Raw genomic sequence first — 57,671 nt, 5'->3', positions numbered from 1 at the left:
ATAAGCGTGTAATCAGAATCCATACCACGAATAGAGATCATTTGACGGCCAGCACGAGTGCTATCGAAGTCAGACTCAACACTCGTTGATTCAGCAACTATGTCTGCCAAGGTAATACCCGGGCTGTCTTCGATATCTTGAGCGGTGATAACCGACATTGAAGCTGGTGCTTGTTTTAGTGCCATCTCAGTACGAGTTGCCGTAACCACCATTTGTTCATCGGTAGCTTGTGCTTCTTCTTGCGCTAACACGTTAGCCGAAAGTGACGTACAAATAACAGCGACTGCGATCGAAAGGGGTTTACGAACCAAAAGAGGTTTGCGAATCAAAAGAGAGCTCTCAGACATGATATTTATTCTTATATGTGATTGGTAATGATAATGGTTTGCATTAAACAACCTAGTACCATTCTTATCAACGAAAGTTTCATACCAAAAATTGATTCTCGTTATTCACCTTTCAAATAACAAAACAAAGATATATTCATTTCAATGGCATTATTGCAATGACATTCACCACCTAGATAGATCAGGTGTATATCTCTTTAAATAGATTGCGAACCCATCGACACATAGGATCATTATGGAATCGCTTGTGCCAGTAGAGATACACATCTTCTGACGGACTTCTGATGGCTTTAGGTACGCGTTTACAAATTAAATCTCTTTGCTTAGCGGCTTGTGTGGCAAACGGTGTCGGTAAGTGAAATATGATGTCAGTCGTCTCAGCGATATCCGCAGCAATATTAAAATTGGACAGCTGAATCGGAATCGATAGTTGGCGCTGCTTATCAATCAAGCCTAAATCTTTAAAGCGATTTTCAATGGAGAGTTTTTTGTCACCTTGTAGAGAAATCTGACCTAATTGGCTATTAAGTAAATCATCGACTGTGATCTCTTTGTCTGCCAGCGGATGGTCTTTGCTCATCAACAGGCGGTAATCGCGGCTGATCACGAACATTCGATACAGATTTTGCTCAGAGCTTAACGGCTCATGCGTTGACAACACGAAGTGCGCATCGCCAGACAGCAAAGGTTCGAAGTGACGTTTGGGGATGGAGTCGATATCGACCACCATGTTCGGTGCTTGTTTGCGAATTTGTGCCACAACTTTTGGCAACAAGTGTGAAACCTGAGGAACCAAGCCAAAAAAACGAACGGTATTGTCACTAGTCTGAGGTTCAAATACGTCTCCGTGAACCAGCTTTTCTAAGCGCGTAAGTACAGAATTAAGATCTTGTTTAATCGCTTCCGCTTTTGGCGTCAATTCATAACCATAAGCCGCTCTCACCAACAAATCATCGTTAAATACAGTGCGCAGTTTTTGCAGCGAACGACTCACCGTTGGCTGACTCATATCGAGTGCCAATGCCGTGTTGGACACATGCTTTTCTTCTAAAAGGTGCTTAAGGATGACTAGGAGGTTAAGGTCGACTTGCGCTAGATTCATTATTTAGATATTCACAAAATTGAAAATTCACTGTGCGCATAGTGCATCTATCAATCTATTAATACAATTGATAATCACTCTTATTTTGATCTAGAGCAAGGCGTATACTCAAGCTTGAGATTACAAAACGGTTTTAATGAAGCCAAACCTACATCGTCATGAATTGCAGGCACAAAAAAGAGAGGCATATAGCCTCTCTTATATCGTTTACTTTGTCTCTCTAGCGTCTACCGCTAAATCTAGCTGCCTTACAACTTTGTCCAAGCATCTTGCCAGTATTGGCTTTCTGCTGGAGCGTAAGATGCGCTTGCACACCAAGCCGTGTATGGCCAAGGTTTACATTCGTATAAACCATTATCACTGCCCACTACAATGTCACCGGCTGCGTAGTTTGTGCCCGCTTCATAAGGAGGGTAATCACCTGGAGGTGGTGTAGTACCGCCACCGTCTTTCACAGAGAACGAATTATTCACCATGACCATTTCACCATCCGATGCAGTACCAACCACTTCAAGTGAGTATTGGCCTTCAGTTACGTCATTCAAAACGATGGTGATTGTTTGGCTATCGACGAGGTTTACTTTAGTCTGTTCAACTAAAGTACCAGCACTATTTAGCACCATTGCAGTCACATCCATTGCTTCGTTTGACGTTAGTGTCAGATCCAAGCGGACATCACCGTTATCAGGTGCGTATTCGGACTGAAGACCCGAAACTTCAAGTTCAGGATCTGTGCCCGGATCAGGGTTACCACCGCAAGAAGAATCTGAAACCTGTTTCCAAACGCCCCACTCACCTGTTGTTCCTGGCTCTTCGCCACGAGTGTACCAGCCGGCTGCCCACGTTGAACCGTCATGTGAAACTTGGTCGCCTTCAACATAAACCGTGTCGGCATCCCATGCAGCAGCACAGTTAGAACCGTCAGTCACAGACACTTTACGTTCAGCAGTGACGGTTTGATGCGCACTGTCTGTCACACTATATACAAGCGAGTAGTTGCCCATTTCATTCACATCGACACTGCCAGTGTGTGTAATAGAACTCGTTAGGTCACCATCTTCTGCATCATTCGCCGTCACACCTGCCATTGGGTCGAATGCAGAACCAAGTATTACTGTCGTATCAGATACGCCATCGAATACTGGTTTTTGGCTATAAACTTCTACCGTTCTTGCTTTGGTGGTTTCGTTGTTGTCACTGTCTTTCACACGGTAAGTCAGAACGTAAGTGCCAATAACTGCTGTTTCAACATATCCTTCAACATCAATTGAAGACGTTAAATCGCCGTCTTCTTTGTCTGTTGCAGTTACGCCTTCCATTGGGTCAAATGCGCTGCCATGAAGAACACGCGCATTTTCAACGCCTTTCAGCACTGGCTCACCTTCAACCGGTGGCGGTGTCACTTGCCCATGAACAAATGGGCCGTAATCTTTGATGAACTGTTCGTTGTATTGTTGGCCGTTCTTATCGGTGCCCATGTCCCAGTTGATAGACCACGTCATCACACCGCGCAGAGGTTGGCCTTGAGTCGTTAAGGTCTCGAACGCGTCGTATAGATCTTGAGGATCTTGCACGAAGCCCGTCGCTGCAGCATCAATGCTTGAAGGGATACCAAACACTAGCTTGTCGTGTGGGATCTTGTGGAAGCCACGAGTACCGTTGATTAGAGAATCAGAAATGTAGTAGATGAACTCTTCTTTCAATTCATCATCGTTTTGAGCAATCCAACCAATATCATCAACCCAGATACCATCGCCACCTTGGTTGTAGAACTGAGGGTTAATCCAGTCGTAGTAACCTTCTAGATTGTCGATGTATGGTACATATTTACCACCTGACGTTAAATATGGAAATTCAGGCGCCATCGTGATGAGGAAGTTTTTGCCTTCAGCACGGTAATGGTCTTTCACCAGTTTTAACGCATCAGGAATAACAGTTTGGTTGTTGGCTGCGGTTACCGCGGCTTGCTCCAGATCGATATCCAGACCATCGAATCCGTAACGCTCAGTCAGACGAATAATCTCATCAGCAAAGGCTCTTTCATCACCGGTTTCTAGTTCTACGTGTGCATCTGCACCACCCAGAGCTAACAGGACAGAACGACCTTGCTTGTTGAGTTCTGAGATTTGGTCAATAAATTGTTGCTCTGACAGCCCAATGGTTGGGTCCAGTTTAAAAGTTGGGATTCGACCATCAGCAACATCGTACACTTTCATGAATGACACATTCACGATGTTGTACATTGGGTTCACTTCGTCCAATGTTACGCAAGGCGCATTGCCACCTTGGTAACCACCACCATCACACCAGTTGTGCCAATAACCGACTACGACACCAGAATCTGGATTCGTCATATCTGAACCATTCGCATAAACAGCGCCAGACATTGCGGCCATTCCGACAGATACCGCTAATTGCAGAGCTTTACGTTTCAACATCAATTCCATTTCCTTACTCAACAGCTGTGCCCATCACAACCGAATCAATTCATTTTAGCCATGAATATTTATAGACAAGTAATGGAATTTATAAGAAAAGATGACCTTTGATTTAACTTGTGATTTTAAGTCACAGATTGAATATAAGAATCAATATGATTTTGACTTTTCATTCAAATTAAAATGCTAAAACATTGATTTATTGGTCTGAATTATTGGTGAGGCAAATGAATCTATAATCTTAATTCACTCGGGTAATTAAGGTGAATATGTAAAAATAGCAAAGTGGACACCCTGGGCTGAGAATAAGAGTAAAAGGTCTAGAAACCCTCGGATTCACTGGCCTAACGGAGATTTATCATTGCGAGTGACGTCACGAAAATTGATTAGGTCTATTAACTGTACGTATGCTAGATGCGCACACGAACAACCAAAGATGTAGGTGACAATTATTGTATTTTCAGTTGCCAGATCGAGAGTTAACTATCGATACATTTGCCTAAGGGTGAATAATAATCCTCAATTGACGCAATAAAATTCATCTTATTTTCTTCAGTGAGTTGATTGATGCCCGCTGCTGCTTTTCTTCCACCACCCGTTTCAAAACTAGAGCAAATTTCGTCTGCACCCGTTCTATTTGATAACGGTGCTCTCAAACTCACAGTATAAGATTCACCATCTTGGTTTTTAGTTAACACCGCTTGCGCTCGGCCTGGGTCTTGATTAACGATTTCATTGCCAAAGACACCACTAATACGCCTTGCCCAAGTCTCACTTGGCAATTCAAACACACGCGCGACTTCACTCTCATATATGGGTATTAAGTTTGATAAGTGTTGGTTGTCACTTTGATAAGCAGTACGAAGACGATAAAAAACTGAATCTTTGTCATCTAAGAGAGCGAACGGATTCGGATATTGATAGAGAGCTTGGTAAAGCTTGATTGGCGTGAAGTGCAAGTCACTCAGTGACGAGCCGTAGCCGTTGTAATTGACTAAAGTCCCCAACTCTTCCAAAAACTCAGTTTGAGATCGGTCAAAGCCATTTTCGACTGCTAACCGTGTGGCTACCGCTTTTAAATTATCACCAAAGGCAGCAGCAATGGCCCACGCAACATACTCACCCTTTAACTTCTGATTCACCAACAAACTGGTGCAACATTCAGGCGCCGTATTAACCAACGTCTTAAGAAACTTAGACTGCGGTATATCGCCTGTGCGATGGTGGTCGCAATAGAACACTTCAACGTTAGCCTCAAGTAACGAGTGTAAAGCCGGAAGGTTCTTCTCCATAGATACATCTAGGACCGTAACAGACGAAACATCCGCTTGATCGCCCTGCTCCGCCAATTTAGAGACCACTTGAGAAACCAACTTGATATCACGCTTTACACCAGTGATCAGTACAGTTTCTTTTGGCTCATTTAGGCGCAGTTGCAGCAAAGCGATAATGCCATCTGCATCTCCATTGAATACGTCGTAGTGCATGTTGTTCCTTTTACTGTGAGATTCAGCCTCCCATTGCAAGTAAGCTAAAGCAGGCTCTATCGTAAGTTCGTTACTATGCTTTATAGCCTGTCAAAATTTTAGCTTTATTTCACAGATACTTAAGTCTATTTTGGAATTCCTTATTCTCATTCGGTTAAAAAGACATAAAACATTAATAATATTGTATGACATATATCACAGTAAAAGTGCCCATAAAGATTATAAAATAGACGCCTCCCACTTAATGATAAAGAGACGAATGAACACTACCACCACTCTTGTTTATGACACTTTGAAAAGCCTTGCTGCTCACGCTCCTGAGCAACATGCCGAGATTCGCCAGCGTTTATATGAGCAGTTGAGCCTGCCATTTAACAAGCAGCTCTCGTTATACGCTAATGTGCTTGGTCCTATCAGCTCAGGTAAGTTAGCGGGATGCGACAATATTGATAAAGCGGTTGAGTTGGCACTTGATGTGTTGGAAGGCCGAAGCAAGTAAATCTCCTTCTTTAAAATACGTAACACAGCGGCCCTAACCTTCCCCCAGTTAGGGCCGTTTTTTCGTTTCTCCTAAACTCACCGTTTTCGCCATGTTTCATACTCAATGTTGGGAGGTCAATTCACTAGAATAAGCTAAGGGCTATACAAATATGGCTTACTCCGGCTATTGCTTCGCTTCAGTTCCTCCAACGCGCCTTTGGTAAAATTCCACTGTATCGTGCAAATCCCAATTTCTGTAGAAAGAGTATGCGGACCAGTTTTCAGCCATAGACTCTCCCCAGAAAAATACCGTTTTTCATCGAGAAGACATATTTCCCCATCTGAATTTGTGACCTTGTACAGTCCTTCTCGAAGTATATTTCCCTCAATATTAGAACCGTTAGAAAATCCTAATGTAAGCACATGAGGTGCAATCTCAACATAATGAGCGTAGAGAGAAACACGATCTTCTTGTAATAACCAATTTGGAATTCGATAACTCTCTAAAACGAGAATAGGTTTTTCTGATAAAATCTCTTGCCACACATTGTATCTACCTTCCCAGTAATTATTAATTTTGATCGCTGAAGTTCTCCAGTGGTAGGTTGACGGTCGAAATAACCCAACGCCTTCATATGCGAAAACAGAGTCTACATATAGCGTATTGTTTTTAATAAACTGATGTAATGCTATTTGGTGTTGATTGTCTCGATAATAATTAATTATAGCTCCTTTGATAACTGAGATTGAGATAACGATGATTGATAATCTAATTTTTGTCTCTCTTGATATCTTTCTACTTGATGACAAGAAATTGATGGAGAATGCACAGAAAACTCCCATTAGCGGATATAGTGTCACAAGGTTATATGCATGATAATGTGGGTTTGCCAATATCGTCAATAACAACAAAAATGACATCGCGAGTAGACACGACTGTTTCTGATAGTCCCACTTTTTAAATTGAAGGCATGCGATAAAAAATCCTGACACACTTAACAGCCAAAACACAGTGTCTTGAATAAAATAACGACCTAAGACCTTAATACGCAATGAAACATTTTCTGAAGTATGATTAACTGAATAAAGTAATAAATCCTGGGTTGTATCTAAAAATAGATTAAATGTTGCTTCACTTCCAAAAAAGTAGAACAACATTATACAAACGGAGCTACCACTAACGAAAGCCATAACTTTTACCACTTTTTTCTTAAAAAAATGTGGTTGGCTAATGCCAGCTAATAAATAAATACCAATTACGACACCAATTAATATTGCTTTGAATTTAAAAAGTAAGGCACAACTACACAAGAATCCAATCAAGAACATTTTTTTTCCTGATTTGTCTTTCTTAACGTATATAACAACCAATATCTGAAGCCATAGAACGAGTATTAGCAAGTCAGGCCTCAAGTCTAGCCCTCTCATAAACATTGCAGTCGTTGTTAGGATGAAAATTAAGGTAATAAGCGCTACTGACCTATTAAAAAAGATCCGTATAAGTAAGTAAATTTGATTAGAAGCAATGAGTATTAAGAAAATAAAGAGTATACGATAGAAATATACTATTTCTATCCTCTCCCCAACAATGTAGTAAAGCGGTGCTAACAAATCGAATAATAATGTATAGCTGTCAATATTGAAGTCAACACCTGCTTCCTTTCCATCACTCAACAGCCACATAGTGTACAAAGCCATATAGTCATCATTAATCAAAACTGAATTAAATGCTATGAAAATATACATGATAAAACAAAGAAAGAATCCGACATTGATTAACCTTTGTACTCGTCGTTCAATCATTTTTTTTTAGTAACCAAACTGTCTTAGTTTTCAAGATACTAGGCCAAACCAACTCCAACCTACGTACTAAACTCATTAAAAAACTTGGTATAAAATTATATAAGAAGCTAGGGAACATAAAGACATTCTGTGATTTTACTACTGTAAATCCATATTGATTCGCAAGCGCAATTATACTCTTATGATCATTTATAAAAATATCCCCCCCTAACTTTTTTGAGTAAAATGAAAGCCTACTACGAGGGGACCAATTAAGCGTATCAAAAATAAGATAACCATTTGGTTTTATTAATCGCTTAAACTCTATAAATAAACGGGGTTGGTCATCACAGTGGAATAAAAAGCGACTGGATAAAATGGCATGAAATTTATTAGGTTCAAACTTCGTATCGTAAATATCTCGTTTGGATATGTTTACTAAATCAGAATGCCCGTTTGATTGACACTGTGTTAGCATTTCATCAGAGTAATCTCCGCCATAGATATTCTCAAAACTTAATTCCTTAAGCATTGGAAACATTCGACCGGTCCCGCAAGGGATATCCAAGATGTTTCCGGGTTGCGTTGCATTTTCAAGAAGTTTAGCAAATGTCTGCTCTTCTAGTTCGTGAACAAACTGCCCCCCTACATTTGAGAATCTAAGCTTCTCATACTGCTCAACAGTCTTAGGATCGCTGTAGAATTCTTGCTTTTTCTGCTTATTAGTTTGAATAATTCACTCCTCCTACCTGACTCATCAAGATGAACGTTTAAGTCCGAAAACTACGAACTTCATAAGTAAGTAAACGAACGGAAAACGAACGATGACTACAAACATTTGCGCAATTAGCACAGGAATACCTAACTTACTTTTCAATATATAAAGTAGTAATAGACCAAACGCGAGCGATGCTATTGTTACAGACAAAAACTTTGTAAAGTCCAAAATATTTTTTTGAACATAAAACGTATATCTAGAGTTTACGGTATAGCTAAACAATGTGCCTACTATAAAGGACAGTCCGCTTGCAGTTAAATAATGTATATTTAACCGAATAAGAACAAGAAAAATAAGATAACTCAGTACCGTATTCATAACTCCAATAGAGCCGAATTTAAGTATTGTCATCGTTATGTTTTACATTCTTGGTGTATCGAACAACATAGTCCGGTCTTTCCTGACCTTGTTCAAATATTCGACCAACATAGGATCCAATGAGTGCAACGAAAAAGAGTAAGATTCCAGAAAAGAAAACCTGAAAAAAGATAATAGATGTCCAACCATCAATTGTCGTTTCGAAAAGAAATTTACTTATTAACGCCTTGCTTAAGTAGATTAGACCTAAGGACCACATCAACGTCGAAACTACAAACATTAACTGGATAGGGAAACGAGAAAAGTTAAGCACGGCATCTGACGCTAGAGCTATCATTTTGGCTAACGAGTATTTACTTTCACCAGAGTGCCTAGCCTCTCTCTCATACTGCACTATTGTCTGATTAAAACCGACAATAGCGAATATGCCTCTCAAATACTTATGCTTTTCTCGGTACATAGATACGGCTTGCCTCACCGGTTTGGTGAAGGCCCGAAAATCTCCGCAATCATCAATCAAACGCACAGAGGACGTAATGGATAGAAAGCGATAAAACAACTTAGCACTAAGCTTTTTAAACGCAGTTTCTTCAGCTCGAGACAAACGCTGAGCATGAATAACTTCAAAGCCCTCTTCGATCTTTTGAATGAATAACTTAATAAGTTCGGGAGGATCTTGTAAGTCAATATCAATGGTTATGTTGATGTCACCTTTAGCAGCTTCGATCCCCGCGAATAACGCAGTTTGTTGTCCAACATTCGCAGCTAAGTGAATAATAACTAGCCTAATATCCCTAGTAGCAAGATTATCCAATAACACAGCACTGCCGTCTTCACTCGCATCATTTACCACGACAAACTCGAATTCATATTCGTTGTAAGTATCAGCTATTTCACACAGTCTTATGTAGTACTCTTCAATGACAGATTCTTCATTGAAGCATGGGGCAATAAAGCTAATCTTATCCATGACTTCTCCCGTCTAGTTTCAACGCACGAGCATATCCTGTGACAAAGTGTTCTAGCGTATGGTTCTGTTCGAACTGGGCTGTCTGATAGCGGGATAGGTAAGGTAATTGGTTTTCTTCAACAACACTTTCTATGGTTTTTGCACAACTATCTAAATCATGAAGATCTAATTTGACTGCGTTGCAATCAAACTGAATGACTTCTTCGAGTTGCTCAAATTCGGGCACCGCAATAGGAAGACCGCAAGATATCGCTTCGATAATCAGGTTTGGACTTAAACTTGTTCCAACACAAGTTCTCAGTGGAAGAATAAGCAAATCTGCACTTGTCATTTCTTGTACAATATCTATCTTCGCTTTAAATCTGACGTATTGTTCAAGCTTATGGTCGAACACAATTCGTTGTATACGAGCGCTATCTCCAAAGCCGCTCAAGCAAAGTGTTAGTTGAAAATCAACATGATTTCGTTCCCTCACCTTTTTGACTATATCAATTAGTACATCCACCCCTTTTGATGGTTTTGCATGACCTATGTACAACAACTCCAATTTTTCATTGTGTGGTTGTGTTTCATCTTTAGAGAAACGTTCGGAAAAAACGCCTACAGGAATATAAGTTACTGGGAAGCTTGAACATCTGATTAGTTGATTTTTCTGATACTCATTATGTACACATACTTGATGGAAAAATCGTAATAGTCGCGCATAAATAGGCGCAGAAATGAATGAATTAAAGACAAGTAAGTGGGCATAATCGGTCCAATTTTTAATGAAAAACCGATAGTTATCCTTAAATTCTTGATAACTTAAGTAAGACTGCCAAATTGAAATCGTAGTATTCTTTCTATACTTCGAATCTAAAAACAAAAATACAAGCAATAGCTCAATGGGCGTCGCGATATGAATATTTACATTTACGCGTTGCCTCTCTATAAGAAGTTGGTTTAAAAGCTTACAAAGGAGAATAAGATTATTAGCTCCTTCAAACAGAGATTCATAGCGACTCGTTTGACGAAAAGTAAATTGTTCAATAGGGAGGCTCGTAATAAAACCAGTTGGCGTAATAGTAATAATATCGTTACCACTCGCGCATAAAGATTCAGAAAGATTTACGAAGTTCTTACTCATCGCTTCCTTTTGATCCTCCTTGAACCTCGCAATAGCTAAGATAATCAACCCGATCTCCGTTCTTATCAGTCCATTGTTGTTACTTAAAAATATAGACCTAACACTGTGATTAAGAAAATGTCACAAGTTAAAATAGTGATAATGTTCATTTCAAATGGTTCACCATACGTAAATTCTTAATCTAGAAATGAAAAAAAGGCGCAGATTATCTGCGCCTTTGGTTTTAGTTAGTTCCAGGAATGTTACGACGTTTTGAACTGCGCCACGGCTTTATCCATGTCGTGGGCTTGCTCTGCGACCTTATCAACTTCAACTAAACAGTGCTGAGCTGATGCGTTGTTGTCACTTGAAATGGTGTTTAGCTCGGTGATTGAGTCACTCACTTGCGCCATTACAGCACCCTGTTCTTCAATCGCTGATGCAATACGTTCTGAATTGCCTTGAATGCTTTCCATGTCGCTCAAGATAAGCTGTAAGCTCGCATCCAATTCTTCTGAATCTTTAAGAGTCAGTTGGCCTTGTTGGTTACATTCGCCAATCTCGGTCATCGAAGCGTTCATTTGGCTTTGAATTGCTGTCACAACGCTGGTGATTTCGGTTGTTGATTGATGCGTTCGGCTTGCAAGAGCTCGAACTTCATCTGCCACCACGGCAAAGCCTCGGCCTTGTTCACCGGCACGTGCTGCCTCAATGGCTGCGTTCAGTGCCAATAAGTTGGTTTGTTCTGCAATACCTTGGATGATGTTTACTGCATCGCCGATTTGATCAACATGATGGTTCAACGAGCTAATCGAGTCTTGGCTGCTTGAAAGGCGCTCAGACAATTGAGTAATGTTGTTGATGGTGTCGACAACCACTTCACGTCCTTTATCGGCATTCACTTTCGCTTGGTGCACACCTTCAGCGGCAACCGATGTGCTTTCTGAGATTTCTCCAATCGTTAACACCATCTCTTGCACCGATGTCGTCATGGTTGAGGTGTGGTTAGCTTGCACTTCAAACTGCTTGATTACCGATTCAAGCTCATCATGCATGTTCGATGTGCTTTGAGTCAGTTGAAGTGACTTAGATTGAGATGCCGCGATAAGACCTTCAAGTTGATCAAGTAATTGATTGAAGTATTGGCCTAACGTGCTCAGTTCGTCTTTGCCATCTAGGTGTGAACGAATCGACACATCGTTAGAATCTACGATATTGCGGATCACTGAAAGCAATGACTCAATCTTGCCAATAATAGAACGGACGATTAACCAGCTGAACAGAATGATCGACACAAGTAACGTGACGCAAAGGATGTTGTTGATCAGCGACAGTTTGTCCATCTCTTGTTGGGTTTCTTGCTCTAACACAGCAGAGAACTCTTTGAATTGAGTTTCGATCGCGTGAGAACCTGAGCGTGCTTGTCCTAACAGGCCTTCATTATGCTTTATGCCAATCACACGTTTCTGTTCAACCACTTGACGCGCAGCATCTATCAAAGCAGTAGAGCTTGCCGTATTAGAGGTAATAGACAGAACACTCGGGTCGAATGTGCCCTTTTCAATCAGATCGTTGAATAAGTACAGCTCGACTTTTTGTTCAGCGCTGGCCGTCGCAGTTATGCTGTCTAACACTTCATGAAATTGACCAAGCAAGCCTCTGTCTCTTGCTAGTCCATACACTTCACTGGCTTTTACTAGGTTAACAAAGCTTATGTGGTACGTTTCAATATCTTCACGCAAGTGTGTGCTGTTCGCTAAACCCAAGTCGTTCAGCACGGCATTAAGTTGTGATTCAGACGCTAGGAATTTGTTGTAGTTAACATCGAACTTGTCGAGGTATTTCAAATCACTACGCAGCAAGAAATCTTTCTCGTTGCGGCGAAGGTTGAGCAATCGCACTTCGAGTTCTTTAGTTATTTGTTTGGCTTCGCTCATTTGAGCGGTGGTGTCTGCGAATTGTGATGTGGTGAAAAGGAGTGAAACCATCCCTAAGATAGAAAACATCCCTAACGAATACAGCTTTTTCTTTATATTCATGTATGTAGCTCTTGATATTAGTATTATTTTAATAGACTCAAATTTCAGTAAGAAACGTTTGAATAGACCTTGGTTTTTCCACATACAAAGCATGTGACATTCATTCTGTTGACGCTCCACTGCCTTACTAAAAATTAGATTTATCAATAACACAATTTGATAACATGTACAGTTATCAATTCAAAAATTGGGGACAGCACAACAACGCTTGTAGGCCATGTATAGCCTCAATCCTAGGTAACATGCTGAATTGAGGTTACTTTTGGCTCGCGATTAATTTATGGGCGAAATTTTATTTACGGCTTATTCTCATGTTTGCGAAAATCGTTTGCTCCCTTTTGCTAAACCGTATTATTGCCTGCGAGGAACTCTGTTCTTTGCTCTGTTTGAACTCGTTGTATTTTCGATACAAATTAAAAAGCCACTTCCCGATCAGAAATGGCTTTGACTGTAAATTCAGGTAATGTCGAGCTAGTTTGAATTATGGGTATACAAATGCACATCTTGTTGCGGGAATGGAATTGAGATTCCTTCTGCATCGAGTGCTTTTTTCACTTTCTCGGTCATATCCCAATACACTTCCCAATAGTCACTGGTGTTGACCCATGGTCGCACAATAAAGTCGACGGATGAGTCATTGAGAGAGTGCACTCTTACCATCGGCTCTGGCGTCGGTAAGACTCGTTCATCAGAGAGCAAGATATCCATAAAAAGTTGTTTAGCTTTATCGATATCGTCCTTGTAGCCAATGCCAAACACCATATCGATTCGTCGGATGTGTTCTGCCGTAATGTTATTGATCACGTCGCCCCAAATCTTGTTATTGGGAATAACCAACCTTTGGTTATCAACCGTTTGAATCGTTGTCGACACTAAGCTCATTTTGTTAACGGTGCCTTGAATATCATTCACTTTGACCAGATCCCCGACATCGTAAGGACGATAGATAAGGATCATCACACCAGAAGCAAAATTGGAGAGCGTATCTTGCAAGGCGAAACCGATGATGACACCCGCCACACCAAGACCGGTCAGAAGCGGCCCTAGTTCAATGCCCACCTGAGATAGTGCCACCAGCACACCAATAAACATCACGGCTTTAGAAGCAATTGATGTGAAGAAGTTTTGCATTAACACGCTGAAGTTCATCTTGGCGCTTTTTACGCTCATTCCGACACCAGTCGCAACAATGTTCGCAATCTTTCTTGCGGCAAACAGTATGGTGAAACACAGTAATAGTCGAACGAACAGTGATGGTGCTTTATCAACTAACCACAGCCGAAAAGACACCACAGTGTCTTCTAGAAAGGAATAAGCGACATCAACATCCAAGACGTCTTTTTGAAGGTGTCTTTTTATCTGATCCAGTAACGCGAGATGGTCTGTAGTATCAACATCGAGTTTATCCATTATTCCAATCGCAGACTTGAAGCTGTGGATCACGATTTCGAATTCTGTATTTTGTAATTCAAGAGCTTTGGCTAGTGCTTCATCATCGTCCTTCATAAAGGTACGGCGCTGTTCCAATTCAAGTATCTTGGCTTCTTTGTACAAAATGATGTTGGTAAGAAAGTTCACTCTTTCGTCCAATGATTGCTGGAACTGTAACTTAGCGGTATCCAATTCAATATCATGAGGTTCGAGTTCAACCAAGGTTTTCATCAACTGCTGGTAGTAAATATCCATGAGCGTTGAGCGACGTTGAAGTTGTTCAAACAAATTCCCTCTGTGCTCTTCGCTTGCAGCGCGAAAGTCGTACGCCAATGTATTGATTTTACTCTCGCTCAGATTGAGCAAACGCTGCAGCAACTCAACTTGAGATAATAAAAGGTTTGATGCGCTCTCTTTTGTACTTTGTCGAGCATGATTTTGTGATAAATGCGTTCTGAAATGATCATTCTTTCTTCTTAAAATGTTCTCTAAGAATTCTTGCTCATTTTCCGCGATATCTTGGGTTTGGTGCGCTTGCTCTAATGAAGATACATCGTTGAGCAATGACAATTGTATTTCTTCTAATGAAGCGGCGTTAACGATAGAACTAGCTATCGATAAAAGGATAAAAATAAAAGTTGTTATAGCTCTAACTCTATATTGCTGAATCATTAACATGCCTTAGTTGATGTAATGACTTCCTTGATCGTGATAAATATTGAAAATGAACTCGACTAAGACCCTAAATTGAACAATAGAAAGGAGCACCTACCCCTCTCTACTAATTTGTTGAACTCTATTGTTCTAACCCGTAGTTCTTGGTCGATTAACCGGCCATTAAGCCCTAGTACGTTGGATCGTGGCGTTATTTGGTAGGTCGCCGCAAATTCGTGAGCCAACGGCCGTAATTGATAAGGTGGAACGATGTAATAACATTGTGACCTCATAGTGTTGTCTCATTACGTCCGTATTATGCGTAAACGTGCCAATACTATACAAAGCGTATGGCGTTAACTGAATTCATATAAACTTAAGGATTGGTTAAGCAAAACTTTATGGTGAGAGCGTGAAATTTAATAGTGTCGATTTGAATCTATTAAAGGTGTTCATCACCGTTTACCAAGAACAAAGCTTAAGAAAAGCCAGCGAAAAACTTTGCGTTACGACACCTGCTGTTAGCCAAAATATCAAAAAATGAAGCACTTTTTGGGTGAAGAGTTGTTTGTGTTATTTGGTAGGAGGTTCATGCCAGCACCCTATTCCGATAACTTGTACTTGAGGGTTTATCCGATATTGGAAAAATTGATTATTGCGATTGAAGAAGGTACGCAGTTTGTTCCAGCGGAATTAATTGAAAACTTTCATATAGAAGTTAACCCACACTTGGCAGGCTCAGGTAACTCAAAGTCAGTGATGGCGTTTATTTGTTTTGTAACAGAGTAATCTCATCATTCACCCAGCCTAATAACTGCTTGGTCGCTTTAGACAAGACTTGGTTCTGCCTCACGATATAACCAAGGCTTGTGCTTGAGAAGTTGGTTAATGGAGTCACTTTTGATTTCAAATGTTGCTTAGTGGATATTGCAAACTCAGGAATGATAGCCACACCAAACCCCGCTTCTGCCCAGTCGATTTGAGCGTCAACACTCCCTACTTCCATTACCCTGTGACTCGGTAAGTTTAGGCTTGGTAAACCTTCATCAATAAAGTCGCGGGTTCTCGTATCGTGGCCAAGTAGAATCAAGGTGAGTTCTGTATCTACATCGTCACCTTTGACCTCGTTTTCTCTCTTGCTATCAGAGTCTTGCATGTCGAGGCCATCGCCTAACGCACACCATGAAAGCTCTTGAAGCTTAGTAAAATAGAGCGACTCGTTGTGTTGATCTTTCGCAATCACAAAACCAAGATCCGCCTGAGCATTCTTAACTAAACTCGATGCCTGAGATGAGGTGGTATTCAACAAGGCAAGGTCAATACCGGGATACTGCACTTTGAACTTCTGGAAAGGACGGATCAATAAGAATCGAGAAATGATGTCACTCACGGCAATGGTTAACGTCCCTATTTTGAGGTCGTTAATGGCATTGAGATCAGCCTGACAAATCTGAAGTTCGAGTAACGTTCTTTGGCTTGTCTCTAATAGCCTTTCACCCGCTTGAGTCAGTTGAAATGGGCTTCTCTCGATCAGTTTGATCCGCGTAGTTTGCTCTAATTGCTTTAGATGCAAACTCACGTTTGGCTGTGTCATGTGCAGTGCATTGGCCGCCTTACCGAAATGCTTATATTCCGCTAGCGTCACAAACGTCTTCAACAAATTAATATCAAGCATCATGTCCTCTCTCTTGTCACTTACATCACCGTCTAAAGTGAGGGACTACCCCGCTCCGTCATTCCCTACAGTGAGGGACGAACGTGATAGGGAGTCTCGCTTATGGGTTAAGACTTTAGAGATATATGAAATCCTTATCAAGATAATAAAGATAATTAATTTCTCTTATCCACCTTGTAGGCCTAACATGATTTCTCAATCAGTTAGGAGAAAAATTATGCCATCTATCGTTGTTGTGGGCGCAAATTGGGGTGATGAAGGCAAAGGCCGCATCGTCGATTTTTTAGCAGACCAAGCTTCTGCTAGCATTCGCTTTCAAGGCGGAAACAATGCTGGCCATACCGTAGTAAACGACTTCGGTAAGTTCAAACTGCATCAACTGCCTAGTGGTATATTTAATCCTGATTGTACGGCGGTTCTGGGCCCTGGCATGGTGATCAGCCCAGCTGCGCTAACTGAAGAGATTGCAGAAGTACAAGCTGCTGGCATCAAAGTTAAAATGGCGATCTCAGACCGTGCAACACTGTGTCTGCCTTTACACGCCCTTGAAGATACGCTTGAAGAAGAACGTTTAGGCGATGGTGCTTACGGTTCAACACGTCAAGGCATCGCACCAGCATACGGCGATCGCGTGATGAAGAAAGGCATTCTTGTCGGTTGGCTGAATCAACCTGAGATTTTAGAGCAGCGCATTCAATTCTTACTTGATTGGAAGATGCCTCAACTTAAGGCTCTATACCCTCAATGTGATTTCACTCAGACTGCTTCTGAAATGACAGAGTGGCTACTTGAAGTGACTAAAGCTTGGCGCCCATTCATCGGCAACGTGACTGAGCCACTTAAAGCACTGCAATCGCAAGACGCGAACCTACTGTTTGAAGCTCAACTTGGTGCAGGTCGTGACCTTGTTTACGGCGAATACCCTTGGACGACGTCTTCTAATGTAACCGCAGCTTACGCGGGTATCGGTAGTGGCTTACCTGCCCTTCGCCCTGAGCGTGTAATTGCCGTTGCTAAATCGTTCAGCTCGTCTGTGGGTACTGGCACCCTCGTTACAGCAATGGAAGAGCAAGACAGCTTCCGCGAAAGCTCTAACGAATACGGTGCAACGACAGGTCGCCCACGTGATATGGGGTACTTTGATGCAGTAGCAACTCGCAACGGTGTTGATCTGCAAGCCGCGACTGAAATCGCACTGACTAAGATTGATTGCCTTTCTGGTTTATCAGAACTTAAGATCTGTACGGCTTACTCAGGTGAGCACACTGAGAACCCAATTTGGCCACAAACGGCAGAACTAAAACCTGTATATGAAGATATGGCTGGCTGGGATGAAGACATCACGGGTTGCCGCACGTTTGAGAGCCTTCCTCAAGCCGCACAAGATTACGTTACTCGTATCGAAGAGTTGATGGGTGTGCCAATTGTAATGGTATCGGTAGGTCCAGAGCGCGAGCAAATGATCATTCGAGCTTAGTTTAGAAAGCTACTACATCTACATCTACATCTACATCTACATCTAAGCCCACACTAGTGGGCTTTTTTGTGTCTGTCATGAACATCTAAATCTTGTTCTTCTTATTGAGGTACATGTTTTCATCGGACGACTTTATTAGATTAATGATGTTGAAACTTCGAGAATCCGCAGTACCACAACCATATGAAAAACCGAGCGGAACATCATCATCACAACAAAAATCTTCAATGAAGTCATCGAAATCCGCGTGAATTTTATTGACCAACTCAGAAGCATACCCCGTCTCTTCAGAATGTATGACGACGATGAACTCATCACCACCGACCCTAGCCGATATGATGTTGTACTTTGAATTGTTTTTAATGCATGACGCGAAGCCAGAGATATAGTCATCGCCTTTGAAGTGACCATAGGTATCATTGATGTACTTCAAATTATCCAAGTCGAAATACAAGCAAACGATCTCTCCGTCGCTGATGTTTGCTTTGTTGAATTCGTGAAAAAAGCCCCTTCGATTAAGCAGCGTTGTCATGATATCAAAGTGACTGTTTTTGTATAAAATCCGGCTCTCTTCTTTTAATAAGATTTCAGAACGCAGCAAGGTTGAAATATTTTCAATCAAGTTAACTTGGCTTTGCGTATACGTTGTTGGGCTCAAATCAAACACCAAAAGCACCGCAAACACTTCGCCATCAATATCTCTTACCGGGACGCCGCAAAAAGACTTATAAGCATCTGCTCCCTTTGCCGAAACAGATTCACCATCGGAGTGACCACTCAAATAAACGGTGCGATTTTCGTTATGCACATACTCACAAAAGAAGCTAATTCGGCTCTTATGCTGGTTGCAAGATATGTTCGAGGAACTCCAAACACTTTCAGAACCAGAGCAACTCAAATCAGAGATCATAATGATGCCTGCATTAGATGCATCCATTATGTCTCGTATGTTATCCAATATAGATACCCAGGTATCTATATCGATATTTTTTTCCATCCCTTCAGAAGAGATTTTATCAAAAAGCATTAATATTTCTTTAGTGTCAGACAGTTAAACTTGATTGAATATTCATTAGAGTCCGTTACAACAAAATTCTAAAAGCGATAATTTAGGGTGGCTATTGCCAAGCAACAACCAACCCCAACATCCTAATTTTCCAATTCAACGCTATCGTTTTCAGAAGCCCAAATCTCGGAGCGTCGATTCTTGGCTCTACCCTCTGACGTTGCGTTGGAGGCAATAGGTTTACTTTCACCAAACGAACGAATCACAAGGCGATTTTTCTCGACACCATCCGCTATTAAACCGTCCGACGTCGTCAGCGCTCTTTGAAGCCCCAATGCTTGGTTGTAACCTGTTTCGCCAGTGCTATCAGTGTGTCCATCCACCGTAATCGCACTGCCGTTAGTCTTTAACTCGCCTGCTAGTTGGCTCAATGCTTTGCTGCCCATCGGCGATAAGTTGTGTTGATCAAAGCCAAAATGAAGACGTGCTAATAACCCTTGGCGTTCTTGGTTACTGATCCAAGTCTTACATCCTGACTGATTCATACCTAGATTGGATTGACCTGCTAACGCTTGCTTTAGCTCACTGCTGTCAGACGGCTGTTCTATTTGTAAAAAGCCCTGTCTGTGCTGTGCAATACCAACGACATCATCAACCATGACACTGTGTTGATATTCACTAAACGCGGTGTCGCAATAAGTGCTGATACCTTCTTCTGCATGAGCGATAAGACTAAATTGCAATGTCGATATGACGATTGAACTGATCATTAACTTTTTCATATTTTCCTCTAGTACAACTTAGTGATTCCGCTTGTTTTTGAGCCTTTACGGATGAGTTCTTCTATCTTTTCAATCAATTCATCTAGGTTAGATACATCGATAATGTCTTCATTTGGGTCGACAACGCAGTCTTGAAAACCACTTTGCTGAGATGCTCGAAAATCAATTCCGATGACACCTATGTATAAGCCTGGTATTTCCTCTCTTGCTTTGTCACACATGCCTTTATCGACTAACCCTTTGAGGATGCCGTTGTTTGGGCTTTCCTGCCCGTCACTTAAAATCAGCAGCATCTTAATTTTCTTGTTATAGACTTGCTGTTCTTCTTGATCGGAACTGTTCGGGTCACCGTCATGGAGCACCTGAGAACCTCTCAAAATACCTTGAAAAGCCGCAGTCCCGCCGTCTGCCCACATCGAATTAATCGGGTCTAAATCTGACAGCTTGTTTGATAAGCGAATGTTGGAAAACTGCGATGAATTGGAAGAACCATGCGCGTTAAATAGCTTTGTTCCACTCACGCCATAGAAATCCGGCTGCAACCCCGACTTGTCAGTAAACATCGTCGATACCGAACTAGGGAAATCAACGTAGTTGTAGACATCTGCAACCAAGTAATTATCTTGATAGATCACATCCTGAATGCGTTTTGCATACCGTCGATTGTCCGCTTTTGGATTAGGACAATATGATTGCCAATTCGCACAGTTGATCACCTCATTTTGCGAATACGTACGCCAGTAATCCCAGTTAACATCGTTGTAAGAATAGGGTGATACGTTGGTTTTATAGTTATCTTTGTAGCTCAATTGGCTGGTCGCATTAGCTTTATTGCCCGAGACGATTTCCCTCGTTCGAACGTTAAAAGGCACAAAGCCAACTCGGTTAAGTAACTTGTCTCCGGTTGTATCTTCTCCCGGTTCGTCACAAACGTATTTCCACTCTCCATCGACATAATCCTGTTTAATCGATGTGCAAAGGATTTTGCTGGATATTTCATCGATAGCAGTCTTTAGATCATCGATTTTTATGTGTCGACTTGAGCCCCATCTGTCGTTCATTGAACCGGAAAAGTCCGACACAAAAACAATATCGATGTTGTTATCACCAAGATAAACAGGGTACTTTCTCGCTAACGAACGTCCCGCTAAGTCTTGCTGCTGATCAAACGAAGGGATAAAGCTACTCGCAAACCAAGAGTCGTGTGTCGTCTTGGCATTCACTGTGTATTGGATGTATTCAAGAACCCCAGAGCCCTCGTCTTCCGCTTGGTGAAATCGGTCTGCTGATAAATTGGTTGATTTGATGTCTCGCACGTAGTTTTCGACATACTTGGTCGCTAACCCACGAGCCTGATCCGGTTGATCTTCAATGGTCACCGCTATGGCTGCCGCCTCTGCTGAATCTCGTAATCGGCTAGTCTCTTGAACATAACGTGTGCCTTCAACCGCCCAAAAGGTCATGCCCATGATTGGCACGAGCAATAAGCCCATCCAAACCGCGGCAACCCCTTGCTGTCTTTGGAGACTGAGATGCTGGCGATTGATATGACGATCGTGCTGCATTTTCATTTCATTATCTCCCAGGCATTATTGAAGAAGAGCCAATCTTGATCGTGGTGCTGGTGCCACTGTTGAAGAAGGGCTTGAACCAAGAGCTTTGCTCTTCACAAAGACTGATTCGGTACAATGGATACACAACGCCCTTTTCTACCGGAGCTAAATCTGCATGCTCGAGAATCGAATCGGTTTGGCAATTTAAGTTTCTGTACTTGCGGGTTGAGAATTCAGCGATATTCGTTTTATTGGTCAATGACTCTATCTTGATCGCAACGTTATCAACTGGTGTATTGAGCATTCGACTTGCCACTTTAGCCATGTCTTCTAACTCTGAACTAGTTACGGGTAGGTTTTGTCCTGCCAACACGTCGGCATCAAAGTAACGAGTACGCTCTTTGATCACATTGACTAAAGCAAAACTGGATCGATCGAGCTTGGCGCGCACGAGTAGCTGATGACTCAAGTCTGCGCCAAAAAGGTAAACGCCCCATAAGGCCACTAGAATGAAAACTAACTCAATCGTATACGAGCCTTGTTGGTGTCTTTTAGAAAGAACACGTTGCTTACGGCGCATCATCTTTCCACCCCTCGTGTTCTAAGTTCAAAACCATGGTGCTTGAAATGTCCCTGTCAGCAGCGCCAGTCAGTTTAATCACTGGCGTATAGCGGTAGGTCACGGTGATCTCGGCTAAGTCGTAATTGAAGTTCAACCCTTGATCAGAGTGTCCCCTGTTCGCGATGAAATCGTCATAGGTTTTGAAGTACTGACCTGCGATAGAGAACCTTGAGCTATCAATTAAGAAACTCCATAGATTGTCTTCATCTTCGATTAACGATTTGAACTTATTTTCGTACTGCTCGTTGATCCCTTCGCCTTCATATATTTTGGTATTTCTGATGGTTTCTCTCAGCGAATACTCGGTCATGTTCACAACGTAGATTTGGTAACTCGATTCGAAGATCGCAAAGGTGGCAAAAAACAGAACAAGCGCACCCAACACAAACTCAATCGCCGTCACACCCTTCTGCTTATTAAGAAGCTTCATCGTTAACTCCTAATTGAGTTAATTCAGCGGCGATGCTCTGGATCTCTTCCGCTGAAAAGTCGCCTTTGAGTAACTTTTTGGCCGAGTCGATTTGCTGGGTTTTCATTAGTGCGATAGCTAGGTTCGCTTTAACGATCTTATTTGCTGGGTCTTCTTTTAAAACCGGGGCTAACGTTTCGATCGCCTGTTGGTACTCGCCATTCGCCATTTGAATCATCGCAATGTTGTTCTTAACAACGACATCGTCATAACCGCGTAAACGGGCTCGATTCAGTTCTTGGTACGCTTCATTGAATCTTCCAACTTTGGTGTATGAAACGCCGAGTAAAACGTGAATTTGACCCGTTGTATTTCCCGCATCTACTGACTCCAAATAAGCAGCAATGGCACTTTCAACGTCATTTCTTGCATCAAATACTTGCCCTTCTAATTGGTACAAGTTGGGATTTTCAAACCCCTCTTTTTGCAAATGTTGAACATAGAAGTCTGCCGACTCGATATCCCCTTTATGGAAATATGCCCATGCCAGCTTTTCTTTCACCTCTGGATCTTCGGAGCCCTGCTCTAGCTCGGATTTGTAGTAACTAACCAAGCCGTCATAGTTCTTCACTTTTTCCATGCTAGTCACGTCGCCAAGCTGCTGGTCTTGTGGTGAAGGGGCCGATTGACAACCCGCCAGCACACTCATCGACAACAAAATCAGACAAAAACGTTTTCCAATCACTTGTCGTCTCCCTATATGTTCAATGTCATTTGCATGATGCTCGGCGCGAGAATCAAGATAACGATCGGGAACATGATGAAAAGGATCAAAGGGACACTCATCTTCGCGGAGAGCTTACCTACCTTTTCCTCAACCGTAAGAATTTGGACTTTTCGCATGTCCTCTGCGAGATCACTTAGCACCTGAGCCACGGATGTGCCGTATTGCAGGTTTTGAATGATGGTCAATACAAAGCTTCGTACTGGAGGCGTTGGGATACGCTCACTCAGGTCATTGAGCGCCTTTTCTAAACCGTGTATTTTTGCAGAATCGGATGTGCGCTTAATCTGGTAGCAAAGGTCTGAGTCAAATTCAGCTAACTCTTTGCCCAAATAAACCAACGCCGCTTCAATCGTCATACCGGTTTGAACACAGACCGACATCATGTCGAGCAAATATGGCAGTTGAGCCGAGGTTCGACTGATCAACATCTTGCGGCGCATTTGTAGCATTGTATCTGGGACGACAATGACGCCAATCAGCGAGAAAATAACCACGATCAGTTTGTTGGTGGATGTCATGTCCCCTAACAAAACCAAGCCTGAAACCAACGCTAATACCAACAATTTGGCCGGAAAATAAAATTTTGCCCAATCCGTGTTGTAATATCCCGCCTCAATCATTTTTTGCTCGAGTTCTTGTCGATGTTCTTTACCAAAACGAACAAAAAAGCGATTTACGCGCGAAGGCGCACGAGCCGAATTATCCCCGATATAGAGTGCAACCTTCTTATGTCGTTGCTCTTTACGAATCGAATCGACAATCAGAAACAGTAACGAAAAAAACAACACGATAAGGGAAGCCAGTAACATCATGCGCGTACCCCTCTTACTAATAACCAAACAATGAATAAACCGAAAAGCTCACTACCCAATACGTAAAACAGTACCAACCTTCCCTCCGGGTCGTAGAGAACAAACTCCACATTATCCGGATTAACGTAGTTAAGAATGAGCATAAAAATCAAAGGGATAGCGGCAACAATTTTGGCGGAAATTCGGGCTTCCGAAGTCATCGCCATCTTCTTTTTCTCTAGCGTTCGAGAGTCCACCAGCACCCGAATCAACCGCGCTAACACACCCTTGAGTTGGCCGCCTCGCGCGATATTCGCTCTGATCGTCACGGTAAAAAACAGAAACTCCGGATAAGGATAGTTTTTGCACGACCGTTTAAGCACCACTTCTGGAGACTCACCCAATTTCAGGCGATCACCCATTAGCTTAAATTCACGACCAATCGGGTTGTGCATCACATCGCCTACATAACCGATAGCTTGCATTAGGCTATCACCTGCCGTTACCGCACTCATCAGAATGTTCAGCGCATCAGGGAACGTATTCTCAAATTCTCGACGTCTTCTTGTGACCAGGAATCGATAACCGCAAAGGGTAAACACCATAGATGAGCCCAGTACAAACCACGTATTGGTGATTGATAACAACTCAACAACGATGTACCAAGATGCGATGATGCTGCCCGTGATATAGAGCGCGATGTACAGAGAAGATCGTGGACCTAACACCATCAACGTGGGTGACACCGACTCTTTGAGTTTTTGCCAGTTTTGCTTACGTACCAATGACTTGACGTTAATGGCATTGAAGTTTTCCGCTTCTACTTCTTCAATATTGAAAAACTGATTGACCTTTTTTACCTTTGAATCTCGGATCAAAAGCAGCACAAACGCAAAGAGGATTAACGAAAGCCAAAACATACTAGGCCCCCTTAAACGATGCTTTCAGCTCTTCGTAGAGCCCAAAGAATTGCGCTTTTTTCACAAGCTCAGATCGCTGCATAATGCCATCGGTGACAAACTCACCTTTAACGGTTTCTCCATAATGGGCGTCGTCATAACGAAAACGGTAAATCTCTTCCATCACCACGCTGTCGCCTTCTAGGCCGACGATTTCCGAGATGCTTGTGATCTTACGAGACCCATCGCGTAGCCTGTTAACCTGAACAATCATTTGAACGGCGCTCACGATCGTTCTTCTGATCGCATCAAGAGGCTGATTTAGGTTCGCCATCATCACCATCGATTCAACACGTGCAATCGCATCGCGCGGCGTGTTGGCGTGCAACGTAGACATCGAACCATCGTGTCCGGTGTTCATGGCTTGCAGCATTTCGAACGCTTCAGAGCCACGACACTCACCAAGAATAATGCGGTCTGGACGCATACGAAGCGCATTGATCACTAACTCACGCTGAGTCACCGCTCCAGTTTGTTCAACACTCGAGGTACGTGTTTCTAGTCGAACTAAGTTGGGTTGTTGCAGACGCAGTTCAGCCGCATCTTCAATCGTGACAATACGTTCATCTTCGGCAATGTATTGAGATAGCGCGTTAAGCAATGTCGTTTTGCCTGAGCCTGTACCGCCAGAAATCAACACATTGATGCGGCAGCGCGAAGCGATCATCAGCACTCTCGCCATATCTGGAGACATCGACCCGAAGCCAATCAAATCTTCAAAACCGATGTTCTGCTCTCTGAACTTACGAATAGAGATCGAGGTACCATCCAACGAAATGGGAGGAATCACGATGTTCACACGGCTGCCGTCTTCTAACCTGGCGTCGACCGTCGGCGAAAGTTCATCGACACGTCTTCCGACACGTGAGGCAATACGCTTAGCAATGGCTAACAACTGTTCTTCATTCACAAACGAGACTTCGGACTTTTTCACCTTGCCGTGTCGTTCGAAAAAGATGTTGTTGGGTCCGTTGACCATGATGTCAGAAATAGACTGGTCTTCGACCAAGGGCTGTAAAGGCCCCAAGCCAAACAGTTCATCAATCAAACTTTTCACCAAGCCTGACTTCATCATCGAGGTTATCGGTCTTTGGTAGCTATTCGCCAACAAATCAACCGCTGCTTGTATCTGTGATTCAAGATCTCGACGACTCATTTTCTGAACCGCTTCTGCATCTAGGGCTTCAAAGATCTGCCCACGAAACGCGAGGTATAAGTCTTTGTTAGAACTCATTTAACACGCACCTTTTTCAACCAAGAATTCATGCCTTTCTGATCCATCGGCTGACCATTGATCAGTTTCACTAGTTGTTCCATAGAACGACTAATGTGACGATCATGCTTATGCCCGCGTTTACCATCGATAATGATGTGCGCCAACGCTTTGCAGTAATCGACTTCGAGGTCAACATTGGCGCCTAAATACTTAATCAGATCGGGCTTTTGTAAGACGTAGGCATTTTCCGGACGATGGTAGTTCACCACCGTAATCACGCGCGTACGCGACGATAACGAAAGCTGTAAGTTGGAGACTTTTTCAAACAGTCGTTTTGCACTTCTTACTGAAGACACCGAGGCATCCAACACCAACACAACCACATCAAAATTTTCTACCAAGAGTTGAGGTTCAACTTTGAAATCCACGCCACCAGAAAAGTCTTCAATAATGAAATTGGTGTTGCGCGCTAACAGGTCACACAAGGTTTGGTTGTAATTAAGAACATCGGTTTGACTCATGTCGCCATCAATCGCCAACAGACGTAAGTTCTTGCGAGCATTGATTAGGTAACTCAACGCCCCTTCTTCATCCATTTCATGCAATGGTGCGGTGAACTCGTCAATGGTTCTCGGCTTAAAGTCTTTTAGGCCGAGCAAGACATCAATATTGGTATCCGCATATTGATGATCGACGAGAATCGTGTCCGAGCCTTGTGTTGATAATAGTGAGCTCAACTCGGTTGATAGAAACGATGCACCCACGCCGCCTTTTGAACCGACAATCGCCACTCGCTTCGCTTTGCGTTTTTGGCTAACACCAGAAAAAGTCTTGAGGTTCTTACTTACGTGGTTTAAGAAGTCAGCAAATTCCTGCTTATTCACTGGCCAGAACACGTAGTAAAAACCCATATCTTTAAGCGAACGAAGCGTAGAAATCGCATCCTCTTTACCAATCACAACCACCCCTTTATGCGTGGGTAGTTTGCTGGCAAAAGATTTAGCGTCTTCAACCACATTGGTCGATTCATTAAGCTCTAGAATCACAATGTGGCTACTTTGTTGTTCTGTCAGCTTGGTCAAGCCGGCTTTGGCTTTAACGCATGCAGGGTCATTCCACCCTTCAAATCGAAAGACTTCTTGAACAAGGTCTAAACACTCTTGAGATTGATAGAACAAAGTACATCCGGCAACACCTGTCGTTCCGGTCTGAACTGGCTTGGCCTTTGTTGTTAATGCTTTAGTCAGGTCAAACATTATTGCTCTCCTACCAATCGAGACTTGTAAGCCACTTGCTTCAAGCGCATCGATTCAGCAAAGCAGTCTGGCTGCCTCAACCGAACGTGAATCTGTGCTGGTGCGCATTCTTGAGTCTTCAAACGCGTTAAGGTCACCTGAATCTTTAAGTCGCTCGGTAACAACTGAGCGCTTCGATACGAGACTCTTTGTGGCGCGATGACATGCGACGGATATTGATCGAAGATCTCTTGCAACATCTGTTTGCTTCGGGTTGATTTGTAATCCACGACATAAGTGGCTTCTTTGTCCGTTGATTCAATACCTTGAATCAAGGCAGTAATCTGCTTAGTGGTTTCAGTACGGTTTTTCATCGCAAACTCAAAGCTGTGGTGCTCTTTGTACACCAAGGCTTCAGCACCATGACCAACAAAATATTGCTCAGAGGCGCAGCCTAAAAGTGACGTGCTGAATAACGCCATTAATAGTAATTTCTTCATTGGATAAACCCTCCTTGCGACAACAGACGAATCGTTGCATCGGAAGATGTCACCGACTTACCATCCCATTTAATGTTTAGCCAACGCGCCAACGTGGAAGTCTTCTTGATGTAAGGCAGTTGAATGTCTTTCGGTTTCATCGGTTCAACAAGATTCACGGTAGCAACGATGATCAATTCAGTTCGTTTTCTTTCTGTGGTTGCTTTGCGGAATGCGGCACCGAGTACTGGTATGTCGCCAACAAAAGGAATTTTTTGCATTTTTTCCAAATCAGCACTGCTCATCAAGCCACCAAGGACGAAGCTGTCGCCATCGGCTAACTCAACGGTTGTCATCGCACGTCGTGAAGCCAGTTGCGGAACTTTGATTCCGGCCGTTTCTATATAACCTTCAACTTCGCTTACTTCTGGCGCTAATTGCATGCGGATTCTGTCTTGGCTAAGCACTTTCGCGGTGAGATCGAGTTTGATGCCGAACTCTTTGAAGGAAATGTTCACATTGTTACTGGTAGTAACGATAACGGGCACTTCGCCGCCCACAAGGAAACTTGCAGACTCACCGGACAACACGGTTAAGTTAGGTTCAGCCAGAACTTCAGCAATCTGGTCGTTACCTAATGCCGTGATTAACGTACTCAGGTTTGCTGCATCGAATTGGTCGAAAACAAATTCGCCGACGCTTGAACCTACTGAACTCCAATCAACACCAACAGTTTGTCCAAACGATTCGGTTACTTGCGCTACCGATATTTTGACGTTCACTTGCTGAGTCGTCGCCACTTCAATGCGTTCGATGATCCCTTCCCACGTCATATTGCGGGCAAACACCATGCTTTCGGGCTCTTCATAATTTGAGTTGTCGGATTTAAACTCCAGCTTCACCGTTTTGTCCCATTTCTCTGTTTTCTCTCGTCCAAGCAGAGTGGCAACCAAACGATAGATATCGTCACGAGTCGCCTCGGAATCAACAAGACCACTCACGGCGACTTGCTCTCCCACAGACTGAATCTTGACTTTGGCATCAGGGAAATGAAATTTGAGTTGTCGTCTAATATCCGTTAAATCCAAATCAACAATAATGCGGTCTGAAAGCAGAACATCACCATCAATGCCATAGACGATCAGTCGTGATTGCCCAATAGCATTGGCGAACACAACTATCGTGTTGTCGTTGATTATTTTGTAGTCGACGATGTCAGGGTTATTAATAAACACTTGGCCAATCGGACTTTTTAGCTGGATGTGCTGACCATCGTTGAGCGTGATGGAGCGATCGGCGGCAAAAGCGTTTGTTATAGAAAGTAAACCAATCAGCGGCGCTAGAATGGAAGCAAACAGTACTTGTTTGATTCGATGGTGAATCATCATCACAAAGCCTCTCTCGGGTTGTTCTCGTTACCACGTAACTCAGCAATCCCTGTGTAGTTATCGATAATATTGCGCACCTCCGCGAACTCGGGTTGCGTGTAGGTTTGGCTTCGGTAAATTTCGATGTGCATTGTTCGTTGTGCTAGCGCAAGTTTTGGTAACTCGTCGGGGCTAACTTCGATGACCACCGTAGTCAGTCCATCCTCTTTACTCGGAGCACGAGCGGTAATAGAACTGTCGCCAGTTGCGTCATTGCCAATGTTCAGTACTTTGACGTTTTTAAGAAACATTGACGCCTTCACCCCTCTAAAGCGCTTCGGCTTATCGATATTTCCAGCTAAGTTATCGTTTGGAGAGCTCACAGTGAGGATATCAATGGACGTTCCAGGGCGGATATAGTCGTTGATTAGGTTTTTGTCACTGACTTTAAGTGGGTATAACGTCATACCTTCCGTGATCAAAAGGTCGATGTATCCGGGCTGGCCAGGCGTCACTTGATATTCAGGTAGCACAACCTCACCTGCACTAAGGCTACGATTGAGCAAAATGGAGGGTGAAAAGCTGATTTGTGCGTCTTCTCTGACACCAAGCGTTAATGCTTCACTAAGAGGGAGTTGTTGTTTTACGACACCTTGCGCATCTATCGCACGTCCTTTTTCATAAGGTTCCGTGGTCATCCAAACGGCAACATGCTCTTCATTTTTTTCTTCCACCACTTCAGCGGTCGTTGTCTGTTGAGGTTCACTCTTCAACAAATCGACAACGCCCAGCGCGCCAACTATTAAGGCAGCAATGGCAACAAGTAATACCAGTCGAGATCTCATAATGTTCTCATTCTTGGAGGTTTATATATGTGGCGTGTTTTGAGTTAAAATTACCAAGTAGAATCCAATGCTAATTGCTATCCCATATGGAATACCTTGTTGGTCGTTCGACGCTTTTCTTATTAGCTTTTTACTTATCAGCTTGTTATTTACGAGATAAATAACGGCTAAAAATCCGCCAGTAAAAGCCGTCATAACAAACGCCCAAAGTAAATCGTTGAGAGGTATGGTTAGTGATAGAACCGCGGCATATTTAATATCACCGGCTCCAATCCAAATCAGGGCGTAAACAAGCAACCCTCCCCCTAACACCAGTAAAAAACTCATAATCTGAATATCTAACGTTGACAGAAAACATTGCAAAAAGAGTAATATCAACAATGCGAAATTTTGTATCTTGCGATAGAGAAAATCGGTAACCGATACATAGACACACACGATTGCCAAAATCAGTAAATACACTTCAAAACTCAAAATTGGAAATATTGCCTAAATTTATATGGATTGGCGTTAGCATGTATTAATTGCTATTCCCAATTAACTGAGCCAGACCAATGAAAAACATAGGTCTGGCACAAATATCTTTCGATATATTCTACATTAGCCATTAAGGCTTGATGTTAGCTGCTCGCAGTATCGATAGCAGTAGCTACATCTTCAAAAGCACCTTCAAGTTTGCCAATGAAACCATCAGCGCCGACTGCAGTAGTTACTAATACAGCCATTGCTACTGCAATAAGACCATATTCAATCGCAGTTACGCCGCGCTCATCGTTTTTGAATTGTGATAGAAACATGCTTGTTTTAACGTATAGCTTAGTAATCATTATTATTTCTTCCTATAAGGCTGTTGAAAATTCGTCGCCATTATAATTAGCACCACCAATCTATGGAAAATACCCCCTATCGATTCAATCTATAGGTCGTGTGAAAAATGATCAAAACAAACACCTTAAAAATACCAATAGAAATACAAAAACCATATATCACAAACACTTACGTTGAAAATTAGTTAAAAGACAAAATGAATATTTAAATTTATAAACTTGAAAAAATAAGACACAGGTCAATATTTCACTTAATCTAGAGTTTATATAAGCTTTGGAACTAGCCTAATGGATAATTCATCGATCTTTATTACTCCTTATAAAACATGTTGAAATACAATTATCATCACGCTATTGTTCTTCGAATCAACAAACCATAAAAAATATAATTTCTTTGTGTCAAAAGGTTAGTCGAATCATGAAACTACATTTCGAAAATATTGTTTCGTTCATAGCAGTAGTTGAAGAAGGTTCATTTAGCTCTGCTGCACGTAAGCTTGGCAAGTCTCAGTCAACGGTTAGTACCGCTGTGCAAAACCTTGAGTCAGACTTGGGTTTCAATTTATTTAATAGAGAACACTCTAAAGTCTGGTTAACTGAGAAAGGAAAACGCCTATTCCAATTATCTTTACCTGTGGTATCGAAATATCGTGAGTTAATCACTATTGCAGAACAAATGAATCTATCCGATCAGATAGTTTACCGCGTGGGTATCGATCCATTAGTTTTCAACAAAAACGTAAAAAAGGCATTGTTGGCATTTTCAGAAGCTTTTCCTAATGTCGACCTACTTGTTGTGACTAAACCTAGTTTCGTTTTAGGTAATTATGTTAATGAAGGAAAGATAGACCTAGCGTTAGGTAACCCCTATCACAAGACAAATAACGATTTTAATATAGAAGAGCTTTTTCACGTTAACTGTTGGTGGGTGGCACACGAAGACTTGGTATCCTTGAAGTCTCACGCGCCATCTCAACGTGTTCTATTAATGGATGGCTGTGAAGAGCTGCTGAATTTGTCGAACATCGCCTCATATAATCTATGGCGACTGGATGATTTAGCCACCATTATCGAACTGTGCAAAGCTCAAAAAGGCATTGCTTTTTTACCGGGATTTCTCATCGAAGGAAACGTAGAAGACAGTAAACTTAAGGTGATTACAGACCACCCCGATTTTTTTGGCAAACGAGTTATTGCATCCCTTTTCTGGCAAATACATTCTGACTTTAGCTTATTTAACCAATGGATTAAGGACGAGCTAAAAACGAGCTCCAGCTATAAACAAACATTTGTTGCTGACTTAGCCCAATAATGTTCTATTAAAATCATGACAATCACACTCTAGCTTTGAGTGTGATATTTCAATACCGATATTTAACCGAATATAAACGCCAAACAAAGCATATAAAATACATATAATTCCCATTGCATTCATTAGATAATATATGCACTTTCATTTACTTCGACTATTTTATTACCTAGCTATTCATAAATCTGTAATAAAACCTAGATAGAAACCAGCTTTTAAGGTTATTCAGCACTTTAATAATACGTAGTGTGTCACCAAATATCGATTAATACCTCTTAAGCTAAGAGCGCTGAAAGCCCACAAGAGATAATAGTATTGAATAAGAACTTTTCTTTAGTTACATCAAACTAATCCCAGCTATCAGATTTTTTTACGATAATATCGACAATATCTGCAAGTTCTTTTCCTTTTTCTGTCAGACCATAATATACCGTCACCGGAACGGTTTCTTCTTGCCTACGCCAAATGAAACCTTCTTTGCTAAGCAACTTAAGTCTCTCACTAAGTACTTTACTAGACACCAGAGCCAACTGCTTTTGGATTTGACCAAAGCGTATTTCGTTAGTCTGACCTAATAACCAAACGATGTGAGCAGTCCACTTCGTAGAGATCAAGGTCAAATATTTATCAGCGTTACAGTAGCCTTCAGGTTGCTTACCCTGTTCACTCATATTTACCTCTCAGGTTATCCAAATCACCAATTGCATAGTTACTTAAAGGTAATTAGTTACTTTTAGGTAGCTAATTTCTTTTAGTAAGCACCCTATCTATTATGGCCTCAACCCAAAACACAAACAAGCAGGTGGTTCCATGAAGATATTTCTGTTCATAGCTTTAAACTTTATAACTTACTATTCTTACGCATCAACCGATTACAAAAAACCGCAGTCGCCAACAGAACTGCATCAGCTTTTCGCTGAATACTTTTCAAAACAAGACATCGACGGACTGGGCACTCTGTTCCAGGAAGACGCCATATTCGTCCTGGATGCTCAAGGGAACCTTGCTAGAGGGCCAAAGGCTATCAAGACGATATTGAAAGGTTACTTTCAAGGTGACGTAGAAATGCTCACCCATGATGTATCCATCCATATTAACGGCGATACGGCTCTTATAAGGTCTGAATGGGAGATAGTTGGAGGCTCTAAAGGAACCGCTCTGGAAGTGATGAGATATGTTGATGGAGGTTGGCTATACGTTATCGACAACCCAAATGGATTTTAACTGGCCATCACACTTTAGAGCATTGAAGAACAAAGTCTAAAAGCTTAGCCGGAATAAATTTCAGATACAAAAAAGCCCACACTAGGTGGGCTTTTTTGCTTGTTCATAAAGAACGAATTTGGTGCCCGCTACTGGACTCGAACCAGTGACACCTTGCATGTCATGCAAGTACTCTAACCAACTGAGCTAAGCGGGCAATGCTTTGAAACTTATCTAACCGCTTTATTAAGTGGCTAACGCTTCAGAACGAGATGGATAATAGCGAGTGAATGGGTAGTGCGCAAGGATAAATTTGCACAAAACTGATCGTTTGCTTTTAAAAGCAACAATCAGAATAAATTTTAAACACAAAGCAGATCAATGGCTTGAAGTAGATCACATTTCGCCTCTACTTCAATCTCTATATACATCTGCCTCTTTCGTCTCTTATCCCTCAGATTAAGCGTTTTGACTCAAGATATTAGTTAGAATCTTCATCCACATCGAACACAACATTATAGTTCTCGGTGTAAGTACAATTAGGTTGACGGCTACATGTGAAGAAGCGTCGGCCTTTAAAATCACCTTGGCTTGCTAGCTTGATGATCATCGGGCTACCGCACTTCTTACAGAATCGAACTTCTTTTGATGGTTCAATAAGGTCAATATGAGTTGCCAATAACCTTTTTAAACGACTCACTTGGTAGCTGTGTTTTACTGATGCACCAATCAAGGGTAACCCTGCCGATTTGCACACATGTATTAGCAGCTTCTCGCGATCTACCTTGCCCTTATTCAGCTCTTTGCCGTTGTCGAGCTCGATGATGACTCTGGGCTCTAACGTACGCGGGTCACACACCACAAAGTCGAAATAGCTTCGTGCGATTTTATTGTTCGCGATGAACCAGTTTTTCTTGGTATTCGTTTTTGCAGGTGTAAGTACGTTTGCCATGTTCACTTTTGCAAACACCACGCCGTGATTACCCACTGCGGAGATCAAGGCCGTATAGAAGGTGGCTTGCTGTACGTTGAGCAATGTCCCTTTCTTTTGGTAAGCGTGGTCTTTGGTGTCGTCGTGTTTAAACACATACTTTTGAATAAAGTAAAAGAACACAACAAGAACCACTACAACGATAAAAATATTAGTCATTTTTGAATGCAATCACGTAAATAGGGAGATTAGAAGAGTTTGTAGCCTAAGTAGAAAGCCTGCATGTGGCAAGAAAAAGAAAATCAATTGCTAACAAACATCACGCCCTTTCAAGCCTGCTAAGGAGAAACTGTCACTTGATGAGTTCGACATAGCTCACCAATTTGATCATTCTAAGAATATTTACACCCTAGATTGATGTAGATCAATTTGCGTACATTTGTGATCACTTAGATTAAAAAACGTTAGGCAAATGTTAATAAGGAAATTGATATGACACTAAAACAAGACCCTCGATGTTACACCGATGTTTGTGTTGATGGTAAGTGGTTCCACTACGACCATTGCGGGACGCAAGCCTACATGCTGAAAGGTGGATCTTCTGCAGTGATAGAACTAGCAAAAGAGCCTGCAACAGAAGGCGAATTAGTAGAAATGCTACAAGGCATCGCAAAGTAAGTTAATACGCTCATCTAACACTGATACCCAAATTACCGCCTAGAAGTCATTCTTATCTAACCACGATCAGAATGGCTTTTTATTTCCGGATTAGAGATTAACTTTCAGCGATAACCACTCGGTTTCTACCTGCCTCTTTGGCTTGATACAGAGCATCATCAGCGGCTTTAAGCGACTTCTTATAGGTACCATTGTTAACTTGCTCTTGAGCGATGTTAATAGTGGCACCGATTGAACAGGTAAGACTCAACGTTCCAGCATGAGTATCAATAGGATGCTGAGCGATGGCTAGCCTGATGGTTTCTAGTTGTTGTTCCGGATCTTGAGAGCCTGAAAGTAACAGAACGAACTCTTCCCCGCCCCAACGTGCAACAACATCATTTTGAAGTACTACCTGACCTAAACGCTTAGCCACTTCCACCAGCACTTGATCACCAACATCATGCCCGTAGGTATCATTCACTTTCTTAAAGAAATCGAGGTCTAGAATCGCAAAACTCATTCCAAATTGGGTGTGCCCGAATGGCATAGGTTGAGCTAGTAATTGTTCGAGGTAGCGCCTATTGAACAAGCCGGTAAGCTCACAAGTCGTTGATTGGGTTAACAAGGCACTGTTCTTTTTTTGGATTGAACGTAATCTAATCATCAATAGCAGTGCGCTAATACCCACCATAATGATCAATGCGACAACGATTCGATTCCTAAGCTGCTGCTTTTGCAGTAACAACTCATTCAGGTCTTTTTCCGTGTTGAGTAATTCGTTTTCTTTCGCGAGTGTCGCTGTTGCAAAGTCTTGTTCTAAAAGAAAGATATCACTCTGGCGCTTGTCAAAAAGCAGCGCTTTATTAGCTTTATAATATAGCTTGTAATAGTGTAATGCCTTATCAAGATTACCTTTTGATTCGTAATATTGAGCCAGCCTTTTTAATCCGAGTACCTTCCAATTTCGGCTACCCACAACTTCAAAAATGTCGAACGCGCGTTGAAAATCTGTCAGGGTATCATCATCTTTATTCAGTCCGACTTTCGCCAACGCTCGGTTGAGGTAACACTGCCCATGTTGAAGCGTGTATTTCTCGACCCCAGGATAATGAATGCATTGATTCGTCACATTGAGAGCTGATTGGAATTCCCCTTCCGCAAGCAATACATCACTGTATGTTCTGAGCAATAGAACCTTGTACCGTGTACTAACTCTCTCACTATTCAGCTGCTTTGCTTTGTTATAAGCAATACGACCTTTTACGAGGTCACCACTGCTTAAATAGGTGAAGGCTTCGTTAATGTAGAGGATACCAATGGCCTCATCTTCAAGTAATCCGCTTTGATAATAGAGTTTTTTGGCTTTCTCAATAATCTTGAGTGCTTTCGGCCAATCTTCCAAATAGATATAAAGCAATGCCATGTTAGACATGAGCTTGCTGTTATAAATATGTTTTGGGTACTTTTTCCCCAGTTGTATCCCTTGATGGAAAAAGTATTGAGCATCTTGGAGGTCGTTACGAACGTTATTAATTGCTCCCGCCGTATTATAGGCTTTGACCAACAGTTCTTCGTATCTTATGGATTCTGCAATATCGATTGCGGAACGAATTTGAATTTCAGAGGCAGCGAGTTCACCTTCTTTCAAATTCTCGATGGATAATTCAACAAGCGACTGGGCTCTCAACCACAACAAATCTTTGTGGTCAGCCAATTCTTCAAGCTGTTGAACATATCTCATGACGGCTTCGGTATCTTTCTGATGCTGGGCGACATTTGACAGAATCATCAGACGGTAAGCTTGGTAAATAGCTGAAGATTTTTTAGGTGAAGTGTCTGTCAGCTCAGCAAGCTTTTGCTGTGCGAGAAGTGGATCACCGCGAGATAGCTCAAGCAGTTTGATTAACTGGAGCCCATATGCGGACTTAGAAAGTTCGTTTTCTGGGGTGTAAGCAGCAGTGTTCGTTGATTGCGTATGACTCAGGTCGTCGTCCTGCAATGGGTACAACAAATAAAGCCCGAGTACGGCACTCATTGTTACAACGAGTAGAAAGGACCCTAAAACGTTGTTTTTACTCATGTATCAAGGCCGTTCCAAATTGAATTCTCATATCACTGCTGTTTATCTATATTAGAAACGCATTATACCCGAGCCCTACACAGATTAAAATGTTGCCAGCTCGACGATATAAATAAGATTTTTCTAATTAAATAGAATAATCAGGCAACTTTCTTGATTTAACTCAGGCATTCATCTGGCACATTGGCGTTATAGTGATTTTCCTGTTCCTATAGCCGTGACTTCTGACGAACGAGCGGAAACATAATGAGAATTAACAATGACCCAAATTAATGAACAACGTCTTGTCGACCATTTCTGCGATCTTGTGAAAATCGATAGTGAATCACGCAACGAAAAAGCCATCGCGGAAGCACTGGCTGAGCAGCTAGGCGAACTAGGCTTTGACGTACATAAACTGGCCGTTCCTGAAGAAGTGTCGAACGGTTTCAACATCTACGCTCGTTTAGATGGCACACTTCCAGGTAGCACAGTATTTAGCTGCCATATGGACACAGTAACGCCAGGTATCGGCATTGAGCCAATCATCGAAGACGGCATCATCCGTTCAAAAGGCAACACGATCCTAGGCGGCGACGATAAATCTGGCATCGCAGCTATTATGGAAGCGGTTCGCGTAATCCAAGCTGAAGGCCAAGCGCACAAAACCATTGAAATCGCGTTCACCGTATTCGAAGAAGGCGGTCTATTTGGTTCTTTGAACTTTGATATGTCTTACATTCAATCTGAGCACGCTATTGTTCTAGATACAGGCGGCCCGATTGGTACTATCGTAAATGCAGCACCTGGCCAACAGAAAATCGTTGCGAAGATCAAAGGTCGCCCTGCACACGCTGGTTTAGCACCAGAAGAAGGCATCAGCGCGATTCAAGTAGCAGCAGACGCTATCACTAAAATGAACCTGCTTCGTATTGATGAAGAAACGACAGCAAACGTGGGTATTGTTGAAGGTGGTCAAGCGACTAACATCGTAATGCCAGAGCTTAAAGTTGTGGCTGAAGCACGTTCTCTAAACGGCGAAAAGCTTACTGCTCAAGTTGAACACATGATTTCGACATTCCAAGAAAGCGCGAAGCAGTTCGGTGCTGAAGTGGAAATCGAATCAACTCGTGCTTACGATGCATTCGTGATTGCAGACGATCATCCGCATATTCTTTCTATCAAATCAGCATTCGAAAAGCTTGGGGTAACGGCGAACACCAAACGCACTGGCGGCGGTAGCGATGCAAACAACTTCAACGCGAAAGGTCTAACAACGGTTAACCTATCTACGGGTATGGCGAAAGTTCACACCACTGAAGAGTACATTGCAGTGAAAGACATAGTCGCAATCACTGAGTTTGTTGTCGCTTACGTGACTCAATAGTCTTGCTTCTAAGCTAGGTCGGAATACCGTTTAGCTCATATCAAAAAGCCGAGTCCCAACATAACGTGTGACTCGGCTTTTTATTGTCTGCGTTTAGCCTAACGCTAACGTCTACCAGAAATTTCGTCTAAAAACCTCGACGCTTCCAGAACTGGTTTTCATCTTTACCCACTAAATCGAACGTCTTGTCGGCTATGATGTTTCCTTTTAGCTCGACCGTCATGCGCCATTTACCGAGTTTATTTGAGACAGGAGCCCAGATAGTGTCGCCTAAGTAAAAATCCCAATCGTTGTTGCCGACGTACTCTTCCCCATCAAACGGTTCTAAGACCTCACCTTTGTCTGTGGTGATATCTGGGTGATAGATGCAGTAACGGATCTTTTCACCTTTGGCTTTTTTGATATTCAGAATGTAGCCAAACTCAACATCAATTTCAGCGTCAACAATCGTGGTGAACTCTTGGATTTTTGGCAGGTCTTTAGATTTTGAATCCCATGTGGAGTAAATACCATAAGAGGTCATGTCGACCACAACAGAGCGCTTTGCCATTTCAATCTTTACCTTGGAGTTATTCTTTGAGTTTAAATATTGATCGTTGTGTTTGATTCGTTAGCCAGATACTAAGTTGCAAAAAAGCACAGGGTTATTCTTGCCAATCTTTCGCCATACGCTTAATCACCGATGGTTCGATATCGTGAATGCTGCCATATTGCTCTCGGCAGACTTCGATAACCAAATCTGCTTTGTATTTGAGTGCAAGTTGACGATAAGCCTTCATTTCCCATTGCTTAATGAAGGTATTCGATACCACCACATCAAGCCCCTGCTTTAAGCCGTTTTCAGCCGTGTTTTGACACCACTCATGAGCTTGTTGCAGCTGCCTAGGGTCAAAATGATACTCACCTTGCTCATTCACGTAATACATATCCGCTTCGACATGTAATGCATCGTAGGTCTTTGCCTTTGTTGATTTACCCGAGCCAGGCAACCCTCGAATGAGTATTAACTTCATCTGTCACTTTTCAGGCTAATTCGAAAGCTCAAGTTTATCTCAAATACTAGCGAAGTGCTCTAATAACTCTACCAATCTTACAGACTTGAACCAATCAATTCCCCTTACACGAATGTATGAACAAAACACAGCATTCCCCTAGCAAGCTAAGTATTGCTTCTGATAGAAAACACAAATAATTTACAACTATCCACTTTGGATATCGACAAGCGTATCAAACTACTATAGATTTAGAAGTATAGACGTCTACATATCTAGCTTAGGGAGAAAGCTGTGCCTATTCGCATTCCAGACCAATTGCCAGCATCTGATGTTCTTCGTGAAGAAAACATCTTTGTTATGCCGCTATCAAGAGCATCGACACAGGAAATTCGTCCACTTCGAGTCTTGATCCTCAACCTAATGCCGAAGAAGATTGAAACTGAAACTCAATTCTTACGCCTACTATCAAACAGTCCATTGCAAGTGGATGTTGAGCTGCTGCGCATTGATGACCGCCCAAGCAAAAACACACCGACAGAACACCTTGATAACTTCTACCGCCAATTTGAAATGGTCAAAGGAAGAAACTTTGATGGACTGATCATCACGGGTGCACCGCTTGGCTTGGTTCAATTTGAAGATGTTATCTACTGGGATCACCTAAAAACCATCATGGAGTGGGCCAATAAACACGTCACCTCGACTCTGTATGTGTGCTGGGCAGCTCAAGCGGGCTTAAAGCTGTTGTATGATTTGCCAAAACGCACGCGCAAAGAGAAGCTTTCTGGTGTTTACAGTCACGAGATACATAACCCATACCACCCGCTTCTACGTGGCTTTGATGATACGTTTTTAGCGCCCCACTCGCGTTACGCCGATTTCTCACAAGAATACCTAAACGACCATACTGAACTGGATATTCTTGCGACATCTGACGTTGCTGGTGTTTACTTAGCCGCAACCAAAGATAAGCGAAACGTGTTTGTAACTGGTCACCCAGAATATGATGCGCATACATTACACGGTGAATACGTTCGTGATTTAGGGGAAGGCATGGAGCCGGTGATTCCAATCAATTACTACCCAAACAACAATCCAGACAATAAGCCGGTTGCAAGCTGGCGAAGCCATGGGCACTTGCTGTTCTCCAACTGGCTAAACTACTGCGTTTACCAGCAAACGCCTTACGATCTGGATCACTTCAGCGAAGACAACTTCACTAAAGACGATTAGACGTTAGTTCGTAGTAAATAATAATTCTTTGTAATCAATTTTGATAAAGCCGCACTCGATAGGTTGTTGATAAAACAGCTAATTGAGCGCGGCTTTTTTATGGTGTGTGGCTCGCATTCCATAATAGATTTACCACTTCAACGACTGCGATTTCATATGATGTGTTTGTGTTCATAAGGAGCCGCACATGCCTGCCAAATCGTTGTTTTCATATCCCCTATTATCAAATCTCGCACTACTCGCCTCATTCTCACTGGTTGGCTGCGTTTCTGTGACTGAAGGACCACCTAAAATAGAAAGCGACCCTATTGCGATGTCTGAATCTCGAATCGAGTTAGGCTTAGGGTATATGGGGCAAGGTAACATGGTAAGAGCTAGAGAGAATCTTGAACTCGCGGTTAAACATGCACCAAGTTACTATCGCGCGCGCCTGTCTATGGCTCACTACTTTGAGCGAGTCGGCGAAATTGATGAGGCCAGAGTGACTTATCAAAAAGCTCTGCGCTTGGATTCAAAAAATGGCAACGTGCTCAATAACTACGGCACCTTTCTATGTAAACAAGGTGAATACCAGCAAGCCGATAGATACTTCAACCAAGCTATTGATCAGCCTTACTATTATTTAGTGTCTGCAAGTTATGAAAATGCGGCTTTTTGTGCGTTCAAAGCGGGCGAAGTGGACCAAGCACGATACTACTTCACGAGAGCGATTGACCACGATCCAAACCGCGTAAAATCAGTTCTTCAGCTCTCTAAGATAGAGGTCAGTACTGAGGATTATAATGATGCTCGTCTGCGTCTGTTTAAATTCCACCAGCGTTATGGCTATCAAGTCCCCTCACTTCAAATCTTAATCGAACTAGAGAAGAAAGCCGGTAACAGCGCATTACAACAGAAGTACCAAAGTGAATTAGACGAGCTGCTTTCTGTTTAAACCAGCTTACGGTTCAGATGATAAAATGATTAAATAATTAGATCAAAAACGGGCTTGCTGAAAGTATCAGCAAACCCGTTTTTAATTTTAGAGGTCGGTTTTGAACCAGTTACTTTAGTCTTGGATTCGTTATTTCAACTCGATCCATTGTTGACGCTGTTCGTCGTCCATAAATGTCCAAGCAACGAAGCGACTGACTTTTTGTCCTTGCGACATCTCAACCACTTTCACTTGTTTTGCTCTCAGCTTACCAAGTTCTGAACGAATCATGTCTACGTTGTCTTTTTTAGAAATCAGTGTCGTAAACCATAAAACTTGCGTCGAGAACAATTGACTCTCTTTAGCCATTTTCAAGATAAACGCGGCTTCACCACCCGTACACCACAACTCGGTTTTCTGACCACCAAAGTTCAATGTTGGTTTGTTCGCTGCATCTACGGCATTCTGCACCGTCTTCTTGTTTTTACGCTCAGGCTTAAACGGTAAGCCTGCTTTCTTCGCTCGATTGGCTGCTAAGTTGTCTAGCTTACGTTGCGAACCTTGCTCAGCTTCTTCCTGTGAACCATGGAAAGGAGGATTACAGATAGTGACATCGTAACGCTCATTATCCTTGATCACACCTTTAAAGATGGATTCTGAGTCGGCTTGCAAACGACTGCGGATCTTACCTTTTAGGTTCGCATTGCTTTCTGCAATAAAGTTCGCCGCTTTCACTGAAACAGGATCCACATCCGTGCCAGTACAACGCCACTTATACTCTGTCGCACCGATGATTGGGTAGATACAGTTTGCACCAACACCGATATCTAACGCTTTAACCGAAGCATGGTTATAAGGTTCACCTTGGCTATCGCTATTCAGAATATCTGCCACTCTGTGGATGTAATCAGCTCGCCCTGGAATAGGCGGACACAAATAACCCGCTGGAATATCCCAATGCTTCACACCGTAGTGATGAGCAAGTAAGGCTTTGTTCAAAAGCTTGACTGCCAGAGGGTCGGAAAAGTTCACCGTATCTTCCCCTACTGGATTCTTAATCAGGTGCTCTTTCAACTCCGGCAATGCCGCGACCAACAGGTCAAAATCGTATCGGCCTGTGTGTTGGTTTCTTGGATGCAAACCGCCTTGAGGTTTTTCAGCCGAGCGTCTTTTCTGCGCTGCGTTTTTGTTAAAGGCAGTTTTATTAAAAGAACCCTTATTCGATGATCCTTTATTGGCACCCTGTTTACCTTTGCTATCTTTTGCAAAAGGTCGCTTTGCGTTGTTATTGCCAGCGCCTTTGGGTGCACTACTCTTACGGCTTTTATCAGATGTGTTCTTTGTAGAAATACGCTTGTCGCTGCTTGGCTTAGCTGTACTTGGCTTAACGTCAGCTTGATTGTCTTTTGTTTTTACTGATGAGGTACTATTTTTCGACAGGCTTAGCGTAGTTCTGTTTTGTGATTGGCTCATTGGGCTACTTCTTTAAATCTAAATACATCATGAATAAACGGGCATCTAACTCAAGTTGGTGATAGTCCGGTTCCATGTGACAGCATAGTTGGTAAAAAGCTTTATCGTGCTCTTTCTCTTTAATATGCGCCAGTTCATGAACCACCAGCATTCTCAATAGAGGCTCTGGTGCGTTCTTAAAAACACTCGCTATGCGAATTTCGTTTTTCGATTTGATCTTTCCACCGTGATTCTTTGCAACGTAAGAATGAAGGCCTAATGCATTATTGATTAGGTGTATCTTCCCGTCGTAAATCACTTTGCTAATGGGCGGTGTTTTTTTCATATAGCGATTTTTTATCTCAATCGCATAGTCAAACAAGGCTCTCTCGCTCTTTATCTCATGATTATTTGGATAACGAGCTTCAAACCAAGGCACTAATTTATCCGTCTCAAGTAACTGAGTCACGGGGTCAATAATGTGCTTAGGATAGCCTTGAATATACCGCAAAGAAGGATGCATGCTGAAAGACCGTACCGGTTACACCACGACAATACGTTGTGGTCTTGAAATTTGAGCCGCATAGTGTAACTGATCACACTTTTCTAATCACCTAGGATTCGTTACACTTTAGCGAGATTCACCAAGAGAATGAAAAAATGAAACGTGTTGTATTGTACGTCGCAGACAAATGCCCGCACTGTAAAGATGCCCAACGCTATCTGGACTCAAAGAAAATTGAATATCGTCTCACGAATGCAAAAATGCAGCGTGGTCGTAAAGAATTGCAGGCAATGGGCGCGCGCTCTATCCCTGTACTTAAAATCGGTGATCAAGTGATGGTCGGTTGGAATCAGAAGAACTTCGATAAGATGTATAACTCAAAGAACACATAACGTGGCCTAAGAGCTTAATACTTCTACACAACAAAGCCCGCAGATCCAACCAAGGATGTGCGGGCTTTGTTTTTTGTCTTTACTAAGACGCAAGAATTACAGCGCATTAACCTTTGATTTTGAAAACCATACCGCAATGCACACATTGGTACCTACCTTTAATACCAAAGAAACGATCCATAAACGTTCTATGAACCCTAACTAGCTTTTGCTCTTTACACTCACATGTCATAACCTAAGAACACCATACCATTAAGTATGACTATTATTGAATACTGGCCTTTATTAGTAAATTATAACCCCTTAATGATTGGTTCTCATTTTGTGATTCAATACGCAAAACAACGTGCAAAACGTGATCTTAGTTCAATTCGACCCTTATTTTGAACGTTAAAGATCAATCACACATATTGCTTCACGAAATCAATAAAGGTTCTGTCTGCCTTCGACAGATAGCCTTCTTTTCTCCAGGCCAAAGATAGGTTCAGTTTCACAGGGTCTTTGAATGGCACGCCGACAACATCTTCCTCGTACTCTGTCACTAAGCTGAGTAGTGCGGTAATGGCGAACTCTCGCTTCACTATAGAAAGAATCATCGGGAGCAAGTTGGTTTCGAATGCGATGGTCATGTCTAGGTTGTACTTTTTACAGGTCGCATCGATAAAGTCACGGTGGAAATAACCCGACTTGAACATGATGAGTTCTTGAGCGAAAAACTCTTCAAAGGTGATGGATGCTTGCGTTGCCAATGGGTGATCTTTACCAACGACGGCTAGCATTTCAGAACTCAATAAATGATCAGTTTCGAGGTCATCAGGCACGTTTTCATGATTAATCACGCCGATATCAAGCTCACCGTTTAATAACATTTCACGAATCGAAGCGGTACCCGCATCAATCAGTGTTAACTTGAGATTTGGGTATTGGCTCTTAAATGCCATCAAGACTTGCGGGAAAAAGTAGCTCCCCATCATACTTGGTGCTCCTAAACGCACCTCTCCTTTCTCTAACCCCTTTAACTCGTTCATTGCGAGCTGAGCATCATCAAACTGCTGGGCGATTCGCTTCGCATGCTCAAACAGTACCTTACCTTCTTCCGTTAAGGTGACGGATTTATCTCCGCGACGAAACAGAATTAACTCCAATGTTTGCTCCAATTTCTTAATAGAAATACTCAATGCAGGCTGTGCGATATGCAGCGCTTTTGCAGCCTGAGTAAAGTTACCAAACTGAGCAACGGCCAGAAAATGTCGAAGAGGTTTTGATTCAAGCATGTCGATATATTTTATATATAGAGGTGATATTTTTAATATATTTCTTTAATCACAATTGTGCTGATAACTTGTTCACAAATAGCTTATTAACTCGTGCAGGCACAACGTAAATGTTTGATAAAGGCAGTCCTCAATACAAACGCATCACCCAATCATTGGCGATTGGCTCGTTTATCATTTTCTGTAACCTTTACCTCTTTCAACCTATCTTGCCGCACATGGCCGAGCACTTCCAAGTATCTGAAACTCAAATCAACTGGTTGTTTGCCGCGACAACGCTGGGGCTTTCCATCAGTTTGGTGCCTTGGGCAATCGCTTCTGAAACCTTTGGTCGAAAACCTATAATCCTATTCAGTTTGTTCGCTATTCCTTTGATTGGATTGAGCATGGTGTTCACCACAACCTTGCTACAACTGGTTATTGCCCGAGCTTTCATGGGAATCGCAGTCGCTGCTTTTGCGGGCGTGGCGGTTGCCTATATGGTCGAAGAGTTATCGCCCAAAGCCTTTGCGGTCGCGATTGGTGGCTATATTGCAGCCAACTCATTAGGTGGCATTTTCGGGCGTGTACTCGGAGGCTTAATCACGGACTATTTCGACTGGCATGCGACTGTGTTGTTTTTCGTTGTCGGCTCTTTACTTGGCGCGCTCTATATTGCGTATAGCCTGCCTGACCAGCAAAACTTCAAACCTCAGAAAGGGTTGTTCTTTCATCATAACCGCTCTGTAGTGATGCACTTAAGAAACCGCACCTTGTGGCTCGCGATGTTGATTGGTGGCGCTAACTTCGCGCTGTTTGTTAACCTGTATTCGGTAATGGGCTTTAGGTTGGTATCCGAACCTCACTCAGTACCTGTTGGTTTGGCTTCACTCATATTCCTATGTTATTTGGCCGGAACGGTCAGTTCTAAGCTATCCAACAAATGGACACTTCGTTTTGATCCGTTAAACGGAATCTTGATAGGGGTGTGTATCAGCTTAATCGGAATGCTAATTTCTGCCGTCGACAAAGTTCCGTTCATGTTAGCAGGCTTGTTATTGATTAGTGGCGGCGCGTTCTTCGCTCATACCCTTGCCTATTCTTGGGTGAGTCAAAAAGCGCCAAGTGCGAAGGCCACAGCAACCGCACTTTACTTAGTCCACTATTACATAGGCGGAAGTTTGGGTGGTTTCTTACTCTTATATTGTTGGCAACTGTTTGGCTGGAATGGTGTGATCGCAGGTGGTTCAATCTTCTATATTGCGATTTTTGCTTGGGTCTATCAGTTAAAACAACTTCAAGGATCAACCTCGAAGCTAGCTGAAGCTTAAGTAACACAAGCTGTCTGATTGAATTATTGCTTTTGATTAACGTCCGTTCTGATATCCTACGCAAAATTTCATTTCGGAACCTGTTATGTCGAACACTCAAAGCACAGATCTTCAAACCATCCACGACCAAGTAAAACAATGGTTAGACGATGTCGTTATTGGCCTAAACCTGTGTCCATTCGCAGCTAAGCCACAACGTAATAAACAGATTAAGATCTTTGTGAGTGAAGCGAATACCGAAGAAGCGTTGTTGCAAGACATCATGACGCATTTCGTAGAGTTAGATAACACGCCAGTCGCGGAATTAGAGACGACTTTAGTGGTTGTCCCTAACATGCTGCAAGACTTCTTCGACTACAACATGTTCATTGATTGGATAGAAGCGCTGATCAAACAGGAAGATTGGGAAGGTGTTTATCAAGTAGCGACGTTCCACCCAGACTATTGCTTTGGTGGTGCGGATCCAGAAGACGATGAAAACCTAACGAATCGTTCTCCGTATCCTGTTTACCATTTGATTCGTGAAGCAAGCATGGAAAAAGTGTTGAAGCACTACCCTAACCCTGAAGCGATTCCTGATACGAACATAGCAAGAGTTGAGTCTTTAACGCCAGCGGAACGTCGTCAGCTGTTCCCTTATCTATTCAGCTAATTGCGGCAGTTGCCCATTAAGAACAAATCAATTTCGGCTTACGAACCGGAGTGTTCTTGATGATATGGACGAGAAATAAACTGATCTCGTCCATTTTGTTTAGCAATGTACAGGCATTCGTCGGCAACTTTGATTAACGAGTCTAACGCCGACATTCTTTCCCCTTTGGTGTCTCCAGTACTCAATTCAAAATGACATGCACCGATTGATATCGTGACTGGCTTTCTATCGAGTGTGATTTTCTTCATCTCTTGTAAAAGAGTCATGAACTTATCTTCCACACAACTTGGGGTTTTGTTTGGATACCAAAGAATGAACTCCTCGCCACCAAAGCGTGCCACGAACTCTCCTTCTTGAGTGTTATGACTCAACACGTTCGCCACTTTCTTTAACACAACATCACCCATTTGATGGCCGTAAGTATCATTAACGACCTTAAAGAAATCTATATCGACAACTGCCAAGGTTCCCTTTCCTAAAGACCCTTTTAACTGCTCAACTTCTGCATTCAGCGTTTTGAACAAGCAGCGTCTATTCGGTAAGTGTGTAAGAGGATCGTAAAGAGCTTGGTACTCTAGCTTCTCGTTTAGCTCTTTGAGTTTTCGTTCTTGCTGTCTTCTAACGAGTTCCACTTCTATCCATGAAGCCATTAACCTCATCACGTCAATGTCGAACTCTTTGAATTCACGATGATAAGGAGTCGGGCTTGAAAAGTTTAAGGTGCCATAAAGCTCATCATTGACGAAAATAGGGACACCAATGTAAGACTCCAGACCAAAAGATTGGTAGGCAGGATGAGTCGCATACTTATCATGCTTACCACAGTGTTCAATGCAGATAGGCCTAATCGATTTACACGTGATCTCACAGTAGGTCGAGCGATAATCGAAGGTGTCACCATTATTGAGTTCAACACCTTCGGGTGTGACACAGTGTTCAACTAAATAAGTATTACCATCGACTTTAGATAAGATACCAATATCTAAGTTGAAGCGTTCAAGCCCCATGATAAGCAGCTGAGCGATCTGAATATCGAAACCCTTTCGATAATCATTGGTGATTTGATACAAGCGGCGTATAACAATTTCACTTTCACTAGCTTGGTTCATAACTGGGATCCCACTGCAGCCAGAGTTAGTGGCAACATTAATATTTGGTATATTAAGAAGAGTAAAGGGTAAAAAAACACAATAATCAATTGGTTTGTATGCAAAATACCTCATTGGTCCAATGAATAAAAGTCGACTTCTTCGACTTTGCGTTAGCACCCTATTCCCAGCTTTGGTAAAATACCCCATTAACGAAACAGAATGGACAGGAAAATGAACCTTTCTCAACTAAGCCAAGAAATCTACGATCACCTTTACCGCGACATTGAAGAGTTCCGCAGTACTTTTGATCTGCCTGTTGCTGCTCCTGAAACAATGGACGAAAAAGGCGATACGCTACACACCTCTCTAGCGATCGAAGAACTAACAGAACTTGCAGAAGCTGACTCAAAAATCGAACAAGCGGACGCTATTGTAGACAGCGTTTATGTTTTGATGGGACGTCTGGTTCACCTTGGTCAAGCGAAGGTTGAAGACAACCTAGCAATCAGCTACCTGATCGACCTACTGTTGAATGTTTCTAAAAACCGTTCAATCGACTTTCTACCTTGTTGGGACGAAGTACACTCAAGCAACATGAGCAAAGTATGTCGCAACGAAAAAGAATACGCAGAAACTGAAGCTTTCTATGCTGAGCAAAACATCAAACTGATGGCGGTTCAAAAAGGCGAATACATCATCGCTAAGTGTGCGGAAGATTTCGTATCTGAAGGCAAGACTGTTCGCCAAGGTAAAGTACTAAAATCAGTACATTACCGTCCTGCGAACCTTGAGTCTCTAACGGCTTAAGTAAGGCTACAACTGAAGCACTTTAAAGCCTCAGTTGACTGAAATCGAAAACGCCACGTTATTTTAACGTGGCGTTTTATTATCTATTAGAAATACTCTAGCTGTGTTAATTGGAGCCGTGTAATAGAAACAGAACACTAGACCAGTCGAGCCATGTGATAAGCCGCCACGTATTCGCCATTTCTAAAGGCAAATCCAGCCGACTCCCCTTCAATCACGAAGCCAAACTTCTTATACAGGCTGATTGCTCTTTCGTTATCGGTATATACCGTTAGCTCAAGTCGCTTGATGTTAATCCAGTTATCACACAAGTCGATCGCGGTCGCGAGCAGTTGGCTACCGACACCTTTGCCTAATACATCATCTTTAACACCCATACCGAATGAAGCAACATGACGCCTTCTCGGGTTTACACATACTTCCATTCCCAAATTACCAACAATCTCATCATCGATCATCGCGACATACGAGTACACGTTGTCAGGTATATTTGAGATTCGTTTCTGCCAGCTTTCCAGAGATGGATTTGGGAGTTGCAGCGTACCGGTATAAGCATTAGTGCATTCGTAAACTTCTTTTATTCCCTTTGCATCTGACGGTTCAGACCGTCTCACTATAATACTCATCGCAACTCCTACTATTATTCTTCGCTAAATGTGATACACATCCTCAATGTGCACCTAGACACACTATCAAATAGTAAATATTTAACAATAGGTTAGATGAAATTGTTTCAAATTAAAAAACTAGTAAGCGGGGTAAGTAGTATTCTGATGAAGGCGTGTTAATAGTGCGGTTTTACTTGTCGTGGCTAACGGAACATTCCCCATGGAGAGAGTAAAGGATAGATTATTATGTTGATGTGATATGGACACAAAGATATGTGCCCATATTGTTAAACTAGCTCTCTTGATTAGTCACGTTCACATTGAACTTGCATGACTTTAAGATCCGTAGCATTGAGCTTCTTAGCTAACGCTGCGCCTTCTTCATTACATTGCTCAAGAGTCGTAAATTGAGTGTTAACTTCCATTTCTGCTGTGCTGTCAGCGCCACCCATCATTAGGCTTAGAATCAGTGTTAGTTCGTACATAAGTTAATCCTCTTTCGAGTTTTGAAAGCATCCATTCGAATAAGATAAAGTGACTAAACTGAGTCTTAGCTCACTTGTTTCGTTTGAGGTAATTCTAGTCATTCACTCGAATCGAGTCTTACCATTTTGTGCCACTAACTAATAAAGCAGCATAGCCTTGATTTAAAGGCGTAAAAAAGACCAGAGCATCACGCTTCTGGTCTTTTTATGAATAAAACGTCAATCAGAACTCAGTTTCTGAGTCACTTTTCTCTAAGCTAATGACATTCAAAACTGCAAATGCAGAGGCTAGGAATAAGCCTAATATCCAAACAAAATACCACATGAGAAACTCCTTAATACAGTGAATGGCCGTTGCGTTCGACATACTCGTTATCGAGTCGTCCAAACATCGTGCGATAACTAAAAGCGGTGTAACACAGGATGATTGGCACCATCACGAATGCTACACCTGTCATGATGTTCAAGGTCAGTTCGCTTGATGTCGAGTCCCAAAGGGTTAAGCTATGACTTGGATTAACGCTAGACGGGATAATGAATGGAAACATCGAAAAACCAGCCGTCAAGATGATGCAAGCATTAGTCAGGCTTGAACTAATAAAAGCTATCGCATCCCATTTCAACCTTGCGCTTATCAAAGCTAATAGCGGAATAAGCACACTGCCAGTTGGCGCAAACCACATCCAAGGGTACATCTCGAAGTTAGTTAACCAAGCACCAGTTTCTGCCATCGCTTGTTTGTTTAACGGGTTTGAAACAGCGCTATGGTTCAACTCACTAACAATCAAATAACCATCAATTTGGCATATCGCTAAACCGCCAATGACCATCAAGCTAGCTACAAGCATCGCGCTCGCCTGCACAACCAATCTTGCCTTGTTGTATAGCGCATCTGTCGTTTTCATCATCAGCCATGCACTGCCTTGCAACAACGCCATCAATAACCCAACAAAGCCACACAACAGAGCAAACGGATTAAGCAAATCAACAAACGATCCGTGATACTCAACCATAAGCAAGCTATTGAGCGAGAAAGGAAGCCCTTGCATCAAGTTGCCAAACGCGACACCAAATAAAATCGACGGAAAGAAGCCTGAAAACGAAATCGCTAAATCACACACTTTTCGCCATTGGTCCTTATCTATCTTGGCTCGGTACTCAAGTGCAAGAGGACGCAGCCACAATGAGATAAGAGCCAAGTACATAGCAACATATAAGCTTGAAAACGATGTCGCATACACTAACGGCCAAGCCGCAAACAAAGCGCCACCTGCGGTAATTAACCACACCTGGTTGCCGTCCCAATGGGGTGCAATGGAGTTAATCATCACTCGTCTTTCAGAGTTGGTTTTACCGATCAACGGTAACAACGCTCCTACTCCCATATCGAAGCCATCGGTGATCATAAAACCAATCAGCAGCACACCGATTAGCACCCACCAAATTAAACGCAATGTGTCATATTCGAACATGAGTCAGTCACCTTATTGTTGAACTTGTTGTGCCAATTTGGCTTCAAGTGATGTTGTTATTTGTTCATAGTGATAACGCCCCGTTTTCAAACTGCTTGGGCCTTTTTTAGCGACGGTAATCATCAAGTAACTTTCAACAATGATGAAGACGGTATAGAGGCTGATAATTAGTGCGAGAGACGTAAGTAGGTTCTCAACAGTTTGCAACGATGCCGCGACCGAAACAGGGAGAATTTCACCCACCGCCCATGGTTGACGACCATATTCAGCAACAAACCAACCGGCTTCAATTGCCACCCAAGGTAATGGGATTGACCAAAGTGCCGCTTTCAATAGCCAAGGCTTTTGAGTGATGTTTTTACGGTAGGTTTGTAAGAAAGCCGCGCCAAAGACAAACAACATAATGAAGCCACAACCCACCATGATTCTGAATGACCAGAACAAAGGCCACACAGTTGGAATTGAATCATCAGCTGCTTGTTGGATTTGCTGTTCGGTAGCGTCGGTCACGGTGTCTGTGTATCGTTTAAGTAATAAGCCATATCCGAGGTCTTGCTTGGTTTGATCGAAAGCTTGTTCCGTCTCATGTGAGGTATCGCCAGATCGCAAACGCTCTAGCAGTTCATAAGCGATGATTCCGTTGCGAATGCGGACAAGGTGTTGGTCGCGTAAGTCATGAAGACCAGTTACTTGTTCATCCAAAGATCGTGTTGCAATAATTCCCATCACATAAGGAATTTTCACAGCGAAGTCAGTTTTGCCTTCCTCTTGGTTTGGTAACCCGAACAAGGTGAACGCCGCAGGTGCGGGTTCTGTGTGCCATTCCGCTTCAATTGCCGCAAGTTTCACTTTTTGAACGTCACCCAGTTCATAACCAGATTCATCGCCAAGTACGATTACGGAGATAATCGATGCGATACCAAAAGACGCCGCTACAGCGAAAGATCGCTTGGCAAAAGCAATGTCTCGCCCTTTAAGCAAGTAGTATGAACTCACGCCAAGGATAAACATCGCACCGCAGGTATAAGCTGAAGCGACTGAGTGCAAGAACTTAACTTGAGCTACTGGGTTGAGCACCACTTCGGCGAAGCTAGTCATTTCCATACGCATGGTTTGGTAATTGAACTCCGACCCTATCGGGTTTTGCATCCAACCGTTAGCAACTAGAATCCATAATGCAGAGAAGCTAGAGCCCAACGCCACCAACCAAGTCACGACAAGGTGCTGGCGTTTGGACAGCCTTTCCCAACCGAAGAAGAACAGTCCAACAAAGGTGGATTCTAGGAAGAATGCAACAAGGGCTTCGATCGCAAGAGGAGCACCAAAGATGTCGCCGACATAGTGAGAATAATAAGACCAGTTGGTGCCGAACTGGAACTCCATGGTTAATCCGGTCGTGACACCTAAAGCGAAGTTAATACCAAACAGTTTGCCCCAAAAGCGAGTCATGTCCTGATAAATTTGCTTACCGGTAAGCACATAGATCGACTCCATGATCGCCAGTAAGCAAGACATACCAATAGTTAACGGGACGAAGAGAAAGTGAAACATAGCGGTTAGCGCAAACTGTAAACGCGACAATTCAACTACATCAAACATTTAAGCTCCAAACATCATAATGATGGCTTTCATATTAAGAATTGGAGCGTATTTCAGCACAGTTCGAACAAACCAAACTAGAACAGATGAGCTGTTAAAAAACAGAACAGATTAAATTATACGACGAGTGACAAGCTAGATTTTAGGTAAACATAGTCGAGGATCGACTAACGACTTAGGCTTATGATTCCATGGTCTGAATCAAACTACCTAGCGTACGAATGGCTTCTGCTATTTTGTCGTCACAAGCGTACGAGCAGTTGAGACGAATATGATGAGAGAACTTTTTGTCGCTGCTGAATATAATTCCCGGCGCAACAGAGATGTTGTGTTCAAGTGCTTGCTCATAAAGCTTCTCTACACAAACAGAATGAGGCAACTCTATCCAAAGGAAGTAACCACCTTGGCTTTTATGAATCAGCGCACTCTTAGGCAAACTGGACTCTAAAAGAGCTATATGTGCCTTCTTCCTTTCATTCAAAAGCTTGCGAAGTTTTTTAAGATGGTTGTCATAGCTATAAAACGTAAGGTAGTGAGACAAGCCAAGCTGAATCGGAATACTGCTGGAGAGTGTCGATAGATGCTGCAACCTCTGAATCTTTAACGCTTGTTTCCTCGCAACTACCCAACCAATTCGAAAGCCGGGCGACAGTGATTTGGAAAACGAGCCACACAGCATGATTTGCTCGCCAGTGTCATAAGCTTTGGCTGGCAATGAGCTTTGGTTGCCGACATGAAGTTCACGATACACATCGTCTTCAATCATTGGGATCTGATGGTCATTCACTAACTCGGCGAGTCGCTGTTTGTTGTTATCACTCATCGAATAGCCAACAGGGTTTTGCGATTCTGTCATGAACCAACATGCTTTGATGTCCATTGAAGCAAACACCGACTCCAATACATCTAAATCGATACCAGTTTCAGGATCAGTCGGGATCTCTACCGCCGTTAGGTTTAGCCTTTCAATGGTCTGTAACACACCGTAAAACGCAGGGTACTCTATCGCGACTAAGTCACCCGGCTCGGTACAGGATTGCAGGCATAAGTTAAGTGCTTCCATTGCCCCAGACGTGATCACTATATCGTCGGGCAATACATTTAGCCCACCAGCTTGATAGCGCTGAGCGATTTGCCTGCGTAACGTTTCACTGCCCGGTGGCAAATTAGTAAGCATGCTGTTATCGGGCATTTGACGACTGGCATTGGCTAGACTGCGCGACAACGCTTGATGCGGAAACAAAGCAGGATCTGGAAATGCCGAGCTGAGTGGAATAATGTTAGGGTCTTTGGCTCGTTGAAGCACATCGTAAAGCAGGTCACTGATTTTAACGGGATACGGCTTGATGGCTTTTTGTTGCGTGTGTTCTGAGGTGAATACATTTCTACGCGATAACACGAAATAACCAGATTTAGGCTTTGAGCGCACATAGCCTTGGTCTTCAAGCTGTTGATAGGCCTGAAGTACCGTCTCGATACTGAGTTTATAGCGCTTACATGCGTCTCTAATTGATGGGATCTTCTCACCACTCAGCCAGATGTTTTGTTCTATCTGATTCTTGATTGTATTGGCGAGTATCTGAGATTTTTTCATCAAAAAGTCTTTTCTATCTAATGTTCAAAAGATTACGAAACCGTGGATATTCGAAGCATTCGGACATTCAGGTATAACAAAGCCCTACCCTAAACCCAATTACCCTCACGGTCGACTTGTTTATCCCTCCCATAAGAAAAGACACCACACTCGTCAATCAAGTATGGTGTCTTGGTTATTACGTTAAAGCTAATTAACTAACAATAGTTAAGATTAGTTAGCTGGACGCCACACGCCCCATTGATCATTTTCGTAGGTCGCTTTAGGGTTTGTACCACCTTGAACCCACCATTGCGCTTTCCATGACTGGTTCGAGTAAGTCACGACTTCGCCACCAAGGTAAGTCGCTGATGAGTCCCACGTGCCATTGTCTGGGTCTGGAGTCGGATCAGGATCCGGCGTTGGATCTGGGTCTGGTGTTACACCACCGTCATCGGCAATTACTTCAAAAGTGAAGGTTTCAACACTGTCACTTTCAATAGAACTAGCCATGAATGACAAGGTTTCATTAGCTACAATACCAGCCGTATCTACGACAACTGACGCAGTACCGTTATTTTGGATGCTTACAGCAGAACCTTGAGTTTGAGTTAATGTCGCCGCTTCACTTGTTGCAATTACAACTTTGTCGCCAGCATTCACTACGTTGTCACTCTTCACTAGCTCGTAGATGTCGCCTTTCAATGGCTCAACACCACCGTCGCCACCATCAATCAACGTTAACTGACCAGAAGCACGACTATCCTTTGAGTTGAAGAAGTTACGTGAAGGATCGTTTTGGAAATACATGTAGTGCTGCATTTCAGCGTGCCAGTCACCAATGAAGATCGCGCCATCTTTGAACTCTTCATGCCAGCCGTTAATTTCTGAAGCCAACAAACGAGCCCAATCGTTAACGTTTGAAGCGTCGATAACGATGTCGAAGCTACGCGCTACTTCACCGTACTTGTTGATGATGTCGTATTTAACCGTATCACCAATTTCTGGCGTACCAAACTGGTCAGAAACAAACAGGTCGCCACGGACTAGATCAGGCTCAGGACCCGGCTCTGGTGGAGGAGTTGTACCACCCGCGATTGTGATGTCTGAACAGTTGTAGAAGCCTTCTCCTGCTGCATCGTCACGTTGCCAACGTACGTATAAGATTGCGTCGCCAGAGCGGTCTGAAGGAATCGTTACGTTGATACGGTATTTGCCACCACTTACAGGAACATTCCCAACTTCTTGGATAAGATCTAAATCACCCCACGCTAGGCCTTTGCTCAGGTCGGCGTTTGGTTTCGTTAGGTAGAACTCCCAGAATGACGGGTTGTGTGGTGCAGTCGCATTGAATACATATTCAAATGTACCAGTGCTTAGCTCGGTGCGAGTCCAACCTGTATGAGGTGCGCCCATACCACGCTTTTGCGAATCATTGGCATAACACAAAGTGCCGTCTGGAATCGCAGCCTTTACAGCATTGATGTTGTTGAAATCTTGGATGTTTTTCGCATATTCATTACGTTGAACGAACGGATATGACCCTGAAATATCTTTTGCTTGAGCACACGCCGCATTTGGTGGCGTACCTGACCAAACTCCGCCCTGCTCGTAACACGTATTCTGACGTGCACTTGGAAATTCAGACCAGCCATGAGCGTTTGCCACTGATGGCACGCTCGATAGCATAGCCATCCCCACTGCTATTTTTAGAATATTATTATTTGCTGTTTTCACTTTCCCACTCTCTATTATTTTACCCTGGACACAACATCAATTGGTCACTTACCAACCTAAATTGCAGTTCGAAGGTTTATAGTTTTTTATTGAAGAACAACGAAAAATATATACGTCAATTTTATCAATGACAGCGGGTTTTATATTGATAGGAATCAGAGTCACACAACTCAAACAAAAGCGTTGTAGATAGATGATGTTGCTTCGAATTATTGGATCTCAGTATTCCGTCTTGATTGACGCAACATTATTCAAAGTGAATAAAAAAGCGGCTTAATGAGTAAGCCGCTTGGAAGTTTGTGTATCGAATAGAGAACCGAGCCTAGTCGACTAATGAAATCTTAATCCAATTTTTTCCATTGTTGTTCAACCCAATTAGGATCTTCAGCAACACCCGGAAGATACGCTTCTTCATTACACTGTTCAGCCCATGAGCCAAAGCATTGATAAATACCTTCGCCTTCAAATAGGACGATGTCTCCATCAACGTAACTACCAAAACCTTCTGGATACACATAATCATGTTCAGGGGGTGGTGTGCCGGCTTCAATCAAATGGAAATTCAACGTCTGTTGCCCTACCAACTTGTCTTCACTGTTTTTCACAATCACGACTAACATGTGGTGCCCAGCTTCTGATTTGGATAAAGGCAGTGCTATCGATTCTGACGAATCATCTTCTACTTCACCACTCCAGTGCGCCAATGACTCTCGACCATGGTTATACACCGTCAATTCAGCTTTAGCATCACCTTCAGCCAGCAGTGTTAGGTCTAGAACTGTTGCTTCTTCACCAATTACGTATTCAGGCTCTAACCCTTCAACTGTGAGTGAGGTGTCAGGTTCCGGTACTTCAACATCGTAGCCTATTTCTACGCGCTGGATACCGCTGTCTTTATTGACGTATATCGGGTTCACGCCATAAATTGGATCGAACCCGCTTTCACTCCATACACCAGATTTAATATCGTCATGATCCTGATTAACTTTGGTCGCTAATGCCTTTGACCAGTTCTTTGATTGGCCAGCTTCACTGTCAGTAATCTCAAGACGAGTACTTAGTG

General features: G+C 42.6%; 56 protein-coding genes, 1 tRNA gene and 1 pseudogene (2 of these 58 cut by a window edge). 13 read left to right on the top strand and 45 right to left on the bottom strand.

The window, feature by feature from the left end:
- The 4 genes from OW495_RS01850 to OW495_RS01835 all read right to left on the bottom strand — a co-directional run.
- A protein-coding gene (locus tag OW495_RS01850; RefSeq protein ID WP_102327543.1) for a TonB-dependent receptor crosses the window boundary here: on the bottom strand, window positions 1-347 show its start. Its footprint begins 1,699 nt before the window's first position; only the first 347 of its 2,046 coding nucleotides appear in the window; the start codon lies at window positions 345-347; its stop codon lies off the left edge, out of view.
- 181 nt (window positions 348-528) lie between these two features.
- Window positions 529-1,449, bottom strand: coding sequence for a LysR family transcriptional regulator (locus OW495_RS01845; RefSeq protein ID WP_102327544.1), 921 nt, complete (start codon window positions 1,447-1,449; stop codon window positions 529-531).
- 248 nt (window positions 1,450-1,697) lie between these two features.
- Entirely contained in the window at window positions 1,698-3,887 is a 2,190-nt protein-coding gene (locus tag OW495_RS01840; protein WP_102514190.1) for an immunoglobulin-like domain-containing protein, read from the bottom strand.
- Window positions 3,888-4,366: 479 nt separating this feature from the next.
- Window positions 4,367-5,374: an acetyltransferase gene (locus tag OW495_RS01835; RefSeq protein ID WP_102514189.1), complete on the bottom strand. Its 1,008-nt coding sequence runs from the start codon at window positions 5,372-5,374 to the stop codon at window positions 4,367-4,369.
- Between the two features lie 259 nt (window positions 5,375-5,633).
- On the opposite strand from OW495_RS01835, the gene OW495_RS01830 reads away from it, so the two are divergent.
- Window positions 5,634-5,873, top strand: a complete 240-nt coding sequence (locus tag OW495_RS01830; protein WP_008217643.1) for a PAS factor family protein — start codon at window positions 5,634-5,636, stop codon at window positions 5,871-5,873.
- A 134-nt stretch (window positions 5,874-6,007) separates the two neighbouring features.
- Here OW495_RS01830 and OW495_RS01825 read toward each other — a convergent pair whose 3' ends face one another.
- The 7 genes from OW495_RS01825 to OW495_RS01795 all read right to left on the bottom strand — a co-directional run bounded on the left by OW495_RS01825 (window position 6,008) and on the right by OW495_RS01795 (window position 14,847).
- Window positions 6,008-7,552, bottom strand: coding sequence for a glycosyltransferase family 39 protein (locus OW495_RS01825; RefSeq protein ID WP_241910192.1), 1,545 nt, complete (start codon window positions 7,550-7,552; stop codon window positions 6,008-6,010).
- 97 nt (window positions 7,553-7,649) lie between these two features.
- Window positions 7,650-8,369 carry a class I SAM-dependent methyltransferase gene (locus OW495_RS01820; protein ID WP_102514187.1) on the bottom strand — a complete coding sequence of 240 codons (720 nt, stop codon included), beginning with the start codon at window positions 8,367-8,369 and terminating at the stop codon, window positions 7,650-7,652.
- Window positions 8,370-8,393: 24 nt separating this feature from the next.
- The gene (locus OW495_RS01815) at window positions 8,394-8,765 is read right to left on the bottom strand and encodes a GtrA family protein (RefSeq protein WP_102514186.1); all 372 of its coding nucleotides are present in this window, start codon (window positions 8,763-8,765) and stop codon (window positions 8,394-8,396) included.
- Window positions 8,752-9,702, bottom strand: a complete 951-nt coding sequence (locus OW495_RS01810) for a glycosyltransferase family 2 protein (RefSeq protein ID WP_076671786.1) — start codon at window positions 9,700-9,702, stop codon at window positions 8,752-8,754. The genes OW495_RS01815 and OW495_RS01810 overlap by 14 nt, the downstream gene beginning before the upstream one ends.
- A complete protein-coding gene (locus OW495_RS01805; protein ID WP_241910189.1) occupies window positions 9,695-10,876 on the bottom strand; it encodes a glycosyltransferase in 1,182 nt (393 codons plus the stop codon). The genes OW495_RS01810 and OW495_RS01805 overlap by 8 nt, the downstream gene beginning before the upstream one ends.
- Window positions 10,877-11,070: 194 nt before the next feature.
- Window positions 11,071-12,795: a methyl-accepting chemotaxis protein gene (locus OW495_RS01800; protein ID WP_102514191.1), complete on the bottom strand. Its 1,725-nt coding sequence runs from the start codon at window positions 12,793-12,795 to the stop codon at window positions 11,071-11,073.
- 522 nt (window positions 12,796-13,317) lie between these two features.
- Window positions 13,318-14,847: a mechanosensitive ion channel family protein gene (locus OW495_RS01795; RefSeq protein ID WP_241910188.1), complete on the bottom strand. Its 1,530-nt coding sequence runs from the start codon at window positions 14,845-14,847 to the stop codon at window positions 13,318-13,320.
- Between the two features lie 496 nt (window positions 14,848-15,343).
- Here OW495_RS01795 and OW495_RS23865 point away from each other — a divergent pair.
- Window positions 15,344-15,663 (top strand): annotated as a pseudogene (locus OW495_RS23865) (LysR family transcriptional regulator); the annotation flags it as partial.
- Window positions 15,664-15,697: 34 nt separating this feature from the next.
- Here OW495_RS23865 and OW495_RS01780 read toward each other — a convergent pair.
- The gene (locus OW495_RS01780; RefSeq protein ID WP_102514184.1) at window positions 15,698-16,609 is read right to left on the bottom strand and encodes a LysR family transcriptional regulator; all 912 of its coding nucleotides are present in this window, start codon (window positions 16,607-16,609) and stop codon (window positions 15,698-15,700) included.
- Between the two features lie 214 nt (window positions 16,610-16,823).
- Between OW495_RS01780 and OW495_RS01775 the strand changes: the two genes are divergently transcribed.
- Window positions 16,824-18,083 (top strand): adenylosuccinate synthase, encoded by a 1,260-nt coding sequence (locus tag OW495_RS01775; protein WP_102514183.1) that lies wholly within the window; start codon window positions 16,824-16,826, stop codon window positions 18,081-18,083.
- An 85-nt stretch (window positions 18,084-18,168) separates the two neighbouring features.
- Here OW495_RS01775 and OW495_RS01770 read toward each other — a convergent pair whose 3' ends face one another.
- From OW495_RS01770 to OW495_RS01700, 15 genes are all read right to left on the bottom strand, one after another.
- Complete coding sequence (locus OW495_RS01770; protein ID WP_102514182.1) at window positions 18,169-19,110, bottom strand: sensor domain-containing diguanylate cyclase; 942 nt, start codon at window positions 19,108-19,110, stop codon at window positions 18,169-18,171.
- A gap of 122 nt (window positions 19,111-19,232) precedes the next feature.
- Window positions 19,233-19,871, bottom strand: a complete 639-nt coding sequence (locus tag OW495_RS01765; RefSeq protein ID WP_102514181.1) for an OmpA family protein — start codon at window positions 19,869-19,871, stop codon at window positions 19,233-19,235.
- An 8-nt stretch (window positions 19,872-19,879) separates the two neighbouring features.
- Complete coding sequence (locus OW495_RS01760; protein ID WP_102514180.1) at window positions 19,880-21,436, bottom strand: TadE/TadG family type IV pilus assembly protein; 1,557 nt, start codon at window positions 21,434-21,436, stop codon at window positions 19,880-19,882.
- A 10-nt stretch (window positions 21,437-21,446) separates the two neighbouring features.
- Complete coding sequence (tadF, locus tag OW495_RS01755; RefSeq protein ID WP_102514179.1) at window positions 21,447-22,004, bottom strand: tight adherence pilus pseudopilin TadF; 558 nt, start codon at window positions 22,002-22,004, stop codon at window positions 21,447-21,449.
- On the bottom strand, window positions 21,994-22,476 hold the full coding sequence (locus OW495_RS01750; RefSeq protein ID WP_017108253.1) for a TadE family protein: 483 nt from the start codon (window positions 22,474-22,476) through the stop codon (window positions 21,994-21,996). The genes tadF and OW495_RS01750 overlap by 11 nt, the downstream gene beginning before the upstream one ends.
- Window positions 22,463-23,164, bottom strand: a complete 702-nt coding sequence (locus OW495_RS01745) for a tetratricopeptide repeat protein (protein WP_102514178.1) — start codon at window positions 23,162-23,164, stop codon at window positions 22,463-22,465. The genes OW495_RS01750 and OW495_RS01745 overlap by 14 nt, the downstream gene beginning before the upstream one ends.
- Before the next feature lie 47 nt (window positions 23,165-23,211).
- Window positions 23,212-24,054 (bottom strand): type II secretion system F family protein, encoded by an 843-nt coding sequence (locus tag OW495_RS01740; protein WP_102291571.1) that lies wholly within the window; start codon window positions 24,052-24,054, stop codon window positions 23,212-23,214.
- Complete coding sequence (locus tag OW495_RS01735; protein WP_289884606.1) at window positions 24,051-24,953, bottom strand: type II secretion system F family protein; 903 nt, start codon at window positions 24,951-24,953, stop codon at window positions 24,051-24,053. Before OW495_RS01735 ends, OW495_RS01740 begins: the two co-directional genes overlap by 4 nt.
- 1 nt (window position 24,954) lies before the next feature.
- Window positions 24,955-26,226, bottom strand: a complete 1,272-nt coding sequence (locus OW495_RS01730) for a CpaF family protein (RefSeq protein WP_004733950.1) — start codon at window positions 26,224-26,226, stop codon at window positions 24,955-24,957.
- Window positions 26,223-27,464, bottom strand: a complete 1,242-nt coding sequence (locus tag OW495_RS01725; protein ID WP_065112446.1) for a chromosome partitioning protein ParA — start codon at window positions 27,462-27,464, stop codon at window positions 26,223-26,225. Before OW495_RS01725 ends, OW495_RS01730 begins: the two co-directional genes overlap by 4 nt.
- Complete coding sequence (locus tag OW495_RS01720; protein WP_102514177.1) at window positions 27,464-27,943, bottom strand: hypothetical protein; 480 nt, start codon at window positions 27,941-27,943, stop codon at window positions 27,464-27,466. The genes OW495_RS01725 and OW495_RS01720 overlap by 1 nt, the downstream gene beginning before the upstream one ends.
- Window positions 27,940-29,310 carry a pilus assembly protein N-terminal domain-containing protein gene (locus tag OW495_RS01715; RefSeq protein ID WP_102310985.1) on the bottom strand — a complete coding sequence of 457 codons (1,371 nt, stop codon included), beginning with the start codon at window positions 29,308-29,310 and terminating at the stop codon, window positions 27,940-27,942. The genes OW495_RS01720 and OW495_RS01715 overlap by 4 nt, the downstream gene beginning before the upstream one ends.
- On the bottom strand, window positions 29,310-30,134 hold the full coding sequence (gene cpaB, locus OW495_RS01710; protein WP_102338914.1) for a Flp pilus assembly protein CpaB: 825 nt from the start codon (window positions 30,132-30,134) through the stop codon (window positions 29,310-29,312). Before cpaB ends, OW495_RS01715 begins: the two co-directional genes overlap by 1 nt.
- Window positions 30,135-30,155: 21 nt before the next feature.
- The gene (locus OW495_RS01705; protein WP_102514176.1) at window positions 30,156-30,596 is read right to left on the bottom strand and encodes a prepilin peptidase; all 441 of its coding nucleotides are present in this window, start codon (window positions 30,594-30,596) and stop codon (window positions 30,156-30,158) included.
- Between the two features lie 158 nt (window positions 30,597-30,754).
- Window positions 30,755-30,961 carry a Flp family type IVb pilin gene (locus OW495_RS01700; protein WP_017080668.1) on the bottom strand — a complete coding sequence of 69 codons (207 nt, stop codon included), beginning with the start codon at window positions 30,959-30,961 and terminating at the stop codon, window positions 30,755-30,757.
- 418 nt (window positions 30,962-31,379) lie between these two features.
- Between OW495_RS01700 and OW495_RS01695 the strand changes: the two genes are divergently transcribed.
- Window positions 31,380-32,273, top strand: coding sequence for a LysR family transcriptional regulator (locus OW495_RS01695; protein ID WP_076671758.1), 894 nt, complete (start codon window positions 31,380-31,382; stop codon window positions 32,271-32,273).
- A 344-nt stretch (window positions 32,274-32,617) separates the two neighbouring features.
- On the opposite strand, the gene OW495_RS01690 is transcribed toward OW495_RS01695, so the two are convergent.
- Entirely contained in the window at window positions 32,618-32,941 is a 324-nt protein-coding gene (locus tag OW495_RS01690; RefSeq protein WP_102310981.1) for a helix-turn-helix domain-containing protein, read from the bottom strand.
- A 139-nt stretch (window positions 32,942-33,080) separates the two neighbouring features.
- Between OW495_RS01690 and OW495_RS01685 the strand changes: the two genes are divergently transcribed.
- Window positions 33,081-33,494: a nuclear transport factor 2 family protein gene (locus OW495_RS01685; protein WP_102512821.1), complete on the top strand. Its 414-nt coding sequence runs from the start codon at window positions 33,081-33,083 to the stop codon at window positions 33,492-33,494.
- Window positions 33,495-33,613: 119 nt separating this feature from the next.
- Here OW495_RS01685 and OW495_RS01680 read toward each other — a convergent pair.
- Both OW495_RS01680 and OW495_RS01675 read right to left on the bottom strand, forming a co-directional pair.
- Window positions 33,614-33,690, bottom strand: a tRNA-Val gene (locus tag OW495_RS01680).
- Window positions 33,691-33,954: 264 nt separating this feature from the next.
- Entirely contained in the window at window positions 33,955-34,623 is a 669-nt protein-coding gene (locus OW495_RS01675; protein WP_102512822.1) for a DUF2726 domain-containing protein, read from the bottom strand.
- A gap of 273 nt (window positions 34,624-34,896) precedes the next feature.
- Here OW495_RS01675 and OW495_RS01670 point away from each other — a divergent pair, with 273 nt between their 5' ends.
- A complete protein-coding gene (locus tag OW495_RS01670; protein ID WP_017105525.1) occupies window positions 34,897-35,082 on the top strand; it encodes a hypothetical protein in 186 nt (61 codons plus the stop codon).
- 97 nt (window positions 35,083-35,179) lie between these two features.
- Here OW495_RS01670 and OW495_RS01665 read toward each other — a convergent pair whose 3' ends face one another.
- Complete coding sequence (locus tag OW495_RS01665; RefSeq protein WP_102512823.1) at window positions 35,180-37,144, bottom strand: GGDEF domain-containing protein; 1,965 nt, start codon at window positions 37,142-37,144, stop codon at window positions 35,180-35,182.
- A 259-nt stretch (window positions 37,145-37,403) separates the two neighbouring features.
- Between OW495_RS01665 and OW495_RS01660 the strand changes: the two genes are divergently transcribed.
- Window positions 37,404-38,510 carry a M20/M25/M40 family metallo-hydrolase gene (locus OW495_RS01660; RefSeq protein ID WP_102512824.1) on the top strand — a complete coding sequence of 369 codons (1,107 nt, stop codon included), beginning with the start codon at window positions 37,404-37,406 and terminating at the stop codon, window positions 38,508-38,510.
- A gap of 127 nt (window positions 38,511-38,637) precedes the next feature.
- Here the strand turns inward: OW495_RS01660 and OW495_RS01655 are convergent, their stop codons facing one another.
- A complete protein-coding gene (locus OW495_RS01655; protein WP_017109831.1) occupies window positions 38,638-39,060 on the bottom strand; it encodes a DUF3859 domain-containing protein in 423 nt (140 codons plus the stop codon).
- Window positions 39,061-39,154: 94 nt separating this feature from the next.
- Complete coding sequence (locus OW495_RS01650) at window positions 39,155-39,523, bottom strand: ATP-binding protein (protein WP_102512825.1); 369 nt, start codon at window positions 39,521-39,523, stop codon at window positions 39,155-39,157.
- 273 nt (window positions 39,524-39,796) lie between these two features.
- Here OW495_RS01650 and metA point away from each other — a divergent pair, with 273 nt between their 5' ends.
- Together metA and pilW are read left to right on the top strand one after the other, a co-directional pair.
- Window positions 39,797-40,738, top strand: a complete 942-nt coding sequence (gene metA, locus OW495_RS01645; RefSeq protein WP_017105520.1) for a homoserine O-succinyltransferase — start codon at window positions 39,797-39,799, stop codon at window positions 40,736-40,738.
- Between the two features lie 187 nt (window positions 40,739-40,925).
- Window positions 40,926-41,672 (top strand): type IV pilus biogenesis/stability protein PilW, encoded by a 747-nt coding sequence (gene pilW / locus OW495_RS01640; protein WP_102512826.1) that lies wholly within the window; start codon window positions 40,926-40,928, stop codon window positions 41,670-41,672.
- A 129-nt stretch (window positions 41,673-41,801) separates the two neighbouring features.
- Here pilW and rlmF read toward each other — a convergent pair whose 3' ends face one another.
- Together rlmF and OW495_RS01630 are read right to left on the bottom strand one after the other, a co-directional pair.
- Entirely contained in the window at window positions 41,802-43,124 is a 1,323-nt protein-coding gene (gene rlmF, locus OW495_RS01635; protein ID WP_289884593.1) for a 23S rRNA (adenine(1618)-N(6))-methyltransferase RlmF, read from the bottom strand.
- A gap of 4 nt (window positions 43,125-43,128) precedes the next feature.
- A complete protein-coding gene (locus OW495_RS01630; protein ID WP_099166885.1) occupies window positions 43,129-43,626 on the bottom strand; it encodes a M48 family metallopeptidase in 498 nt (165 codons plus the stop codon).
- Window positions 43,627-43,763: 137 nt separating this feature from the next.
- Here OW495_RS01630 and OW495_RS01625 point away from each other — a divergent pair, with 137 nt between their 5' ends.
- Window positions 43,764-44,000, top strand: coding sequence for a glutaredoxin family protein (locus OW495_RS01625; RefSeq protein WP_004734934.1), 237 nt, complete (start codon window positions 43,764-43,766; stop codon window positions 43,998-44,000).
- Window positions 44,001-44,401: 401 nt separating this feature from the next.
- On the opposite strand, the gene OW495_RS01620 is transcribed toward OW495_RS01625, so the two are convergent.
- Entirely contained in the window at window positions 44,402-45,274 is an 873-nt protein-coding gene (locus OW495_RS01620) for a LysR substrate-binding domain-containing protein (protein WP_099166884.1), read from the bottom strand.
- Between the two features lie 110 nt (window positions 45,275-45,384).
- On the opposite strand from OW495_RS01620, the gene OW495_RS01615 reads away from it, so the two are divergent.
- Together OW495_RS01615 and OW495_RS01610 are read left to right on the top strand one after the other, a co-directional pair.
- Entirely contained in the window at window positions 45,385-46,584 is a 1,200-nt protein-coding gene (locus OW495_RS01615; RefSeq protein WP_099166883.1) for an MFS transporter, read from the top strand.
- Between the two features lie 85 nt (window positions 46,585-46,669).
- Window positions 46,670-47,236 carry a DUF1415 domain-containing protein gene (locus OW495_RS01610; RefSeq protein WP_065112397.1) on the top strand — a complete coding sequence of 189 codons (567 nt, stop codon included), beginning with the start codon at window positions 46,670-46,672 and terminating at the stop codon, window positions 47,234-47,236.
- A gap of 38 nt (window positions 47,237-47,274) precedes the next feature.
- On the opposite strand, the gene OW495_RS01605 is transcribed toward OW495_RS01610, so the two are convergent.
- On the bottom strand, window positions 47,275-48,345 hold the full coding sequence (locus OW495_RS01605) for a sensor domain-containing diguanylate cyclase (protein ID WP_099166882.1): 1,071 nt from the start codon (window positions 48,343-48,345) through the stop codon (window positions 47,275-47,277).
- A 213-nt stretch (window positions 48,346-48,558) separates the two neighbouring features.
- Here OW495_RS01605 and OW495_RS01600 point away from each other — a divergent pair, with 213 nt between their 5' ends.
- On the top strand, window positions 48,559-49,134 hold the full coding sequence (locus OW495_RS01600; protein WP_099166881.1) for a nucleoside triphosphate pyrophosphohydrolase family protein: 576 nt from the start codon (window positions 48,559-48,561) through the stop codon (window positions 49,132-49,134).
- Between the two features lie 137 nt (window positions 49,135-49,271).
- Here OW495_RS01600 and OW495_RS01595 read toward each other — a convergent pair whose 3' ends face one another.
- The 8 genes from OW495_RS01595 to gbpA form a co-directional block, all read right to left on the bottom strand.
- Entirely contained in the window at window positions 49,272-49,760 is a 489-nt protein-coding gene (locus OW495_RS01595) for a GNAT family N-acetyltransferase (protein WP_065103620.1), read from the bottom strand.
- Window positions 49,761-50,047: 287 nt separating this feature from the next.
- Window positions 50,048-50,227 carry a hypothetical protein gene (locus OW495_RS01590; RefSeq protein ID WP_004734908.1) on the bottom strand — a complete coding sequence of 60 codons (180 nt, stop codon included), beginning with the start codon at window positions 50,225-50,227 and terminating at the stop codon, window positions 50,048-50,050.
- Window positions 50,228-50,450: 223 nt separating this feature from the next.
- Window positions 50,451-50,552 (bottom strand): cytochrome bd-I oxidase subunit CydX, encoded by a 102-nt coding sequence (cydX, locus tag OW495_RS01585; RefSeq protein ID WP_004734907.1) that lies wholly within the window; start codon window positions 50,550-50,552, stop codon window positions 50,451-50,453.
- 10 nt (window positions 50,553-50,562) lie between these two features.
- Window positions 50,563-51,699, bottom strand: coding sequence for a cytochrome d ubiquinol oxidase subunit II (gene cydB / locus OW495_RS01580; RefSeq protein WP_099166880.1), 1,137 nt, complete (start codon window positions 51,697-51,699; stop codon window positions 50,563-50,565).
- Between the two features lie 12 nt (window positions 51,700-51,711).
- Window positions 51,712-53,298 (bottom strand): cytochrome ubiquinol oxidase subunit I, encoded by a 1,587-nt coding sequence (locus OW495_RS01575; RefSeq protein WP_099166879.1) that lies wholly within the window; start codon window positions 53,296-53,298, stop codon window positions 51,712-51,714.
- A 181-nt stretch (window positions 53,299-53,479) separates the two neighbouring features.
- Window positions 53,480-54,892 (bottom strand): PLP-dependent aminotransferase family protein, encoded by a 1,413-nt coding sequence (locus OW495_RS01570; RefSeq protein WP_170960666.1) that lies wholly within the window; start codon window positions 54,890-54,892, stop codon window positions 53,480-53,482.
- A gap of 213 nt (window positions 54,893-55,105) precedes the next feature.
- Window positions 55,106-56,566, bottom strand: a complete 1,461-nt coding sequence (locus tag OW495_RS01565) for a lytic polysaccharide monooxygenase (RefSeq protein WP_099166877.1) — start codon at window positions 56,564-56,566, stop codon at window positions 55,106-55,108.
- 383 nt (window positions 56,567-56,949) lie between these two features.
- On the bottom strand, window positions 56,950-57,671 hold the 3' portion of the coding sequence (gene gbpA / locus OW495_RS01560) for an N-acetylglucosamine-binding protein GbpA (RefSeq protein ID WP_099166876.1). It continues 724 nt past the right edge of the window; 722 of the gene's 1,446 nt are visible here — the last part of the coding sequence; the start codon falls outside the window, past its right edge; the stop codon is at window positions 56,950-56,952.

This window comes from Vibrio sp. 14N.309.X.WAT.E.F5, from assembly GCF_030397615.1.
GTDB classification, from domain to species: Bacteria; Pseudomonadota; Gammaproteobacteria; order Enterobacterales; family Vibrionaceae; genus Vibrio; species Vibrio lentus.
Note: the sequence above shows the minus strand (reverse complement) of the source record. Positions and strands in the feature narration are given on the sequence as shown.

Coding starts and splice junctions, on each gene's coding strand:
- OW495_RS01845 (WP_102327544.1), bottom strand. CDS start 1,449: ATGAATCTAGCGCAAGTCGACCTTAACCTCCTAGTCATCCTTAAGCAC.
- OW495_RS01840 (WP_102514190.1), bottom strand. CDS start 3,887: ATGTTGAAACGTAAAGCTCTGCAATTAGCGGTATCTGTCGGAATGGCC.
- OW495_RS01835 (WP_102514189.1), bottom strand. CDS start 5,374: ATGCACTACGACGTATTCAATGGAGATGCAGATGGCATTATCGCTTTG.
- OW495_RS01830 (WP_008217643.1), top strand. CDS start 5,634: ATGAACACTACCACCACTCTTGTTTATGACACTTTGAAAAGCCTTGCT.
- OW495_RS01825 (WP_241910192.1), bottom strand. CDS start 7,552: ATGGCTTTGTACACTATGTGGCTGTTGAGTGATGGAAAGGAAGCAGGT.
- OW495_RS01815 (WP_102514186.1), bottom strand. CDS start 8,765: ATGACAATACTTAAATTCGGCTCTATTGGAGTTATGAATACGGTACTG.
- OW495_RS01810 (WP_076671786.1), bottom strand. CDS start 9,702: ATGGATAAGATTAGCTTTATTGCCCCATGCTTCAATGAAGAATCTGTC.
- OW495_RS01800 (WP_102514191.1), bottom strand. CDS start 12,795: ATGGTTTCACTCCTTTTCACCACATCACAATTCGCAGACACCACCGCT.
- OW495_RS01780 (WP_102514184.1), bottom strand. CDS start 16,609: ATGATGCTTGATATTAATTTGTTGAAGACGTTTGTGACGCTAGCGGAA.
- OW495_RS01775 (WP_102514183.1), top strand. CDS start 16,824: ATGCCATCTATCGTTGTTGTGGGCGCAAATTGGGGTGATGAAGGCAAA.
- OW495_RS01770 (WP_102514182.1), bottom strand. CDS start 19,110: ATGCTTTTTGATAAAATCTCTTCTGAAGGGATGGAAAAAAATATCGAT.
- OW495_RS01765 (WP_102514181.1), bottom strand. CDS start 19,871: ATGAAAAAGTTAATGATCAGTTCAATCGTCATATCGACATTGCAATTT.
- OW495_RS01760 (WP_102514180.1), bottom strand. CDS start 21,436: ATGCAGCACGATCGTCATATCAATCGCCAGCATCTCAGTCTCCAAAGA.
- tadF (WP_102514179.1), bottom strand. CDS start 22,004: ATGCGCCGTAAGCAACGTGTTCTTTCTAAAAGACACCAACAAGGCTCG.
- OW495_RS01750 (WP_017108253.1), bottom strand. CDS start 22,476: ATGAAGCTTCTTAATAAGCAGAAGGGTGTGACGGCGATTGAGTTTGTG.
- OW495_RS01745 (WP_102514178.1), bottom strand. CDS start 23,164: ATGAGTGTGCTGGCGGGTTGTCAATCGGCCCCTTCACCACAAGACCAG.
- OW495_RS01740 (WP_102291571.1), bottom strand. CDS start 24,054: ATGATGTTACTGGCTTCCCTTATCGTGTTGTTTTTTTCGTTACTGTTT.
- OW495_RS01735 (WP_289884606.1), bottom strand. CDS start 24,953: ATGTTTTGGCTTTCGTTAATCCTCTTTGCGTTTGTGCTGCTTTTGATC.
- OW495_RS01730 (WP_004733950.1), bottom strand. CDS start 26,226: ATGAGTTCTAACAAAGACTTATACCTCGCGTTTCGTGGGCAGATCTTT.
- OW495_RS01725 (WP_065112446.1), bottom strand. CDS start 27,464: ATGTTTGACCTGACTAAAGCATTAACAACAAAGGCCAAGCCAGTTCAG.
- OW495_RS01720 (WP_102514177.1), bottom strand. CDS start 27,943: ATGAAGAAATTACTATTAATGGCGTTATTCAGCACGTCACTTTTAGGC.
- OW495_RS01715 (WP_102310985.1), bottom strand. CDS start 29,310: ATGATGATTCACCATCGAATCAAACAAGTACTGTTTGCTTCCATTCTA.
- cpaB (WP_102338914.1), bottom strand. CDS start 30,134: ATGAGATCTCGACTGGTATTACTTGTTGCCATTGCTGCCTTAATAGTT.
- OW495_RS01700 (WP_017080668.1), bottom strand. CDS start 30,961: ATGATTACTAAGCTATACGTTAAAACAAGCATGTTTCTATCACAATTC.
- OW495_RS01695 (WP_076671758.1), top strand. CDS start 31,380: ATGAAACTACATTTCGAAAATATTGTTTCGTTCATAGCAGTAGTTGAA.
- OW495_RS01690 (WP_102310981.1), bottom strand. CDS start 32,941: ATGAGTGAACAGGGTAAGCAACCTGAAGGCTACTGTAACGCTGATAAA.
- OW495_RS01685 (WP_102512821.1), top strand. CDS start 33,081: ATGAAGATATTTCTGTTCATAGCTTTAAACTTTATAACTTACTATTCT.
- OW495_RS01675 (WP_102512822.1), bottom strand. CDS start 34,623: ATGACTAATATTTTTATCGTTGTAGTGGTTCTTGTTGTGTTCTTTTAC.
- OW495_RS01670 (WP_017105525.1), top strand. CDS start 34,897: ATGACACTAAAACAAGACCCTCGATGTTACACCGATGTTTGTGTTGAT.
- OW495_RS01665 (WP_102512823.1), bottom strand. CDS start 37,144: ATGAGTAAAAACAACGTTTTAGGGTCCTTTCTACTCGTTGTAACAATG.
- OW495_RS01660 (WP_102512824.1), top strand. CDS start 37,404: ATGACCCAAATTAATGAACAACGTCTTGTCGACCATTTCTGCGATCTT.
- OW495_RS01655 (WP_017109831.1), bottom strand. CDS start 39,060: ATGGCAAAGCGCTCTGTTGTGGTCGACATGACCTCTTATGGTATTTAC.
- OW495_RS01650 (WP_102512825.1), bottom strand. CDS start 39,523: ATGAAGTTAATACTCATTCGAGGGTTGCCTGGCTCGGGTAAATCAACA.
- pilW (WP_102512826.1), top strand. CDS start 40,926: ATGCCTGCCAAATCGTTGTTTTCATATCCCCTATTATCAAATCTCGCA.
- rlmF (WP_289884593.1), bottom strand. CDS start 43,124: ATGAGCCAATCACAAAACAGAACTACGCTAAGCCTGTCGAAAAATAGT.
- OW495_RS01630 (WP_099166885.1), bottom strand. CDS start 43,626: ATGCATCCTTCTTTGCGGTATATTCAAGGCTATCCTAAGCACATTATT.
- OW495_RS01625 (WP_004734934.1), top strand. CDS start 43,764: ATGAAACGTGTTGTATTGTACGTCGCAGACAAATGCCCGCACTGTAAA.
- OW495_RS01620 (WP_099166884.1), bottom strand. CDS start 45,274: ATGCTTGAATCAAAACCTCTTCGACATTTTCTGGCCGTTGCTCAGTTT.
- OW495_RS01615 (WP_099166883.1), top strand. CDS start 45,385: ATGTTTGATAAAGGCAGTCCTCAATACAAACGCATCACCCAATCATTG.
- OW495_RS01610 (WP_065112397.1), top strand. CDS start 46,670: ATGTCGAACACTCAAAGCACAGATCTTCAAACCATCCACGACCAAGTA.
- OW495_RS01605 (WP_099166882.1), bottom strand. CDS start 48,345: ATGAACCAAGCTAGTGAAAGTGAAATTGTTATACGCCGCTTGTATCAA.
- OW495_RS01600 (WP_099166881.1), top strand. CDS start 48,559: ATGAACCTTTCTCAACTAAGCCAAGAAATCTACGATCACCTTTACCGC.
- OW495_RS01595 (WP_065103620.1), bottom strand. CDS start 49,760: ATGAGTATTATAGTGAGACGGTCTGAACCGTCAGATGCAAAGGGAATA.
- OW495_RS01590 (WP_004734908.1), bottom strand. CDS start 50,227: ATGTACGAACTAACACTGATTCTAAGCCTAATGATGGGTGGCGCTGAC.
- cydX (WP_004734907.1), bottom strand. CDS start 50,552: ATGTGGTATTTTGTTTGGATATTAGGCTTATTCCTAGCCTCTGCATTT.
- cydB (WP_099166880.1), bottom strand. CDS start 51,699: ATGTTCGAATATGACACATTGCGTTTAATTTGGTGGGTGCTAATCGGT.
- OW495_RS01575 (WP_099166879.1), bottom strand. CDS start 53,298: ATGTTTGATGTAGTTGAATTGTCGCGTTTACAGTTTGCGCTAACCGCT.
- OW495_RS01570 (WP_170960666.1), bottom strand. CDS start 54,892: ATGAAAAAATCTCAGATACTCGCCAATACAATCAAGAATCAGATAGAA.
- OW495_RS01565 (WP_099166877.1), bottom strand. CDS start 56,566: ATGGCTATGCTATCGAGCGTGCCATCAGTGGCAAACGCTCATGGCTGG.